Annotated in this window: 43 protein-coding genes and 1 pseudogene (1 of these 44 running past the window's edge); 14 read left to right on the plus strand and 30 right to left on the minus strand. The window is 66.9% G+C overall.

Annotated features, from left to right (window positions below):
- Positions 1–60: 60 nt before the first annotated feature.
- Complete coding sequence (locus LQV16_RS01170; protein WP_229992202.1) at positions 61–525, plus strand: hotdog fold thioesterase; 465 nt, start codon at positions 61–63, stop codon at positions 523–525.
- Positions 526–555: 30 nt separating this feature from the next.
- Here LQV16_RS01170 and LQV16_RS01175 read toward each other — a convergent pair whose 3' ends face one another.
- The 5 genes from LQV16_RS01175 to LQV16_RS01195 form a co-directional block, all read right to left on the minus strand.
- Positions 556–1,104, minus strand: a complete 549-nt coding sequence (locus tag LQV16_RS01175; protein WP_229992114.1) for a dihydrofolate reductase family protein — start codon at positions 1,102–1,104, stop codon at positions 556–558.
- A 94-nt stretch (positions 1,105–1,198) separates the two neighbouring features.
- A complete protein-coding gene (locus LQV16_RS01180; RefSeq protein ID WP_229992115.1) occupies positions 1,199–1,420 on the minus strand; it encodes a hypothetical protein in 222 nt (73 codons plus the stop codon).
- Positions 1,417–2,643, minus strand: coding sequence for an inorganic phosphate transporter (locus LQV16_RS01185; RefSeq protein WP_290369305.1), 1,227 nt, complete (start codon positions 2,641–2,643; stop codon positions 1,417–1,419). Before LQV16_RS01185 ends, LQV16_RS01180 begins: the two co-directional genes overlap by 4 nt.
- Before the next feature lie 271 nt (positions 2,644–2,914).
- Positions 2,915–3,601, minus strand: a complete 687-nt coding sequence (locus LQV16_RS01190; protein WP_229992116.1) for a hypothetical protein — start codon at positions 3,599–3,601, stop codon at positions 2,915–2,917.
- Positions 3,602–3,706: 105 nt separating this feature from the next.
- Positions 3,707–4,576, minus strand: a complete 870-nt coding sequence (locus LQV16_RS01195; protein WP_229992117.1) for a universal stress protein — start codon at positions 4,574–4,576, stop codon at positions 3,707–3,709.
- Positions 4,577–4,755: 179 nt separating this feature from the next.
- On the opposite strand from LQV16_RS01195, the gene LQV16_RS01200 reads away from it, so the two are divergent.
- Positions 4,756–5,556, plus strand: coding sequence for a hypothetical protein (locus LQV16_RS01200; protein ID WP_229992118.1), 801 nt, complete (start codon positions 4,756–4,758; stop codon positions 5,554–5,556).
- Here the strand turns inward: LQV16_RS01200 and LQV16_RS01205 are convergent.
- The gene (locus LQV16_RS01205) at positions 5,553–6,869 is read right to left on the minus strand and encodes an erythromycin esterase family protein (RefSeq protein ID WP_229992119.1); all 1,317 of its coding nucleotides are present in this window, start codon (positions 6,867–6,869) and stop codon (positions 5,553–5,555) included. The genes LQV16_RS01200 and LQV16_RS01205 overlap by 4 nt on opposite strands.
- A complete protein-coding gene (locus LQV16_RS01210; RefSeq protein ID WP_229992120.1) occupies positions 6,866–8,248 on the minus strand; it encodes an MBL fold metallo-hydrolase in 1,383 nt (460 codons plus the stop codon). The genes LQV16_RS01205 and LQV16_RS01210 overlap by 4 nt, the downstream gene beginning before the upstream one ends.
- A gap of 269 nt (positions 8,249–8,517) precedes the next feature.
- On the opposite strand from LQV16_RS01210, the gene LQV16_RS01215 reads away from it, so the two are divergent.
- Positions 8,518–10,257: a long-chain-fatty-acid--CoA ligase gene (locus LQV16_RS01215; protein ID WP_229992121.1), complete on the plus strand. Its 1,740-nt coding sequence runs from the start codon at positions 8,518–8,520 to the stop codon at positions 10,255–10,257.
- 33 nt (positions 10,258–10,290) lie between these two features.
- Here LQV16_RS01215 and LQV16_RS01220 read toward each other — a convergent pair whose 3' ends face one another.
- The 3 genes from LQV16_RS01220 to LQV16_RS01230 all read right to left on the minus strand — a co-directional run bounded on the left by LQV16_RS01220 (position 10,291) and on the right by LQV16_RS01230 (position 18,514).
- Positions 10,291–11,190, minus strand: a complete 900-nt coding sequence (locus tag LQV16_RS01220; protein WP_229992122.1) for a hypothetical protein — start codon at positions 11,188–11,190, stop codon at positions 10,291–10,293.
- A gap of 1 nt (position 11,191) precedes the next feature.
- Positions 11,192–12,892 (minus strand): multicopper oxidase domain-containing protein, encoded by a 1,701-nt coding sequence (locus LQV16_RS01225; RefSeq protein ID WP_229992123.1) that lies wholly within the window; start codon positions 12,890–12,892, stop codon positions 11,192–11,194.
- A 135-nt stretch (positions 12,893–13,027) separates the two neighbouring features.
- Positions 13,028–18,514 carry a peroxidase family protein gene (locus LQV16_RS01230; protein WP_229992124.1) on the minus strand — a complete coding sequence of 1,829 codons (5,487 nt, stop codon included), beginning with the start codon at positions 18,512–18,514 and terminating at the stop codon, positions 13,028–13,030.
- Between the two features lie 582 nt (positions 18,515–19,096).
- Between LQV16_RS01230 and LQV16_RS01235 the strand changes: the two genes are divergently transcribed.
- Complete coding sequence (locus LQV16_RS01235) at positions 19,097–21,445, plus strand: FdhF/YdeP family oxidoreductase (protein ID WP_229992125.1); 2,349 nt, start codon at positions 19,097–19,099, stop codon at positions 21,443–21,445.
- A gap of 215 nt (positions 21,446–21,660) precedes the next feature.
- Here the strand turns inward: LQV16_RS01235 and LQV16_RS01240 are convergent, their stop codons facing one another.
- On the minus strand, positions 21,661–21,978 hold the full coding sequence (locus LQV16_RS01240) for a DUF6457 domain-containing protein (RefSeq protein WP_229992126.1): 318 nt from the start codon (positions 21,976–21,978) through the stop codon (positions 21,661–21,663).
- A gap of 94 nt (positions 21,979–22,072) precedes the next feature.
- Positions 22,073–23,062: a LysR family transcriptional regulator gene (locus LQV16_RS01245; protein ID WP_229992204.1), complete on the minus strand. Its 990-nt coding sequence runs from the start codon at positions 23,060–23,062 to the stop codon at positions 22,073–22,075.
- A gap of 131 nt (positions 23,063–23,193) precedes the next feature.
- Here LQV16_RS01245 and LQV16_RS01250 point away from each other — a divergent pair, with 131 nt between their 5' ends.
- The 10 genes from LQV16_RS01250 (at position 23,194) to LQV16_RS01295 (ending at position 36,196) form a co-directional block, all read left to right on the plus strand.
- Positions 23,194–24,072: a xanthine dehydrogenase family protein subunit M gene (locus tag LQV16_RS01250; protein WP_229992127.1), complete on the plus strand. Its 879-nt coding sequence runs from the start codon at positions 23,194–23,196 to the stop codon at positions 24,070–24,072.
- Positions 24,073–24,077: 5 nt separating this feature from the next.
- Positions 24,078–24,650, plus strand: a complete 573-nt coding sequence (locus tag LQV16_RS01255; RefSeq protein ID WP_229992128.1) for a (2Fe-2S)-binding protein — start codon at positions 24,078–24,080, stop codon at positions 24,648–24,650.
- Positions 24,647–27,040 (plus strand): aerobic carbon-monoxide dehydrogenase large subunit, encoded by a 2,394-nt coding sequence (locus LQV16_RS01260; protein ID WP_229992129.1) that lies wholly within the window; start codon positions 24,647–24,649, stop codon positions 27,038–27,040. The genes LQV16_RS01255 and LQV16_RS01260 overlap by 4 nt, the downstream gene beginning before the upstream one ends.
- On the plus strand, positions 27,040–27,993 hold the full coding sequence (locus tag LQV16_RS01265; protein ID WP_229992130.1) for an XdhC family protein: 954 nt from the start codon (positions 27,040–27,042) through the stop codon (positions 27,991–27,993). Before LQV16_RS01260 ends, LQV16_RS01265 begins: the two co-directional genes overlap by 1 nt.
- The gene (locus LQV16_RS01270) at positions 27,977–28,708 is read left to right on the plus strand and encodes a nucleotidyltransferase family protein (RefSeq protein WP_229992131.1); all 732 of its coding nucleotides are present in this window, start codon (positions 27,977–27,979) and stop codon (positions 28,706–28,708) included. Before LQV16_RS01265 ends, LQV16_RS01270 begins: the two co-directional genes overlap by 17 nt.
- Positions 28,705–29,628, plus strand: a complete 924-nt coding sequence (locus LQV16_RS01275) for a MoxR family ATPase (RefSeq protein WP_229992132.1) — start codon at positions 28,705–28,707, stop codon at positions 29,626–29,628. The genes LQV16_RS01270 and LQV16_RS01275 overlap by 4 nt, the downstream gene beginning before the upstream one ends.
- Positions 29,621–30,907 carry a VWA domain-containing protein gene (locus tag LQV16_RS01280; protein ID WP_229992133.1) on the plus strand — a complete coding sequence of 429 codons (1,287 nt, stop codon included), beginning with the start codon at positions 29,621–29,623 and terminating at the stop codon, positions 30,905–30,907. Before LQV16_RS01275 ends, LQV16_RS01280 begins: the two co-directional genes overlap by 8 nt.
- The gene (locus LQV16_RS01285; protein ID WP_229992134.1) at positions 30,897–31,610 is read left to right on the plus strand and encodes an SRPBCC family protein; all 714 of its coding nucleotides are present in this window, start codon (positions 30,897–30,899) and stop codon (positions 31,608–31,610) included. Before LQV16_RS01280 ends, LQV16_RS01285 begins: the two co-directional genes overlap by 11 nt.
- A 9-nt stretch (positions 31,611–31,619) precedes the next feature.
- Positions 31,620–32,747: an XdhC/CoxI family protein gene (locus tag LQV16_RS01290; protein ID WP_229992135.1), complete on the plus strand. Its 1,128-nt coding sequence runs from the start codon at positions 31,620–31,622 to the stop codon at positions 32,745–32,747.
- Between the two features lie 389 nt (positions 32,748–33,136).
- Positions 33,137–36,196: a BTAD domain-containing putative transcriptional regulator gene (locus LQV16_RS01295; RefSeq protein WP_229992136.1), complete on the plus strand. Its 3,060-nt coding sequence runs from the start codon at positions 33,137–33,139 to the stop codon at positions 36,194–36,196.
- On the opposite strand, the gene LQV16_RS01300 is transcribed toward LQV16_RS01295, so the two are convergent.
- The 18 genes and pseudogenes from LQV16_RS01300 to LQV16_RS01380 all read right to left on the minus strand — a co-directional run.
- Positions 36,120–36,635 carry a hypothetical protein gene (locus LQV16_RS01300; RefSeq protein WP_229992137.1) on the minus strand — a complete coding sequence of 172 codons (516 nt, stop codon included), beginning with the start codon at positions 36,633–36,635 and terminating at the stop codon, positions 36,120–36,122. The two genes, LQV16_RS01295 and LQV16_RS01300, sit on opposite strands and share 77 nt — an antisense overlap.
- A 150-nt stretch (positions 36,636–36,785) precedes the next feature.
- Positions 36,786–37,190: pseudogene (locus tag LQV16_RS23625) on the minus strand (hypothetical protein); the annotation flags it as partial.
- 127 nt (positions 37,191–37,317) lie between these two features.
- A complete protein-coding gene (locus LQV16_RS01305; protein WP_229992138.1) occupies positions 37,318–37,887 on the minus strand; it encodes a phage tail protein I in 570 nt (189 codons plus the stop codon).
- 1 nt (position 37,888) lies between these two features.
- Positions 37,889–39,838: a putative baseplate assembly protein gene (locus LQV16_RS01310; RefSeq protein ID WP_229992139.1), complete on the minus strand. Its 1,950-nt coding sequence runs from the start codon at positions 39,836–39,838 to the stop codon at positions 37,889–37,891.
- A complete protein-coding gene (locus tag LQV16_RS01315; RefSeq protein ID WP_229992140.1) occupies positions 39,838–40,251 on the minus strand; it encodes a GPW/gp25 family protein in 414 nt (137 codons plus the stop codon). The genes LQV16_RS01310 and LQV16_RS01315 overlap by 1 nt, the downstream gene beginning before the upstream one ends.
- A 47-nt stretch (positions 40,252–40,298) precedes the next feature.
- On the minus strand, positions 40,299–42,119 hold the full coding sequence (locus tag LQV16_RS01320) for a VgrG-related protein (RefSeq protein WP_229992141.1): 1,821 nt from the start codon (positions 42,117–42,119) through the stop codon (positions 40,299–40,301).
- The gene (locus LQV16_RS01325) at positions 42,106–42,951 is read right to left on the minus strand and encodes a peptidase M23 (protein WP_229992142.1); all 846 of its coding nucleotides are present in this window, start codon (positions 42,949–42,951) and stop codon (positions 42,106–42,108) included. The genes LQV16_RS01320 and LQV16_RS01325 overlap by 14 nt, the downstream gene beginning before the upstream one ends.
- A gap of 15 nt (positions 42,952–42,966) precedes the next feature.
- Positions 42,967–43,401 carry a phage tail protein gene (locus LQV16_RS01330; RefSeq protein ID WP_223986869.1) on the minus strand — a complete coding sequence of 145 codons (435 nt, stop codon included), beginning with the start codon at positions 43,399–43,401 and terminating at the stop codon, positions 42,967–42,969.
- An 8-nt stretch (positions 43,402–43,409) separates the two neighbouring features.
- Complete coding sequence (locus LQV16_RS01335; protein WP_229992143.1) at positions 43,410–43,565, minus strand: hypothetical protein; 156 nt, start codon at positions 43,563–43,565, stop codon at positions 43,410–43,412.
- A 2,778-nt stretch (positions 43,566–46,343) separates the two neighbouring features.
- Positions 46,344–46,502: a DUF6760 family protein gene (locus LQV16_RS01340; protein ID WP_229992144.1), complete on the minus strand. Its 159-nt coding sequence runs from the start codon at positions 46,500–46,502 to the stop codon at positions 46,344–46,346.
- Positions 46,499–46,963: a hypothetical protein gene (locus LQV16_RS01345; RefSeq protein ID WP_229992145.1), complete on the minus strand. Its 465-nt coding sequence runs from the start codon at positions 46,961–46,963 to the stop codon at positions 46,499–46,501. The genes LQV16_RS01340 and LQV16_RS01345 overlap by 4 nt, the downstream gene beginning before the upstream one ends.
- Entirely contained in the window at positions 46,963–47,406 is a 444-nt protein-coding gene (locus LQV16_RS01350) for a phage tail protein (protein WP_223986860.1), read from the minus strand. The genes LQV16_RS01345 and LQV16_RS01350 overlap by 1 nt, the downstream gene beginning before the upstream one ends.
- Before the next feature lie 24 nt (positions 47,407–47,430).
- Entirely contained in the window at positions 47,431–48,852 is a 1,422-nt protein-coding gene (locus LQV16_RS01355) for a phage tail sheath subtilisin-like domain-containing protein (RefSeq protein WP_229992146.1), read from the minus strand.
- A 578-nt stretch (positions 48,853–49,430) separates the two neighbouring features.
- Complete coding sequence (locus tag LQV16_RS01360; protein WP_229992147.1) at positions 49,431–53,693, minus strand: hypothetical protein; 4,263 nt, start codon at positions 53,691–53,693, stop codon at positions 49,431–49,433.
- 18 nt (positions 53,694–53,711) lie between these two features.
- The gene (locus LQV16_RS01365) at positions 53,712–54,509 is read right to left on the minus strand and encodes a DUF4157 domain-containing protein (RefSeq protein ID WP_229992148.1); all 798 of its coding nucleotides are present in this window, start codon (positions 54,507–54,509) and stop codon (positions 53,712–53,714) included.
- A 117-nt stretch (positions 54,510–54,626) separates the two neighbouring features.
- The gene (locus LQV16_RS01370) at positions 54,627–56,714 is read right to left on the minus strand and encodes an ATP-binding protein (protein ID WP_229992149.1); all 2,088 of its coding nucleotides are present in this window, start codon (positions 56,712–56,714) and stop codon (positions 54,627–54,629) included.
- Positions 56,715–56,733: 19 nt separating this feature from the next.
- On the minus strand, positions 56,734–57,387 hold the full coding sequence (locus LQV16_RS01375; protein ID WP_229992150.1) for a DUF4255 domain-containing protein: 654 nt from the start codon (positions 57,385–57,387) through the stop codon (positions 56,734–56,736).
- Between the two features lie 178 nt (positions 57,388–57,565).
- Positions 57,566–57,671, minus strand: the 3' portion of a protein-coding gene (locus tag LQV16_RS01380; RefSeq protein ID WP_229992151.1) for a response regulator transcription factor. 518 nt of this gene lie beyond the right edge of the window; only the last 106 of its 624 coding nucleotides appear in the window; its start codon lies beyond the right edge, outside the window; the stop codon is at positions 57,566–57,568.

Here is a 57,671-nt window from a genome sequence, read left to right on the forward strand (position 1 = left end):
GCCGAATGGGGGGCAAGGGCCGGTTTGGTAGTTTCGCTCACAGGTGCCAGCCTAGTTCCCATGATGGACAATTTCACGCCCGGCCCCTACGCGGCCGAGCTCGCGGCGGCCGGGGTTCCCGAAGAGATGCACGATTGGCTGGGCCAGTACGGCGTCGGAGCCCTCGTGGTGAAGATGGGGATCCGCTTCCTTGAAATGAGTCCGGAGCGCACCGTGGCCACCATGCCGGTGGAGGGAAACACGCAGGTGGCCGGCATCCTGCACGGTGGGGCCCACGTGGTCCTGGCCGAAACCCTCGGTTCGTTCGCCGCGGGCATGCACGCCGGTCCCAACCGGCAGGCGCTGGGAATCGAGGTCGGGGCGACGCACCACCGGGCGATCGCCGAGGGCACCGTCACCGGCACCTGCACGGCCATCCACCTCGGAAGGACCCTCGCCACCCACGAGATCGTGATGACCGACGAGCACGGCCGGCGGCTCTCCACCGCCCGGATCACAAACCTTATCCGCGATATCGCGCGCTAGGAGACCGCACCGCTCGGGTGCCGGATCCGGCTACGCCCGGGCCTGGAAGCGGTACCGCAGCTCCACGATGCCCCGGCCCAAGGTGCGGGAAGATGTCAACTCCAGCGGCGGCGTCGGACCTGCCATGGGCAGCAACGGCTTGCCGCTGCCCAGAACCACGGGAATGACCGAGAGAATCAGTTCGTCCAGCAGCCCGGCGTCCGCGAACTGCGCTGCCAGGACGCCTCCGCCCACAACCCAGATGTTCCGGCCGCCGGCCTCGTCCTTCAGGTCGTCCACGAACTCGCCAACGGCCCCGCGCACGAACGTCACATTGGCGCCCTTCGGGGCGGTGTGTTCGTGGTGCGTGAAGACCCAGCAGGGCGTGCCCGGATAGGGCCAGGTGTCCGGTTCGTGTTCCCGAAGCCAGGCGTAGGTCTCGCCGCCCATGACGATGCAGCCGACGTCGGCCATGAACGCGTCATAGCTGTCCTGTCCGCCTTCAAATCCGTCGAACTGAAGCAGCCAGGCCAGATTGTCCTTGTCAGTGGCGATATACCCGTCGAGTGAGGAGGCCACGAAGTACTGGAAGCTCACCATGGCCCCAGCCTAGCCAATGCGGTGCCCGGTTCCCATCCCCTGACGCACGTCCAACCGACCTGCACGCGGCAGCCGAACCGCGTGCGGCAGCGGCTTACTTGTGGAAGTAAGGAACGATCAGGTACAGCCCGAAGAGGACGGCAGCGCCGCACACGGCGAAGCAGGCGTACGCGAGCGGTCGGGTCCACGACGCCGGCGAGTTCCGGATGTCGCCCGCGATGGCCGTGAGCCGGACACCCAGGGCGTAGAGGACGACGACTGTCATGGCAGCTATAAGCGTGGCACCGGCCACGCTGAGCAGTTCCAACCATTTCATCGCTTGGCGCCCCCGTTCTTGATCGCGGCGGCGGAGTCCTTGATCGCCCTGGCGGCGGACTTCTTCTTACGGAATTGCACGGCCTGGCCGACTTCCTCGATCTGGACTGCATTGTGGTGCCCAACATGGGATTTCCGCGAATGCACGAACATATAAGCCACGGCGGCGGTGCCGGCGACTGCCGCCATGATCACTCCAATGACCCCGGTCTGCACCAGCATGGCAGTCAGTGCGCCCACGATTCCGGCTGCGGGGAGCGTAAATAGCCAGCCGATCGCAATCCGGCCTGCAGTTCCCCACCGCACGGTGGTGCCACGGCGTCCCATCCCGGAGCCGATGACTGAGCCGGAGGCCACCTGCGTGGTGGACAGGGCGAAGCCCAAGTGCGACGAGGCCAGGATGGCACTGGCCGTGCTGGACTCCGCGGCGAAGCCCTGGGCAGGCTTCACCTCGGTGAGGCCGGAACCCATGGTGCGGATGATCCGCCAGCCGCCGGAGTAGGTGCCGATCGCGATGGCGAAGGCACAGCAGGCGATGACCCAGAGCTGTGGCCCGGAGCCGGCGGGCTGGGTCCCGGCCGAGATCAGGACCAGCGTGATGATGCCCATCGTCTTCTGGGCATCGTTGGTACCGTGGGCCAGCGCCACGAGGCTGGACGTGAAGATTTGACCGGTCCGGAATCCGCCGCGCTTCTGCGTCAGTTTGTCCCCGGTTTCCGGGTCATGCCGGGAGGTGAGCGCGTAGGCCAGCCGCGTGCACAGGTACGCCACAGCGCCTGCGATGATAGGCGCAAAAATCGCGGGAAGAATAACCTTCTGCAGAAGCGACTCGAAGTTGATCGAATGGATGCCGATGCCCGCGATCGCAGCCCCGATCAGGCCACCGAAGAGCGCGTGCGAGGAACTGGACGGCAGGCCTTTGAGCCAGGTGATCATGTTCCAGAGGATGGCGCCCATCAGCCCGGCGAAGATAATGTCCGGGGTGATCTGGACACCGTCCGCGCCTTCCTTGATGATGCCGCCCGAGACTGTCTTGGCGACTTCCGTGGAGAGGAACGCTCCCACAAGGTTCAGCACCGCCGCGAGGGCGACTGCTGTTTTCGGTTTGATGGCACCGGTCGCGATGGGGGTAGCCATGGCGTTCGCGGTGTCATGAAATCCGTTGGTGAAGTCGAAGAACAGCGCCAGCGATATCACTAGCGCCACCATTACGGTGATTTCCACCTGTTGCCCAATCTGCAGTGTCCATGGTCAGCAGTTCCACATCCCCGGTGCCGCGTGCCCACCACTCACATACGGTGTCTATCCCGATGGACTCGCAGTGGTCACTTAAGCAGCTTGAAACCTTATCGATGGTACGTGGGAAATACGGCCGGGCAAAACGTGCCAGAAGACCCTAAATTCCGGCCGCCGGTCCGATGGGCGGCATTCATGGTGGCGGTGCGATGCGCCTCACAGCGGGCTTGGCGGAATACGCCCGGCCCGCGGCGGCCCGCTAGACGGTCCGGCGGACGTCCGGCGCCGGGCCGGCGTCGAGCATCGAAGCTATCCTGTCCTCAAGCGCGGCGAGCGTGGCCTCCGGCAGCACGATGAGCCCGTCGAGTTCGTGGCGGGCGCGCCTGTACGCCGTCTGGCGCTCGGCGGGAGTCGCGGCCGCGTCTGAGGCGATCCGCAGGAGCTTCCGGGCAGTCTCCAGCCGCTGGCGTTCCGGCCCGGTGAACTTGCTGTCCCTGATCCGCTTGGCTTCCCGTTCGGCCACGTCGAATGCGAGCTCAAAACTGGTCACGGCCGCCCGGTACTCCGCAAGCCGTGCGGCGGTTCTGACGTCGCCGGGGGCGGCGGGCCGCAGCCCGTCGGCCTCACGCTTGGCCCGCAGGAACGCCACGGTGAGGGGCTCGCGGACATCCGTCATGACCGGAAAATCGATCAGCTTCCCCACGTCGAGTTCGTAGTCCAGCCAGCGCCTGTTGACGGCGTCGTGCGCCTTCATGAGGCCCAGCACATCGGCCTGGCTGGCCTGCTCTGCCTGCGCCGCCTGGTTCTTGAGCGTGTAGAGCTCCACCCGGCGGCGGTGCCGGCGTTCAGCGGCTTTAGACCAGGACCGCGCCCACCCGCCGGCCAGCCCGCTCAGGGGAAAGACGAGCCACCAAAAGTGGGTGACAAAATTGAAGAAGGGGTCCACTGGATCATCCTCCCATCCGTTGGCGGCGGCGAAAAGCCCCCTCCTCGGACCCGGGCTTCCTGCCAGTCCCGGGCCGGTCCTGAACAGCGGATGCCCTGCGGGGCGTCACTCCCCGTGCTTGACCCGGTGCACCCGCGTGACGATGGTGGGGCACGGCAACTGCAGCAGGACGGCATGCGCCGTGGAGCCGAGCACCGTCCGGGAGAACCCGCCGCGTCCGCGGCTGCCGATCACCAGCAGCCTGGCTGCGGCGGCGATATCCACAAGGGCCTTTGCCGGTTCGGTGTTCGTTTCCAGGCGCTGCCGAACCGTCATGTCCGGATACTTGTCGCCGAGGCCCGCGACCGATTCGGCGAGCACTATCCGGTCCTCTTCGACCATGCTCTCGGCGAGGCCGCTGGAGGGCAGCTGTTTCTCGACCCACCGGGCCGGCTTCTTGAAGGCGAGGACCACGGTGAGCTCGTCTCCGCCCAGGTCCGCTTCCTTGGCCGCGAAGGCGACGGCCTGCAGCGACTCCTCCGAACCGTCCACGCCGACTACCACGCCCTTGGCCCCGGCTGCCGCTTTGGCGGGTATGACCGCTACCGGGCATTCCGAGGCGGAGACAACCTGCAGGGCACGGTCAGTTATGGGACCGCCGTCCAGCCAACGCTTGTCGTGTCCTCCGACCACCACGATGGCTGCCTCCTTGGACACCTCCCGCAGCACCGAGCCTCCGCTGCCATGACGAAGCTGGATGTCCACCTCGACGTCCGGGGCCTGCACGCTGGCGCTTGCCCGGGCTTGTTGAAGCAGGTCCATCCCCGCATCCCGGATGATCTCGTGGTATTGGAAATCCGGCGACATCCAGCGGTCGTCCACCGCGTGGACGACGATGACCGGCAGCTTGTTCCGGGCGGCCCGTTCAAGAGCCCAGGTCAGTGCGGCTTCGCTGCCCGCAGAGCCGTTGAAGCCGACGACGATTGCATTGCTCATCCTGAATCCTGCTCTTCTGAAGTGAAGTGATGGTTAGGCACCGCATAAGCCGACAAGTCCCCTGACACTTCAGTGTGCTCCGCCTGCCAAAAGCCGACTTAGGGCCTTAAGCCCCTCACTTGCCATCCTTGGGCGCGCGTAGCGTCGCACCGGAGCCCCGAACATCCTGAGGAACCGCCATGGACAGCCTGTCACAGCCCGGGAATACGGCCGCCGACGCCGGAGGGCTCCGGCTGGCAGGGGCTCTCAGCGGCCTTCTGTCCGCCGCCCTGGGCGTGGCCGGAGGGATGCTCGAAGGCGCGCTTTCGGGCCCATGGCCGGGTGCCGCGGACCCGGGCTACCCTGATTTCCTCCTTGAGAACCGGACCCTGATCCTCGCGCAAAGCATGCTTTTCGTCTTCAGTTCAGCCGTGCTGCTCTGGTTTCTGGCGTATGTCCGGGCGCATCTGTTGCGCACCGAGAAGGCGCCGGGCACGCTGTCCGGGCTCGCCTTCGCCGCCGGAGTCCTGGCCGCGGGAATGAACATCCTCGGACAGGCCGCCCAGCTGACTCTGACGCTGCCCTCGCAGTCCCGGATTCCTCCCGAAGTGGCCGCGGCGGTGGCCGACCTCTGCCTCGTCACCCTGAACCTCGCTAACCTGCCGGCGGGTGTCATGTTCCTGGCGATCGCAGTGTTGTCCCTGCGGCTGCAGGCCTTCCCGCGCTGGCTTGGCTGGATAGCGGCCGTGGCGGCCCTGTCATCGTTCGTCTCGACGCTGTCCCTGATCCCGGTGGAGGGGCCGTTGTCCCCGCTGGGGCCCGCGACGACGGCGCTGCGCCTCGTGCCGCTGCTCTGGTACATCCCCGCCGCCGTCGTGATGATCCGGTACGAGACGGGCCGGCGCCGTCACCGCATGCCGCCTGAAAGGGACAGCCTGGGCAGCGTCCGTCCCGACGCTATTGGGCCCGACGGACTGCCGCCGGAATCCACACCTGCCTAGAATCCGGTGGGCTCGGTCTCGAACTCCGGTTCCCGGGGCGGTCCCTCATGGTGCACCGGACGCAGTGCGGCGGTGTGTTCAAGCCAGATGAGGGCATCGTAGCGCTCCCCCATCCTGGTCGGGACATAGTTTCCGGCTTCCCTTTCCGGGTGGTAGACGACGCCGATAGCCCGGTGCCCGAGCCGTGTCGAAAGCCACGGCCCGCTCCGGTCGTCGCCGAACTCCAGCACTGACGGCACCCCGAGGGCCTGATGCAGGAAGTCTTCGTGGCTGCCCGGACGGGCTTCCGGCACTGTAAGGATGCGCTCGGGGCGGCCCCACCCGTCGGAGGCGATCACGGAGCCGCGGTGGGCTGCGAAGCCGACCAGCAGCACCCCTTCGCCCGCGTGGCGTTCGCGCAGCAGCTGCCCGACGTTGACCAGGCCGTCCTGCGCCATGTCGGTGGCGCGGGCATCCCCGATGTGTGTGTTGTGTTCCCAGATCAGGCCCTTCGACGCCGGCCCGAGGTGCCTGCTGACCCGGTCGATGGTGTCCGCCATGTGGTGGTCGCGGACGTTCCAGGACTGCCGGTCGCCGCGGACCATGATGCGGTAGTAGTGCTCCGCGTTTGCCGCGACTTCGGCGTTCTGGACGGCGTCGAAGGCGTCCTCCTCATGGGGGCCAGGGCTGAAGACCCGGTTCCTGACCTCGGTCAGGAGGGCCACGACGTCGGGCTCGCAGGACTGCGGCACCAGCCGCGTGCTCCAGGCGTACTGGTGCGGGTCCTCGTGGTGGGGCAGGAAGCACTGCCAGGCGCGCTCGGCCGCGGGCACGGCGTCGGGAACGTTCTCCTGCAGCCAGCCGATGATTTCGCGCAGCGAATCCCAGAGCGAGTAGACATCCAGGCCGTAGAAGCCGACCCGCTTATCCAGGGGCCGGCCTGCGTTCCAGCCGCGCAGCCAGTCCAGGAACGCCGCGACTTCCTCGTTGGCCCACATCCAGGTCGGCCAGCGTTCGAAGCCGGCCAGCAGTGCGTGGACGCCCTGGTCCTTCCCCTCCTGGCCGCGGACCCAGCGGTTGATGCGCCAGCAGTCGGGCCAGTCTCCTTCCACCCCTATCCAGTTGTAGCCTTCCTCCGTGATGAGCCGCCTGCTGAGGGTGTCGCGCCAGGTATAGAACTCGTGCGTGCCGTGCGACGCTTCGCCGATGGCCACGAAGCGGCAGCCGGCTGCGCGCCGTACGAGGCCGTTGAGATCGCGATCGGTTTTCAGCGGCCGGGCGAGATCGTGGATCTCCTTCAGCACGGTGGTCCGGGTGACACCGTTGGAGTTCATCGCGGTTCCTCGATGTCGATCGTCTCCAAGTGCTCGGGCACCCGGGCCCGCCAGCCGAGTTCGCGTTTGATCCGGCTGCGCAGGGCATCGGACGCGTCAGGGTCACCGTGCGTGATGTAGGTCATGCGGGGCTCCTTTGCTGCCGCTTTCATCCACGCGATGATGCCGTCGGCGTCGGCATGCGCGGACAGGCTTTCCATCTGGATGACTTCCGCCCGCACCTTGATGTCTTCCCCGTAGATGCGCAGCTCGCGTTCGCCGGCGGCCAAGGTGGCCCCCCGGGTCCCGCCGGCCTGGTAGCCGCTGAGGATGATGGCGTTTTTCGGATCGGGGCCGTAGGCCGCGACGTGGTGCAGGATCCGTCCGCCGGTCAGCATGCCGCTGGCCGAAATGATGATCATGGGTCCCCCGCGCAGGTTCAGCAGCTTGGACTCGTCCACCGTGCGGGTGAGCTTGGCCAGCTTGTACATTTGCCTGTATTCCTCCGGCTTGAGCCGGTGTTCCTCGGGATGACGCTGGTACATTTCCGAGGCATCGATCGCCATGGGGCTGTTCAGGTATACCGGGATGGGGGGAATCGCGTCATTTCGGAGGAGCCGGGACAGGTACAGCATGAGCGTTTCCGCCCGGCCGACGGCGAACGCGGCGAACATGATGACCCCGCCGCGTTTCGCGACACGGTTGATGATCTCCCCCAGTTGCTTCTCCGGATCCTCGGTGGAGTGTTTCCGGTTGCCGTACGTGGACTCGGTCACCAGGACGCCCGTTTCGCCGAGCGGCCGGGGCGGGTACATGAACGGGTCATCGGCGCGGCCCAGGTCCCCGGTGAAGTGCGCGGAATGCGAGCCGAGCCGGACGTGGACCTGGGCCGCCCCGAGGATATGCCCGGCGGGTACGAGCGTCACTTCCACGCCCCCGCCGAGGTCAAGGGGATCGTCAAACCCGCACACCTTGAAACTGTTGAGGGACCTGACGGCGTCGGCGGCCGTGTAGAGCGGCAGCGCAGGTTCATGCGCGGACGATCCCCGCTGTGAGGCATAGCGGGCTTCCTCCTCCTGCAGGTGGCCGCTGTCGGGCAGGAGGAGTTTGCAGAGATCTGTGGTGCCGTCGGTGGCGTAGACGGGGCCGCCGAACCCGTCCCTGACCAGGGCCGGGACGTAGCCCGTGTGGTCCAGGTGCGCATGTGTCAGCACCACTGCATCAATGGACCGGGGCGGCACCGGGAACGGCGCCCGGTTGCGCTCGCGGCTGCGCTTGTAGCCCTGGAAGAGCCCGCAGTCCACCAGCACGCGCCTGCCGCCGGCGTCGATCAGGTAGCGGGAACCGGTGACTGTGTCGGTGGCACCCAGGAACTTCAGGCTCGGCTGCTGGTGTTTCATGGCGCTCCCGTGGACCTCTACCCCGTAGATCTTTGCATTGCCCGGCCCAGTGAAATGCGCGGACCTGCGGCTCGCGGTGTACGCCCCAGCCTCCGCCCGGGCCTGCCGGGTGCCAAGGGCCAAAAGTCACCTCCGGGCACGCACCGCCTACCGCCACTGCGGTGCTCCCGTGAGGCGGATCCGTGCGGGCCGCCCCGGTAGGATTTCTTGACGGGCCCTGCCGGGCCTGGAGCCGGCAACCCGGCGCAGCCCAGTGGCAAGGACAAACCATGAGCACCAGATCCGCGGGGCCCCTGCGTCCCGAACGCCCGTGGACCCGCCACTACAGCCCCGGAGTTCCCGCCGATCTCAAGCTCCCCGAAGGGTCCCTTGTCGACCTCATGGACTCGTCCGTCCGGCGCTACGGCAACAAGACCGCGCTGGAATTCTTCGGCGCGCGCACCAGTTACCGCGAACTTGGCGCTTCCATCAGCAGGGCGGCCGCGGGCCTGAAGGCGCTAGGCGTCCGGGCCGGTGACCGGGTGGCGCTCGTCCTGCCGAACTGCCCGCAGCACATCATCGCGTTCCACGCGGCGCTGCGCCTGGGCGCCGTCGTCGTCGAACACAATCCCTTATATACAGACCGCGAGCTTCGCCATCAGTTCGAGGACCACGGCGCCACCGTCGCCATCGTCTGGGACAAGGCCGTTGACAAGGTCCGTCAGCTGCCGGCCGACGTCGGGCTGCAAAGCATCGTCTCCGTTGAACTGATTCCGGCGATGCCGTTGCTGCAGCGGATGGCGCTGCGGCTCCCCGTGCCGGCAGCCCGCGCTGCCCGGGCCGCCTTGGCAGCCGGCAAGCACCCGCCCCGGCCAAAGGCGCAGCCGGCACCGCGGACCGTGCTGGCGTGGAAAGAGCTCCTTGCCGCCGGCGGGCTGAAGAAGAGGCATCCGCGCCCGGCCGCCGGTGACCTGGCTGTCATCCAATACACCAGCGGCACTACGGGCCGGCCCAAAGGCGCCATGCTGACCCATGCCAATCTGCAGGCCAATGCCGCGCAGGGCCGCGCCTGGGTGCCCGGGCTCAAGGACGGCCGGGAAACCGTGTACGCGGTGCTGCCCATGTTCCACGCCTACGGGCTGACGCTGTGCATGACGTTTGCCCTGAGCATCGGTGCGAGGCTGGTGCTGTTCCCCAAGTTCGACGTCGACCTTGTGCTGAAGGCGCACAAGAAATCGCCCGCCACGTTCCTGCCCGCGGTGCCGCCGATCTACGACCGGATCGCCGCAGCAGCCGCCGAGCGCGGTATCGCGCTGGACAGCATCCGGTTTTCAATCTCGGGGGCGATGAACCTGCCGACGGCGACCGTGGAGACGTGGGAAAAGGCGACCGGGGGCTACCTGATCGAGGGCTACGGGCTGACGGAAACCTCGCCAATCGCCCTGGGCAACCCGTTCGGGCCCAGCCGGAAACCGGGAACAGTGGGGGTGCCGTTTCCGCTGACCGACATTCGCGTAGTGGACCCGCGGAACGTTCTCCTGGACCGTCCCCCAGGCGCGGAGGGCGAGCTCTTGATCCGGGGTCCGCAGGTTTTTGCCGGCTACTGGAACCGGCCAAAGGAGACAGAGGAAGCACTGCTGGAAGGCGGCTGGTTCCGCACGGGTGACATTGTCTCGGTGGACAAGGATGATTTCGTGACCGTTCGGGACCGGATCAAGGAACTCATCATCACGGGCGGCTTCAACGTCTCCCCCACGGAGGTCGAAGACGTCCTGTCCGAATACCCTGGCGTCAGGGACGTGTGCGTGGTGGGACTTCCCCGCCCGGGCGGCGGCGAAGACGTGGTGGCCGCCGTCGTGGCATCCGCGGGGGCCGGCATCGACCCGGAGGCGCTGCTGGCGTTCGCGCGGGAGACCCTTGCCGCGTACAAGGTCCCGCGCCGCGTTGCAGTGGTGGACGAGTTGCCGCGTTCGCTGATCGGTAAGGTCCTGCGCCGCGAGATCCGGGACACACTTGTGGCCGGCCGGTAGCGTTCCCCTTGCTCCGGCCGGCCACTGGTGCGGTCAGTGCCCGGTCTCCTCAGTGCCCGGCGTCGTTGTTGTTGTGTCGTGGCTGCCGGCGTCCTCGTGGGCGGCGTCGTGGCTGCCCGCGTCCTCGTCGGCGGCGTCGTGCGAGTGCGTCCCCGGAGACGGCTCAGGCTCGGGTGCCGGTTCCGGCTCGAGGGACATGTCCACTCCCTCGCCCGTGGCCGAACGGGGAGCCAGCGCCACGTCCGCGGGCTCGACGCCGGCGCCGCGGGCCATGCCGATCCGCACGGATTCCACCAGCAAGTCGCTGAGCAGAGGTCCCGTATAGGTGACCTTCAGGGCTCCGCTGTCCAAGGTGGTGCCGTAGTTCCCGAGCGCGTCCGTGAGAATGCCTTCCTCGGCGATGGAAGCCGCCAGGGCTGCCGGATCGGTGGCAGCGACGCTGAACTGGAGGTCGTGGACCAGGACTGAGGTGACGTGGACATGCTCCACTCCCGGGTAAGTGCCCTCCGGGCCGAAGGCGAGTTCGGCCAGCTTCTCCGCGTCCTCGCCCGTGCTTCCGGCCGGAAGCACCAGGATCAGTTCCGGCGCGAGGTGCTCCAGGATCGCTGGTTCGAGCACGTTCGGGGGGATGTCGGATAGGACGATGCCGCTCGCAGCCGCTGTCTGCTCGAGCCGTACGCGTGGCGGGCCCGGCTCGGCGCCTGCGGCGGGGTGGACGGCAATGACGGCGCGCCGCCGCACCATCAGCCCGTCGTGGCTCACGGCCGGGCGGCCGTTGCCTACGTCTGTCCCGGTCTCCAGCGAGACAGGCGCGGCGCTCTGCACGGCCAAGGCGGTCGGAGAGGAAGGTGCCGGTGACGGCGTTCCGCCGGTACAGGCGCTCAGCGCCAGCACGAGCAGGGTCGCGGCCCCCAGTTGGCCCAGGCGCCGCACGTCAGGTCCCCGCCGGGAATCCGGGCCGGTACACCGGCTGGAACGCGTCCAGAGGAGTAGTGTCCAGGACTGGCGGATCCGTGGTGACGGGGTCGTTGGTCCTCAGATCGCCCACGGAGAACTGCACCATCATGTCGTGGTCCTCGTGGACCAGGTTGTGGCAGTGGATCATGTAACGGCCACCTCCGTTCGCGCCTGGGTCGAATTGCATGAGCGCTGTGATGGACTCGTTCTCGCCGGCGTAGAAGACGTCCTTGGGGCCCTTTTCCCAGGCGAACGGCTGGCCGCCGTTGGTGTTCCTCCCGATGATTTTGGCGTCAATGAGGTGGATGTGCACCGGATGGAACCAGCCGCCGGACGCATTGATGATGGTCCATTGCTCGACGTCGAACGGCTGGGGATTGCCGAACAGCTTGGTGAACCCGGACTTCTCCACGTCGGCCCAGGTGACGCCGTTGACGGTCCATTGTCCGTGATCCCGGAAAAATTTCAGCTCGCGTTTGGCTTTGACCATCGCCGGCGTCAGGCTCATGGTGGGAATGGCGCCCAGAGACGCGTTGACGGCCCCGCCGTCGTCCAGGGTGGCCGGGATGCTGGAAATGGAGCCGGCCCCCGACCCGGAGTCCGCCACCACCTGGAATCGCATGATTTTGTTCGTGTTGGCGAAGTCGATGTTGTTTTTGTTGCTGAGGTTGCGCAGTTCGATCAGCTGCCCGGTCCGGTATTTACGGAAGTCGATCAGCACCTCGTAGCGTTCCGCCGTGCCCTGCCGCCAGGATTTGACGGCCTGCACTTTCGGCGTCATGCCGCCGTCGGTGCCAACCACGTAGACGGGGTCACCGGTGGAGAGCGTGGGCCGGTAGGAGCGCGAGATGGACGCATCGAGCACCCGGAAGCGGTAGATCCGCGGCTTGACCTTCATGGTGGGCCAGGGCACGCCGTTGACCAGGATGATGTCCCCCCACAGGCCCTTCTGGTCGTTGTCGTTGTAGGCGAGGGAACCGTCGGCATTGAACATGGCGTCCGAGATCATCAGGGGCACGTCGAACTCGCCCTGCGGCAGCTGGGCACGCTCGAACTTGTCAGAGAGCGGATAGAAGCCGGCGAGTCCTGAGTACACGTTCTGGGCCGTGATGTGGTGCTTGTGGTCGTGGTACCAGAGCGTCCGGGACGGCTGAAAGTTGGGGTAACGGTAGTTCTTCACGTTCCCGGGGATGGTGATGTCGTTGGCGTACCCGTCATATTGGGGCAGCGACGCCGAGCCGTGCAGGTGGGTGACTGTATCAAAGCGGGCGGGCTGCACGAGCCCGGCGGCCGGCAGGGCGTTGCGGATCCGCACCTCGATCCGGGTGCCCTGGATGGCCCGGATGGTGGGGCCTGGAAAGATGCCGTTGTAGCCGGCCACGGTGGTGTTCAGCCCGGGCACGAGCTGGGCCTGGCCGAGCTTCTGGGTGAGGGCGTACCGGGCGAACGGCCGGGCCGGGTCGCCGCCGTCGAAGCCCGTCGCGAAGGGGACGAGCTCGGGCGGGCGGCGAAAGACGCCCGCGTAGGGAACAGGCTTGTTCTGAGGCGCAAGTTGGCTGGCGGTGAGGAGCGGTGTGCTCGGACCAGTAGTGGGAATGTCGTCGTCGCCGCCTTTGAACCCGGCAAGGCCGAGGGCGCCGACAGCGCCCAGTTTGAAGATCTCTCGTCGTGTAGTCATGGCCCCTCCAAGTGGGCAATAGAGCTGAATACAGTGTCGAAAAGTGAATTTCGAAGAATTGAGGAAGCCGGCTGGCGGGCCGCTGTGGGTCCGCCAGCCGGCGATCTCGTCGTGCTGTTGCAGTGCTGCTTGCTGTTACAGCCCTGCGCCCGTGGTGAACGTCCAGATACGGGTTGTCATCGGGTTACCGGCCAGGTCGCGGACGCCAGTGGTGCCACCGGTGACGGTGACCCGGTACTGGGTGTTCGCGAGGAGGCTGGTTCCGGGGTTGATCGTCAGCACCCTGGTGGTGCTGTTGAACGTGATCGCCGAAGCGACCGCCGCCCCGGTGGAGACCCGTTCAATCCGGACCTTGCCGGCAACTGCGAAGCCGGTAATGACCTCACTGAACGTGGCGGTCACGTTGCTGTTGCGCAGCACCCCTGTGGCTCCCGCGACGGGAGTCGTGGCGGTGATGGTCGGGTTGGGGCCCGTGGTGAACGACCACGTGCTGGTCGCCATCGTGTTGCCCGCGAGGTCACGGATCCCCACGAGGTTCACCGTGTACACGCGGTCCGCCAACAGCGTGCCGACCGGGTTCAGAGTCGCAACCCGGGTGAGCGTGTTGTAAGACACGACGGTGGGGATCACCGTGGTGCCGAGCCGCAGCTGGAACGTGGTTCCGCTGACTCCCGTCACCGCCTCGCTGAACGTTGCCGTCAGGTTCGCCGTCTGGCTGACGGAGAGTGCACCGGATGCCGGTGTCCGCGCTGTCACGGTGGGAGCCACGAATTCCGTCCGTGGTGTCACCGCTGCCGTGCGGGCCGAGAATCCGCCCGTACCGGCCACGTTGACGGCGGCGACGTCGAACGTGTACGCCGTCCCATTGGTGAGGCCGGTGACGACGACGTTTCCGACGTTTCCGGTGACCGTCGTACTTATCAAGGCAGTTCCGGCGAAGGCCCTCACTCTGTAACCCGTGATGGGGGATCCGCCGGTGGACCCCGGGGTCCAGGTCACGGACGCCGAAGCGTTCCCGGCCGTGGCCGTCCCGATGGTCGGCGCTCCCGGTGCGGTGGTAGCCGTCGGGCTCACCGTGTTGGACAGCGCCGAGAACGGGCTGTCACCGAGGGCGCTGTTGGCCAGAACCTGGAACCTGTACTGCGATCCGTTGGTCAGGCCGGTCACCACCAGGCTGGTGGCGCCTGCCGGGGCGGTGCGCAGGGCACCGACCTGGACGCCGGCCGGATTCGTCGTCACGTCGAGCACCTTCACGGAGAAGGCGCTGGCCGTTCCGACGGTCGGAGCCGTCCAGTTAACCGTGGCCTGGCCGGCGGCGGCGGTTGCCGTGCCGATGACCGGAGCGTTGGGCGCAACGGTGTCAGAGAACTGCAGGAGCTCGATGTTGCGGACAGTGTCCGTGCCATCGGCGCCGACGTTGTCAACCACCGTAGTGGTCGAGCCTGCCGAGCCCAGGGTGGCGCCGGCAGGGGTGGTCGTGACGGTGTAGTCGGCCTGCGGGCCGGTGAAGACGGCCCTGTCGGATCCGCCGGAGCCGGTCAGGATCTCACGGACGGCCACGATGTTTCCGGGGTCGACGGTGCCGGCAAAGACGGCTTCCTGAAGTGTCGGTCCGGTAAGCGCACCGGCGCCGTCACGAAGATACCGGCTGGCCATGGCGCTTTGGCCGGATCCGGTCACCGCTGCACTGCCGATTTCCGTCGACGGGTCAGCTGCGTTCGTCCTGACGCTCAGGCGGACGTTGAAGTAGGCGTCACCGTCGATGATGTCGTCTCCGCCACGTCCCTCGATCAGGTCGCTGCCGCCGCCGCCAAGGAGGATGTTGCCATCGCCCCAGACGTTCGCGCCGCTCAGAAGCGGGCAGTCGCCCGATGCCGACTGGGCCACGACGGTAGCCAACGGGGTGTTCAACGCCGGCACCAGCGCATCAAGACCGGCAATACGGTCAAGGCCCGCCTGGTCCAGCACGTCGCACCCGATGAACCCGGCGCCACCCACGGCACTGGGAACCACGCTGTCACCACGGATGGTGTCGTTGAGTTCCGCGCCGGACAACGCCTCGACCTCGTTGAACTTGTCCCTGACGCCGACCTGGAGGATATCCAGCGGCGGGATCGGGAGAGCCAAGTCAAGGTCCTGCGGCTGTGGATCACCGACGCCGATTTCCCAGTCATAACCTGAAGCGCCAGCGACCTTCTCGATGCCCGGACCTGCGACACCGACGTCATCGCCGCCTTCCATGTCGTAGTCGTCGTCACCGCCCTGTCCGATCAGGATGTCGTGTCCGGGCTTTTGGGAGTCGTCCAGGAAGAACAGGTTGCCGCTGTCCCCTTGCATGAGGTCCGGCTGATCACCACCCTCTTCCCAGTCATTGCCGCTGTCGCCGAAGGCGGCGTCAAGGCTTTGACCGAGCATGATGAAGTCGTCACCCTCACCACCGAAGGTCTCGTTGGCGTTGGCACCACCGTTCGTGAAGTCCTTGCCATCACCGCCCATGATGATGTCCAGGCCCGGTCCGGTGTCGATTGCGTCGTTACCGGGACCGCCCTTCAAGACATCGTCGCCGGCAAGGTCGGTGATGATGTCGTTGCCTTCACCACCGAGCGCGACGTCGGCTCCGTCACCACCTTCGATGATGTCGTTGCCGAGTCCACCCCAGAAGGTGTCGCTGTCGTTACCACCGAAGATGCGGTCCACGCCGGCAGTGCCGTTGTAGACGCTCTGGCCGTTGATCCCGGAGGGATCGACGGTGTTCCGCGCACGGTACTTGATGGTGCCGTCGGACATGCGGATCAGCAAAGCCGGCTCGCTGCACTCCGACTGCAGGTCGTCCGCTACGGTGTTTCCGAAGGACGCAAAGCCGGCAGCGGTGCCGGCAAGGTTCTTCAGCTCGAACTTGCAGTCCGCCGTGGCGAATGCATCGGCCTTCAAACTGCGAACGTTCGTGTTGCGCATCATCAGTTCGGAGAACGAGTTGCCTTCGAGCTGCGTCCTCAGGTTCATGCCCGGGGTGCGGGCCAGGTAGTAGAGGCGGTCGCCGTTCTGCAGCTCGGTCAGCTGGTTCTCGAACACGTAGTTGAAGGTGCTGCCCAGCAGGCCACCGAACACAACCGTTTGCTCCGCGAGTCCGCCGACCCAGAGGTCGACGTTGTCGAGGCCGGTGATCGACTGGGTGCCGTTGTTGGCCCAGGCGTCCGTGCTGTTCATGAACGCCGCGGCGTCAGCAGGGGCGACATCACCAGCAATGGGGTTGGGGTTGACGATCAACCGTGCAGCCTCGCGCTTGCCCGCCAGCGTCGTCGCGCCGGTGATGGACGGGTGCTGACCGTAGGCAGCCACGAAGTTAGTCAGCGACTCAGGGTGCTTGAGGCCCTCCCCGAAGTCGATCCAGTTGGTGTAGGGCTTCAACTGGGCGTCGTTCGTCGAGTTGAAGATCTCCCGGCGAAGCTGGTTCAGCCGCGGGATACCCTCGGACCGGGCCCGCGTCATGTTGATCGTCGGCAGGTCCAGTGGCAGGCCCAGCAGGTTGTTGCGAAGCGTGTCGGTCACGAACTCATCGAGCTCGTTGCCGACCTGATCCGACATACCCATGATGACGCTGCCCGCAGCCTCCTCGGAGGTGAGCGAACCGGCAGGGCCGCCATTGGTGTACTCCGGAGGGTTGAGGAACCCGTTGAGCAAGGAGATGTCGTTCTGACTCCCCAAGATGTCATCGGAGGTGCCGAACTGGTTGTCCGGACCGGGGCGGTCCTCGTTCCTGCGCGAGATCGTCTCGGTGAGCATAGAGTGACCGAAGCGGTACACGGCGTGGGCAAACTCGGCCTTGATGGCCGGGTTGAGCTCCGTCTGAGTGAACGCAAACGGCTCGAAGGGGTTGATCGCAGGCTGGATCTTGCGGGCGAATTCCTCGAAGACCAGGTGCTGGTATTCCATTTCGGTGATGAACCGTGCCGCCTGGAAGAGGCGCTCACCGTTCCAGCCGTCTGCACCGGCCGCCAACTGCCATTGGGCCAGAGCCGCCGTGCCGCTGGCGGAAGTATCGTTCGTCAGCACGGTCTTGATATTGCCGACGAGACGGTCGTGCTCAGAGTGGAAGATCTGGTGGATGGTGGTGAGACCGATGTTCTCGTTGACCCGCCCGTCACCGGCGATGAAGTGCGCATTGAGCATCTCGTCGTCGTAGGTCCCGGCCGGCTGGTTGGCAAAATCTGCCGAGGCCGTGTTGTCAGCGTCCGGGGTGGGCGCTACGGGAGGCGTGGCCGGGTTGTTGTCAGCGTCCCGCGGTGACGGGTCGGCGTTGTGCGCGATGTCCGTCAGGAACGGCGTGTCGAAGTACCGCACGTTTGCCGGCACCGGCACGGGCGTGACCGTGTTTCCCTCTACGAGGCCGGTCTGGGTGACGTACTGCGGCAGCCCGCGCAGGGGTCCGGGGATGAACTTGCCATACGCGTCCGCTGCGATCATCGGGATGTTGGTGACGTCCTTGTCCTCGAGCTTGAGACCGAGGAAGATCGCCGCCTGGGACTTGGTCGTGGCCCACGTGGCCATGCCGTTCGCCGTCGGGCCGGCTGCGCCACCGAGCAGCTTGCCAGTGGAGACCGGCCTGCCGGCGGCGTTGTTGATGTACTCCCGCAGGAACACTTGGTGGGATGAGTGGGACGTGTAGGTCTGGGACTGGTCAACCCAGGGCGAGTCCGTGTTGGTCGCATTCTGGATATCGTCAGCACTCTCGTCGGCAGCGGTGGCGGGGTTGTCGCCTGTGACACCGTCCGGACCGGGCTGGTTCTGGCCCCGGGTCAGCACCATGAACCGCAGCTGCGGGGCCAGGTCGTCGGCGTTGCCGAGGATGTGGTCCGGGCCGGCGATGAGCGGATCATCGGCCTTCAGCGGAACGAAGACAGTGCCGCCGGACTTGACCGTCTGGTCTACGCCGTGGTCGAAAAACTGCCCGAACAGCGTGAAAAGCGAGTTGTAGGGCGGGGAAAGCCCGACGTCCGTGGTGACGTTCGGGATGAACAGGGTCTGATGCGACGGCACGCAGCCCGCAGGAACTTCAATGACCGGAGGTGTGGCGTTAGGCTGGGGATCCGTCGTGCACGGCACGACGCCCGTATTCCCCTGCGTCCTGACCGGGTTGCCGGCCGCTGCGACGGCGGCGGGGTTGGTGGAGGTCTGGTCCACAATCAGATTGCTGATGGTGCGGGGCTCGGAGTCGAAAACGTTGCCCTTCTTCTGCGCGTAGCTCGTCGAGCCTGCCGGGCCGAAGCCAGGGGGTACAGCCTCGGCGGCCTTGAACACGGGCGTGGCCAGGCGCGGGAACGTCTGGTCAGCAGCGCCGAACGTTTCCTGGCCTGGCTGGAGGTTGTTGCACGAGCCGTCCACTGTCCGCAGGCCCTGGGAGACGAGAGGGCTGGGGATTTGGTTGGGGCCGGTGCCAATCAGGGCACCGCACGGGCCGGTTGCCGACGTCGTGTTGGCGACGTGGGCCTCGGCGATCTTGATTTGCTTGAGAATAAAGGCCAGATCGGACGGGGTGATGGTGAAGCCTGCGCCGACCGGCGCCTGCACGGCGCTGGCGCCAGGCGCCGTTGCGGTGAGTCCGACAAAACTGAGCAGGGTCATCGCTGTCCCTGCCGCTACTGCCCGGGTTGACCGGCTAAAGACACGTCTTTGGCCGCCAACCTTCCTGCATGCGAACAAATTCATTGCACACCTGCCTCTTAGAGTGAGTGATGGTGCAACAGTGCTTGGTGATTCCTTGGGGAAAACTGGGACGGGTGGGTAACTTAGGATCCGGACCACGGTCCGGCGTTTTTCGGGGCCTCCGGCCACCGGGATCGCGGGTTTGAAATACGCGCACCGACGCTTTGGGCTACTCGCCCCGAGGTCGACGGCGGCAACGTAGCCTACGCGGGAACTACGGCGCGGGCGTGCTGTCGGCGAATAACAGCCGGGTAACGGCTACCCCTGCAGGACCCGAATATTTGGCCTCTGCTACCTGAGGCCGGCGCACAGCAGGTCCCCAGCACGCGCCAAGACGGCGGTGGTATAAGGGGTGCGCACGGTGCCGGGCGGCACTCGGGACAGGGCCCCGGCCAATTGCTTGCGGCGCTCCGATCAAGCTGATAGGCCTGAAGGTATGGTGCATAGTGGCAGATCAGCACGCCGCCCCCTCCGGACGGTGGTTGAGGAAGGGAAGTTCACGTGACTCGCAAGACTCCTCACATCGAGGAACCGTCGGAGCAGGATCTCGTAGTCGGGGACGGGCCGAAGAGCTGGGCCGCCGGTGTCCCGGGCGTGTACCACTCCATGAAGCCGGCCATCGAGCAGATGGGGCTGAACCGGACCCGTAAGACCGTCATGGCCATGAACCAGAAGGAAGGCTTCGACTGCCCGAGCTGCGCGTGGCCGGACCCGCACCACCGCAAGGCGTTCGAGTTCTGCGAGAACGGGGCCAAGGCGGTGACTTGGGAGGCGACCCCGGTGGTGGTTCCCGAAACTTTCTGGGCCCAGAATTCCGTCAGCGAACTGCGCGGCCGGTCCGAGTACTGGCTTGGCATGCAGGGCCGGCTCACGGAACCGGTATACAAACCCGCCGGCGAGGACCACTACAAGGCGGTCAGCTGGGATGAGGCGCTCCGGCTTGTGACCGACAAGCTCAAGGGGCTGGACTCCCCCGACCAGGCGGCGTTCTACACGAGCGGCAGGACGTCGAACGAGGCCGCCTTCCTCTACCAGCTGATGGTCCGCGGCTATGGCACCAACAACCTGCCGGACTGCTCCAATATGTGCCATGAATCTTCGGGCTGGGCAATGGGCCAGACCATCGGCATCGGCAAGGCGACCGTCAGCTTCGACGACTACGCCCAAGCCGACCTGATCATTGTCATGGGCCAGAACCCGGGCACTAACCACCCCCGGATGATGACCGAACTCGAGGCGTGCAAGAACCGCGGCGGTGAGATCGTGGCCGTCAATCCCCTTCCCGAGGCCGGCCTGCGCCGCTATAAGAACCCGCAGGAGGTCAAGGGCGTGATCGGCCACGGCACGCAGATCGCGGACCAGTTCCTCCAGATCCGGATCGGCGGCGACATGGCACTGCTGCAGGCCGTGTCCAAGCGCGTGCTCGAGGCCGAGGCCAAGAACCCCGGCACGGTTCTGGACCACGCCTTCCTGGCCGAACACTGCGAGGGACTCGAGGAGCTTAAGGAGCACTTGGCCCGGCTGGATGAGCGCACGGTGCTCGAAGCCACGGGCCTGCGCAGCGAGGACATCGATGAGCTCGCCGCCCGCTACCTCAAGGCCGACAAAGTCATCATCACCTGGGCCATGGGCATCACGCAGCAGAAGAAGGCTGTCGCCACCATCAAGGAGATCATCAACCTCCTGCTGCTGCGCGGCAACATCGGTAAGCCGGGCGCCGGCGCCTCTCCCATCCGCGGGCACAGCAATGTGCAGGGCGACCGCACGATGGGCATCTGGGAGCAGATGCCGCAGTCCTTTATGGAAGCCCTCGGCAAGGAGTTCGACTTCGAACCGCCCCGCGAACACGGCACGGACTCCGTCGAGACCATCAACAAGATGCGCGCGGGCGAGATCAAGGTTTTCGTCGCCCTGGGCGGCAACCTTGTGGGTGCCATCTCGGACACGAATGCCGCCGTGGCTGCCATGGGAAACACGGAGATGACAGTCCAGATCTCGACCAAGCTGAACCGCTCGCACACTGTGACGGGCCGCGAGGCGCTGATCCTCCCCACGATGGGCAGGACCGAGATCGACATCCAGGAATCCGGACCCCAGTTCGTTTCCGTGGAGGACACTGTCTGCGCCGTGCACCCGTCATGGGGCAGCGTCGAGCCGGTGTCCCATCATCTGCTCTCGGAGCCGGCCATCGTGAGCCGGCTGGGCAAACTCCTGGTGGGCGAGAAGATCAAGGCCGACTGGGACGGGTTTGAGAAGAACTACGACCTCATCCGCGATCACATTTCGCGGGTGGTGGGCGGCTGCAAGGACTACAACGAACGGATCCGGCAGGAAGGCGGATTTGTCCTCGCCCACGGTCCCCGCGACTCCCGCACCTTCCCCACGCCCACCGGCAAGGCCGTGCTGACTGCCAATGATCTCGAACTGGTCCAGCGGCCGGAGGGAACCCTGATCCTGCAGAGCATGCGCTCCCACGACCAGTTCAACACCACCATCTACTCGCACAACGACCGCTACCGGGGCATCAAGAAGGGCCGCCATGTGGTGTTCGTGAACCCTGACGACATCGCCGAACTCGGCCTTGCGGACGGGCAGTACGTGGACATCCGCGGCGTGCACGACGACGGCGAGGAACGCATAGTGCGCAAGTTCCGCGTGGTGTCGTATCCCACGGCACGCGGCTGCGCGGCCGCCTACTACCCCGAGGCCAACGTGCTGGTGCCGCTGAACCACACGGCCGAGGGCAGCAACACTCCGGTTTCGAAGGCGGTCATTATCCGGCTCGAGCCGAGCCTGGACCAGACGCCCGACGGCGCGGCAACACTCCCTGCCGGGGTGGCCTCACCCTAGGCACACGCCGCTAGGCACACGCCAGTCGCCGGGGCCGGGGCCACGGGACCTGCCCCACCCCGGCCCCGGCGACTGGACATGACACCAGCATGCCCATCCCTGAGCCCCACCGTGGAGCATGTCCCGTGCTGCCGGCGCGGGCGCTACTCCGTTACTCAGTTACTGCGCGACTCAGCTACTGCGCTACTGCGCTACTGCGCTACTGCGCTACTGCCTTACTGGGCCCTCTTGGCCCAGCCTTCCTCGTCCGGGCCGCCGGACTCGCCGTGCTCGCAGAGCTCAATGACTTTGTTCGACGCGGCGTGCACGGCCTCCTGCGTGCCCTTGCGGCCGTTGGTGGACGCGGTACCGGCCGCGTAGCCCACAATGAACGCGCTGATGGCGTCCGCATGCGGCCCGACGGCTTTAACGGATTCGTCCGCGACCTGGACGATCTTTTCGTGGTCGACTTCCAGGTCAAGGATCTGCAGCGCCTGAATCAGCCGGCTGCTCCAATGCCGCAGCGAGCTGTCTTCGTCTCGGGACAACGTCATTGCTCCTCCTTCTCGCAGGGTGAATGGATCGTCTAACCCCTCAAGGGGTAGCACCCGCCCGGGCGTTGTGCAACGCGACACAGCGGCAGGCGCCTCAGCTCCAGAGCGCCACGTGGAACTTGGACCCCCGCCTCTCCAGCCCCCGCGAACCGCCGGGAGCGACCATGGCCGCGGTGGCGTCGGCGGTGCCGGCAAACCTTTGCAGGGTCCGCGCCATGGTGGTGGCCCGGCGGCGGTCCAGGGTACTGGCCCACCAAAGTCCGGAGACCGGCGTTCCGGCCACCGGCACGCGGACCAGGGCGCCGCTGCGAATTTCAGCCCGCACAATATGGCCCAGCGCCAGCATGGTTCCCTCGCCCGCCCTGACGGCGGCGAGCGCCTCTGTCTCGCTGCTCAACCGGACGATCTCCGGCGCCACTGCCTGGGACGCCAGCCAGCGGCCCTCCTCGCTGGCCGCCTGGACGCCGGCGGGACCGGCAAACCAGGGCCTGCGCAGCAGTTCAGCCAGCGCTACCGGTCCGTGGAGGGCGGCGAGCGGATGCCCGGCGGCCGCCACAACAATCCGCTGGTACCGCAGGAACGGGGCGGAGTCGATGCCGAGGTCGCCAGTACTGTTGGGAAGGCCGCCGTTGCGGACGGCGGGCCGGGCTCCCAAGGCGATGTCATAGACGCGTTCGCGCATCAGCGAGGCAATGTCCTCGGCCTCCTCCACCACCACGTCGACGGAGGCGCCGGGAACCCGGCGGGTGAAAAGGTCCAGCAGGCGCCCGGCCGCGTGTTCGGCAAAGGGCGCCGTCGCCACGATATTCAGGCGTCCGGTCTCGGTCTGGGCATGCGCCACCTCCCACCGGGCCTGATCCGCCAGTCCCACGATGTCCTGGGCGTGTTCGGCGAGGGCCCGGCCGCCGGGAGTCAGCGCAATCCCGCCGTGGGCGCGCACGAAGAGCGGGTCGCCCAGATCCTGCCTGAGTGCGGCAAGCGCCGTCGAAACGGCCGGTTCGCTGACTCCGAGGTGGACTGCTGCGGCGTGAAGAGAGCCCAGCTTGGCCACCAGGGCGAACGTCCGCAACTGTCCCAATGTCATCGCCACGGCTTCATAACCTTTCGCTTATGACGATATTGACAGCCCACTCAGGCCGGGGCAAGACTGACCTCAATCCGGCGCTAAGCAGCCGCTGCACCATGCCGCCGGCCATTCGGAGTGAGGTAGGGACTATGCAGATTCCGGCTCCATTTGACTACGTGCGCGCCACCACCGTGGACAACGCCCTGGAACTTCTCGCCCGGTACGGCCCCGAATCCCGGGTGGTGGCCGGCGGCCACAGCCTCCTGCCGATGATGAAGCTTCGCCTTTCCCGGCCCGAATGGCTGATCGACATCAATGACCTCTACGAGCTGGATTTCATCCTCCGTGACGGCAACAAGCTAAGGGTGGGCGCCATGACGCGCCACACCACCTTGCTGGAGTCGGACGAGGTCGCCGCGCTGTTCCCCATTGTGCGGGACGCCGAATTGGTGATCGCCGACCCCGTGGTGCGCAACCGCGGCACGATCGGCGGCTCCCTCTGCCAGGCCGATCCCGCCGAGGACCTCTCCACCGTTTGTGATGTCCTGGCCGCCGAGGCAGTCATCCGCGGGCCACGCGGCGAGCGCATCCTGTCCATGTCCGAGTTCCACCGCGGACCTTATGAAACCGCGGTCGGACAGGATGAGCTGCTCTGCGAACTCAGGTTCGGCATCCGCCCCCGCTCGGGCAGCGCCTATGAAAAGGTCGAACGCCGGGTCGGCGACTGGGCAGTCGGTGCCGCCGGCGCCGCAGTCACCCTCGCCGCGGACGGGACCGTCGACGACGCCGCCGTCGGACTCACTGCGCTGGGCCTTGACCACCCGCTGGCCGAGGCCGCCGCGGCGCTCCGCGGCAGGCATCCGGACGAGGAGCTGTTCGCCGAGGCCGGCAGGCTGGCAGCGGCGGCCTGCGATCCGGTAGCGGACCAGCGCGGCCCGGTCGACTACAAACGGCATCTCGCCGATGAGCTCACCCGGCGGGTACTGCGGCGGGCCTGTGCCCGCGCCGCCCAGATGCAGGAAGGCTGAAACCGATGCAGATCAGCATGACCGTTAACGGCACCGACGTCACGAGCGAGATTGAACCCCGGGTGCTCCTGGTCCACTACATCCGCGAGGTCCTGGGCCTCACCGGTACGCACTGGGGATGCGACACGAGCAACTGCGGGACGTGTGTGGTCCTGATGGACGGTCAGCCCGTGAAGTCCTGCACCGTCCTGGCCGCCATGGCCGCGGGGCACGACATCCGCACCGTGGAGGGACTGGCCACCGGCGGCACCCTCGACCCCGTCCAGCAGGGCTTCATGGAGGAGCACGGGCTGCAGTGCGGCTTCTGCACCCCGGGGATGATGCTCACGGCCCGCGCGCTCCTTGATAAGAATCCGCACCCGGACGACGCCGAGATCCGGCGGGCCATTTCCGGGCAGATCTGCCGGTGCACGGGCTACGCAACGATCGTCCGCTCGGTGCAGTGGGCCGCCGCCCATCCTGCCGGCACTGGAGTGGAGGACGCAGCGGCCGCTGACGAAGTCCTGGACGGCACGGACACTGCCGTCCCGGATGTCGCCGCAGAGACAGCGAACACAGCCACGGAGGTGAAGGCATGACCGTCATCCATGACCGGCCGTCGAACCCGGCCGCCGGCGACGAGGACCGCCCGATCGGCTACGGCCGGATCCAGCGGAAGGAAGACCCGCGCTTCGTGCGCGGCAAGGGCCACTACCTGGATGACATCGTGCTGCCGGGTATGCTGCACGGGGCCATCCTGCGGGCTCCGGTGGCGCACGCCCGGCTCGTGTCCATCGACACCACCAATGCCCTGGCACACCCGAAAGTCGTTGCAGTCATCACCGGCAAGGACCTCCTGGGCCTGAATCTCGCATGGGCACCGACGCTCTCCGCGGATGTCCAGGCCGTGCTGGTGACCGACAAAGTCCGGTTCCAGGGCCAGGAAGTCGCGTTCGTCGTGGCAGAGGACCGCTACGCCGCCCGGGACGCCCTGGAGCTGATCGACGTCGAATACGATGTGCTGCCGCCGCTGGTGGACGCCCGCAAGGCGCTCGACCCGGACGCGCCGGTGATCCGCGACGAGATCGAGGGCCGGACAGACAATCGGATCTTCGACTGGGAGATGGGCGACAAAGCCGAAACCGATGCGGTGTTCGCCTCCGCCGATGTGGTGGTCAGCCAGGAGGTGGTGTACCCGCGCGTCCACCCCGCGCCGATGGAGACGTGCGGTGCCGTCGCCGACTTCGACGCCGTCAACGGCAAGCTGACGCTCTACGAGACCACGCAGGCCCCGCACGCGCACCGGACCTTGTTCGCGATCGTCGCCGGCATCCCCGAACACAAGATCAGGATTGTCTCCCCCGATATCGGCGGCGGCTTCGGCAACAAGGTCGGGATCTACCCCGGCTATATCCTCGCCGTCGTCGGCTCGATCGTCTCCGGCCGCCCGGTCAAATGGGTGGAGGACCGTTCGGAGAACCTGATGTCGACCTCGTTCGCCCGGGACTACATCATGCAGGGCGAAATCGCGGCGACCAAGGACGGCAAGATCCTGGCCCTGCGCACCCACGTGCTGGCCGACCACGGCGCGTTCAACGCCACCGCCCAGCCCACCAAGAACCCGGCCGGATTCTTCTCCATCTTCACCGGCAGCTACGACCTGATGGCTGCCCACTGCTCCGTCACTGGCGTCTACACCAACAAGGCGCCCGGCGGCGTCGCCTACGCTTGCTCGTTCCGCGTCACCGAGGCCGTCTATCTGGTGGAGCGGATGGTGGACATCCTGGCCCGCAAGCTGAACATGGACCCCGCCGAGCTGCGGCTCAAGAACTTCATCAAGCCGGAGCAGTTCCCCTATGCTAACAAGACCGGCTGGGTCTACGACTCGGGCAACTACGAGGCTGCCATGCGGCTCTCGATGCAGCTCGCCGGGTACGAGGACCTCCGCCGCGAACAGGCCGAAAAACGCGAGCGCGGCGAACTCATGGGCATCGGGGTGTCCTTCTTTACGGAAGTCGTGGGAGCCGGCCCCCGGAAGCACTTCGACATCGTGGGCCTCGGCATGGCCGACGGCGCCGAGCTGCGCGTGCACCCCACCGGCAAGGCCGTGGTGCGCATCTCGGTGCAGAGCCAGGGCCAGGGCCACGAGACCACGTTCGCCCAGATCGTGGCCGAGGAACTCGGCATCCCGCCGGAGGACATCGAGGTGGTGCACGGGGACACGGACCAGACCCCGTTCGGATTGGGCACGTACGGCAGCCGTTCGACGCCGGTCAGCGGCGGCGCCGTGGCCCTCGTCGCCCGGAAGGTGCGCGAGAAGGCGAAACTGATCGCCGGGGCCATGCTCGAGACCCGCCCCGAGGACCTCGAGTGGGAAAAGGGACGCTGGTTCGTCAAGGGCGACCCGAGCGTCGGCAAGACCATCGCCGAGATCGCCATGGGCGCCCACGGCACCGTTGCCTTGCCCGAGGGAGTGGACGGGAACCTCGACGCCGAGGTCACCTACGACCCGCCGAACCTCACCTTTCCGTTCGGCGCCTACATCTGCGTCGTGGACATCGACCCCGGCACGGGGCAGGTCAAGGTGCGGCGGTTCATCGCGGTGGATGACTGCGGCACCAGGATCAACCCGATGATCATCGAAGGCCAGGTGCACGGCGGACTGACGGACGGTGTCGGCATGGCCCTGATGGAGATCATCGAGTTCGACGAGGCCGGCAACTGCCTCGCCGGGTCCTTCATGGACTACCTGATCCCCACGGCCATGGAGGTGCCGGACTGGGAAACCGGGTTCACCGTCACCCCGTCCCCGCACCACCCGATCGGGGCGAAGGGCATCGGCGAGTCCGCCACAGTCGGCTCCCCGCCGGCGATCGTCAACGCCGTCGTCGACGCCTTGGCGCCGTTCGGCGTCACCCATGTGGACATGCCCTGCACCCCGGCCCGCGTCTGGGCCGCCATGCAGGGCCGGGCCAGGCCGCCGATCTGATGGCCGGCTCCGCAGGATCCCTGGCTGCCAGGGCCGATGAACTCGCCAGCCGCCGCGAGCCGTTCGTCCACGCCACGGTGGTCCGCGCCCAGCGTCCCACGAGCGCCCACGCCGGGGACACGGCCCTGGTGCTGCCTACCGGAGAGATCCAGGGCTTTGTGGGCGGGAACTGTGTGGAGGCATCGGTGCGCGAGTACAGCCTGCAGGTTCTGGCCTCCCAGGAACCGCTCCTGTTGCGGGTGCTGCCCGGGGAACCGTCCCGCACCGCGGAGGAAGGCGCCGTCGAGGTCTCCAACCCCTGCCTCAGCGGCGGGGCGATCGAGATCTTCCTCCAGCCGCGGATTCCGGCGCCCCGGGTCCTGGTGGTGGGCACGACGCCGGTGGCGCAGGCCCTGGCGACGCTCGGCTCCGGCGTCGGCCTCGAAGTCGAACTCACGGATGGCGAATCCGCCGATCCCCGCCGCGATGATGCGGCATTGATCGTCGCCTCCCACGGAAGAGCCGAGGAGGGTGCGCTGGAGGCGGCCCTGCGCGCGGATGTCCCTTACGTGGCCCTCGTGGCCAGCGAAACCCGCGGCGCCGCCGTCCTGGAATCCCTCGACGTCGACGACGCCCTGCGGCGGCGGGTTTTCACGCCGGCCGGGCTGCAGCTCGGCGCCCGGACCCCCGGGGAGATCGCGCTTTCAATCCTGGCCCAGCTGGTCGGGGAACGGTCCAAGGCGCGGCGCGCTGCCCCGCCCCTCGCGGCGGCCGCTGCGGCCGCGCCCACAGGCATGGAGGCGCCCACGGAGTCAGGGCCGGCGAGCGCGGTCGACCCGGTGTGCGGCATGTCCGTCCCAGCCCTCGAGTCGTCGCTGCACCTGGTACACAACGGGATGACCGTCTACTTCTGCTCGCCCGGCTGCCGGGCCGCCTTCCGCAAAGATCCGGAGCGCTATGCCCTCACGACCTGAACCGCCGCTGACAGCCGGGTGCCCCGGACGCCGGTCCGCGGGAATCATCCTGGCCGCGGGTGCCTCCCGGCGCCTGGGCCGGCCCAAACAGCTGCTGCCCTACGGCAGCGGAGTCCTGCTCGATGCCGTCCTGGAAACTGCCCGGGACTGTTCCTTCAGCCAGACGGTGCTGGCCCTGGGCGGCGCGGCGGCCGAGATAGAGCGAACCGTCGACACCAGCGGCTGCGATGTGGTGCTCAACCCGGACTTCGGCGAAGGGTGCGCGTCCTCCATCGCCTCCGCGCTCGCGGCCCTGCATCCGGACACTGACGCCGTGGTCCTGCTGCTCGGTGATCAGCCCGGTGTCCGGGCCGCGAGCGTCCGGGCCGTGCTCGGCGCCCTCGAGCAGACGGGTTCCGCCGCCCCTTCCGCCGCCGCCGCCAGTCCTGGCTCTGCCGGTGCTGGCCGTGCCGGTGCTGGCCGTGCCGGTGCCGGTGCCGGTTCGCCCGGCATCGCGGTGTGCCGCTACGACGACGGCGTGGGCCACCCGCTGGCGTTTGCCCGGCGCCTGCTGCCGGACCTGGCTGCCCTGCACGGGGACAAGGCAGTCTGGAAGCTCCTCGAACAGCGCACGGACGACGTCATCGAGGTCCGCACGCCCGGTCCCGTCCCGCTGGACGTGGACACCGAGGAAGACTACAGGCGCGTCCTTGACAGCCTGCAGGGGGCCGTATGACGACGGCGGCGCGGGCCGGCGCGGAGGAGGACGTGCGGCGCCGGGTCCCGGATGTGGCGTCGCTGATGGCCGCGCTGGACCGCACCAACTACCTGGCCGACGTCGGACTCGCAACGGCCCTGTTCCTGGCCGTCCGCCTGCCGCAGCCCATCCTGCTCGAAGGCGAGGCGGGAGTCGGGAAAACGGAGGCCGCGAAGGCGTTGGCCGAACTCCTCGACACGCCGCTGTACCGGCTGCAATGCTACGAGGGGATCGACGCCGGCGAGGCCCTGTACGAATGGAACCATCAACGCCAGCTCCTCGGCATCCGGCTGGCCGAAGTCCGCGACACCGAGGTCACGGAAACGGACCTCTTCGCCCCCCAGTACCTTTTGCGGCGGCCGCTGCTGCAGGCGCTGGAACATCCCGGCCCGCGGCCCGCCGTGCTGCTTCTGGACGAGATCGACCGCGCCGACGCCGAATTCGAGGCCTTCACGTTTGAACTGCTGGCGGAATCCGCCGTCACCATCCCGGAGCTCGGCACAATCCGCGCCACCCATCCCCCCATCGTGATCCTCACTTCCAACCGGACGCGGGACCTTCATGACGCCTTGACCCGCCGCTGCCTGTACCACTGGATCGACTACCCCGGACCGGCCCGGATCGCCGAGATCGTGCGCCGCCGGGTTCCCGCCAGCAGCGGCCCGTTGGCGCTCCAGGCAGCGGCCGTCATAACCCGGCTGCGGATGCTGGACCTCGCCAAACCCCCGGGGATATCCGAGGCAATCGACTGGGTCTCGGCCCTGGCCGTGCTCGGCGTGGAACGGATCGACCCCGGAATCACCGAGCAAACGTGGGGCTCAATCGTCAAGAACCGCGATGACCTTGAACTCGTCGGCTCCCGCGGCGCGGCCTGGCTTGTGGACGGCACCGATGGCTGAGGACAACAACCCCACCCCCGCACCGCCGCCACGGGTCGAGGCAGCAGCCTTGTCCGCCGCGTTCGTTACGGCAATCCGGAGGGCCGGTCTTGCCACGTCGCCGGACCGGGCGGCACGGCTGGCCGAGGCGCTCCACCTGATCCCACCGACCCAGCTTGAGCAGCTCTACTGGACCTGCCGCGTGGTGCTCGTATCCGCGCGCGAACAGGTGCCCCTGTTTGATGCCGTCTTCGCAGCCGTGTTCCGCCCGAATGCCGGCACCGCACAACCGGGCCGGGCGGCCCGCCCGGCAGTGCCGGCACCGCCCGCAGCGGAGCCGCGGACCAGGCCCGCGACAGCAGGCACCCGGGAGGCGGGCACGGCCGCCGGCAAGGACCAGGATCCGCGCGTGGCCTCCCCCGGCCGGGACAGCTCCGCGGAGGACCGCCGCGCCGACAGGGAGGCCGTCCTTGCCATGGTTTCCGCGGACGAACACCTCCATGAGACCTCCTTTGCCGAGCTTTCTGCCGATGAAGTACACGAGGTGCGGCGGCTGGCCGCGGCGCTGCAGCTGGCGACACCGCCGCGCCTGAGCCGCCGCACGCGCACGTCGGCACACAGCACAGCGAGCCTGGACGTCCGGGCGACAGTGCGTGCTGCCCGTCGCTCCGGTACAGACGCTCCACTGTTGCTCTATGCCCGCCGCCGTGAGCAGCGCCGCAAACTGGTGCTGCTGTGCGATGTTTCCGGATCGATGGAACCGTACGCCCGCGTCTTTGTATCCCTGCTGCAGGGTGCTGTGACCGGGGCCGGGGCCGAAGCTTTTGTCTTCTCCACGAGGCTGACCAGGCTTACGCGGCAACTGGCCCTGCGCGATCCGGACCAGGCCCTGGCCCGCGCCGCCGTCTCCGCGCCCGACTGGGCCAGCGGAACCCGGATCGCCGAGTGCCTCCGGCGTTTCGTCGACGAGCACGGCCGCCGCGGACTGGCGCGCGGCGCCGTGGTGGTGGTGTTTTCGGACGGCTGGGCCTACGAGGATCCGGAACAGGTCGCGGCGCAGATGGCCCGCCTGCGCCGGCTTGCCCACAGGATCATCTGGGTAAATCCGCGCAAGGCGGCGCCCCAGTACCAGCCCCTCGTCGGCGGGATGGCAGCAGCTCTGCCCTACTGCGACGCATTCGTCAGCGGCCACAGCTACCGGGCTTTGGCAGAGCTGGCGGCCGCAATTCGGGGTAACGGCCCGCAACCAGGCCACCGGCACGGACAAGCGAAAGGCAAGGAACCAGCTCATGCAAATTAACAGCACGTTCTCGGTGGTCGCACCGATAAGCCAGGTGTGGGACACACTGATGGACTTTGAAAGGGTGGCCGGTTGCCTTCCCGGGGCCAAGATCCTGAACAAGCTCTCGGATGAGGCGTATCAGGTGGGCATGACGGTAAAGCTCGGCCCGGTGACGATGCAATACAAGGGCCTGCTGAACGTCATTGAAAGAAACGCCTCGGAACGCCGCGCCGTCCTTGGCGGCAAAGCCCAGGAGACCCGCGGACAGGGCACCGCCGAGGCCACCGTCACCCTCACGCTGGCCGAAGACGGCTCGGCCACACGGGGGTCCGTCAGCGCAGATCTCGCGCTGTCCGGCAAGGCCGCGGCCATGGGCAAAGGCGTAATCGGGAGCGTCACGGAGCAGATGATGACCCTCTTCGCGAACAACCTGCAGGCCATGCTCGCAGAGGGCCTACCGCCGGTCCCCGAAGCACCCGCGGAGCCGGTCCCGGCGTCGGCCGCACCCGAGCCTGCCCCGGCCGCTGTCCCGGTACCAGTCCCGGCGTCGGCCGCGCCGGGCGGCAGCCTGGATGCGCTGAGCCTGGCCAGGGGAATGGCGGCGGAGCAGCTGTCCAGCCCGGTGAAAGTCCTCGGCGTTGTCGCGGTCGTGGCGTGCGTCGCCTACTGGGCCGGCCGGCGTTCAGCGTTCCGGCTGCTCCGGCTCTGCGGCAGGCTCTGAGGAGCGGCGATGCGCGATGTCCTGGCGGCCATGTTGCCCGACTGGCGAAGGGGTGCCACAGCAGGCTTGGCCACCGTCGTGAGCACTTTCAAATCGGCGCCACGGCTCCCCGGGGCCGCCATGCTGGTGACGGCCGACGGCCAGGCCGTGGGCTCCGTCTCCGGCGGCTGCGTGGAGGGTGCCGTGTACGAACTGGCCACCCAGGTCAAGGACGACGGCGAGCCGGCCCTGGTGCGCTACGGGATCAGCGACGACGACGCCTACGCCGTGGGCCTGACCTGCGGTGGCATCATCGACATTTTTGTTGAACCTGTCTCCCAGCGCCGCTTTGCCGAGCTCGACGCCGTCGCGCAGGACATTACCGCCGGGCGCCGCGTGGGGGTCGCCACGGTCATCGAACACCCGGATGCCGACCGCGTGGGGCGGCACCTCATCGTCAGGCCGGGGGGATGGGAAGGCGACTTGGGCTCTGACCGGACCAACCGCGCCGTCGGCGACGACACCCAGGGCCTTCTCGCCGCCGGCCGGACGGGTATCTTGAACTACGGCGTTGACGGCGAGCGGCTCGACACCGGCATGCGCGTCTTCTTCGCCAGCTACGCGCCGCCGCCACGCATGGTCGTCTTCGGCGCCATTGACTTCGCCGCGGCGCTGGCCCGGCTGGGCGCTTTCCTGGGGTACCGGGTAACCGTCTGTGATGCGCGGTCCGTTTTCGCCACGCCAGCGAGGTTCCCCGACGCCGCCGAGGTGGTCAACGCGTGGCCACACCGGTATTTGAGCGACCAGTTCGCCCAAGGACTGCTGGATTCCCGGGCCGTGCTGTGCGTCCTGACCCACGATCCGAAGTTCGATATCCCTGTCCTGGTGGTGGCCCTGCGCGGCAGCCCCGTCGCGTTTATCGGCGCTATGGGATCCAGGCGCACGCACGAGGACAGGATGGCACGGCTGCGCGAGACAGGACTGAGCGAGGCAGAATTGTCCAGGCTCCACAGTCCCGTGGGCCTTGATCTCGGCGCCCGCACGCCGGAGGAAACGGCCGTGTCCATCGCTGCAGAGTTCATCGCCCGGCAGTGGAGCGGCAGCGGGGAGCCTTTGCGGGAACTCGGCGAACGGATCCATCACGACGAGCAGTTGTGAGCGTGCCGCCATGAACAGCCGGCCATGATTGCGGACGACGCCCTGCGCTGAACGATGGCTGCGCTGCTGCTGGCGGCAACGCTGTACACGGCGTTCCGTGCCATTCGACAGTCGCCACCGGCCACCCGGGTGGGTTTGGCCTCCACGTCGCGATGATGACGGCTATGACGCTATGCTCGCCCCCCGGATTCCAGTGGCCGCGGCCCTCGCTGCGTAATTAGAAGAACCCGCAGATTCACTCATGCACGTCGACCCCCGGGACTCGTCAGCAGCCCGGATGGACTGTCGATTTGTCGGGGAAAGCCGCCGGATGCTCGATTCGATGGACGCATGAGCCCTAGACTATAAGACACGCTGGGACGCAATCCTTCCGGGGGAAGCAGGACGGTATGGCAGCCACACAGCATGGATATTGCCTGAAGGGCCCGGACGTCAAAGGCCTTCTGCGCCCCCGCCTGATCCCGTGCATTGAGGGCGCCACAAGCGCACGGCTTGGACTCGTGATCGCTCCTCCCGGAACGGGCAAAACGACTCTCCTGGCGCAATGGGCGGCGCATCGCTCCTCCACGGTGGCATGGTTCCGGCCGAGTCCGCGTGACGCGAAGCCGGGCCGGATGCTCACCCGATTCGCCGCCGCGCTCGCCATGGCTGCAGACGAGGAATCCCCCCGGTCCTTCGCCGAGTTGGAGCTCTTGGCCGGCCGGCTTGAAAAGCCGCTCGTCTTCGTCGTCGATGACCTGCATGCGCTGGCGCATACTTCCGCGGAGTCGGAACTTGAGCGGCTACTCGCACTGAACTCACCACAGGTTCATTTCCTCGTGGGCAGCCGCCGCCCGCCACCGTTCAATCTGGCCAGGTCCGAGCTCCCCGCTGCCGTGACGGTTTCCGGTGATGACTTGCGCTTTCGCGCCAATGAAGTGGACCAACTTTTCCGGAATATGTACAAACAGCCCCTGAGTTCGGCGGGGACGCTGAACCTGGTGCAGAGGACCGATGGCTGGGCCGCTGCGTTGCACCTCTTTCACCTGGCAACCAAGAACCGTTCCGAAGTCGAACGAAGGCGAGCGGCCGAGTCCCTCGGCCCGGCGCCGCAGTACGTCACGAGCTACCTGACACACCATTTCCTTGCCGGGGTGTCGGAGGACATGGAACTGCTGCTTCGCCAGACTTGCCTGTTCGACGTACTCACTCCGTCCCGCTGCGACGCGCTCCTTGAACGCCGTGACAGCCGGCAACTGCTGCGGCGCCTGGAGCAGCTCGGTGTCATCTCGAGCGAGGACGGCGGTGCAAAGGTGCGGGCCCCCGAGGTGCTTCGTCAATACTTCGTTGCAGCGTTGATCGAGTCAGAGCACAGCTTGCCGCAAAGTACGCGTGAGCGCACAGCGAAAATCCTGGAACAGGAGGGCGACGTCGGCGCGGCACTGCGGGTGCTGGCAGAAGGCCAGGACTGGGCCAAGGTGGGGAGCCTTCTGCACAGGGCGCGAAGCACCGCTGTACAGCCTGGCACTTGCGAATGGGCAGCCCTGGTTCCACGGCCTGCCGTGCGAGATGATGCCGCGTTTGCGGTGGCCACGTCACGGCGGCTCGTCGACGACGGCTGCATGGCGGCCGCCTACAGAACCGCCGCGCAGGTCCCTGCGTTGACCAGCGTTCCCGAGTGGCTTGCGCTGGCCCGGAAGCTTCAGCTGATGGCCGCATCGTGGGCCGGAGGCGCGCCCACCACGGGCCCCGGCCCGGCGCGCGGCTTGCGGGACGCGACTCGAGGGAATCCTGGCGGCGTGGCCCGATCGATGGGCGACGCCCGCCGGCCCCAGGAATTTCTTGCCAAGGGGCTGGCCTGCCTTCTGGCCGGTGATCAATGCTCTGCCCTTCCACCGCTGCGGCGGTGTGCCGGACTGCTCGACGACGAACCGGTGGCCGCACTTGCTGCCCAGCTTGCGCTGGCAGTTTTTGGGCCGGAATCCACTGATGCGGACCTTAGCGGCCCTGCCGCCGAGCTGGACGCCGTCCAGCGGCAGGCCCAACGCCGCGGTTTCACCTGGCTTGCCCGCGTCGCGCAGGGTGTCCAAGCCGGTCTGCCGGGATCCTCAAGTTCTCAGGACGCCGTCCGGTCGATCATTGACAGCTGTGAGCAGAGGGGTGACGAGTGGGGTGCGGCATTGGTGGCCGCTTCTGCAGCCCTGATGCAGTGGCGGGCGGGACGCCCGGATACCCGGGCGTTCGACGCGCTGGCCGGGCGTTTCCGAGGTCTCGATGCTGGGGCCCTGGAAGCCTGGGCGCAGTCGGCGCAGGCCCTCGTTAGTGCCACGATGGATCTGCCGGGAGCCGCCGAGGAGTCGCGTTCCGCGGAGGCATTTGCCCGGGCGGCGGGTGTTCCCGGCGCGCTGGCGGTCGCTTACGCGGCCGTGGCGGCGCAGTGGCCGGAGCACTACGACGAACTGATGAATGTGGCACGCGAGACCGGCAGGTCGGCCGGATTGGTGTGCCGCCCGTGGACGTGGATGTTGCCTGCGCCGCCGGCGCTCGCGGCGCGGTTCGCCCTGCCCAATCCGGGGCCGGCGGCCGGCCGTGCGGAACTCGCGGACCGGGACGTCGGCGTTCCTGCAGTTGAGGTAGCGGACTGCTCAGCCCTGCCGGCCCTGCAGATAGGTTGTTTCGGCGGATTTGCGCTCCTCAGTGACGGAGTTGGCGTGAACTTGTCCAGGGTGCGGCCCCAGGCACGGACGGTGCTCCGGATTCTTTCTCTGAACGCCGGCCGCCCGGTTCACCGCGAACGGCTTGCGGGCATCCTGTGGGCAGACTTGGACACTGCCGCGGCACAGCATGCGTTACAGGTGAGTGTGTCCAGTTTGCGGGGTGCACTCCAGCCTGAGGGACAAGCCGAGGCCCAGCACCTCCTCATTCGGCAGGGCGAGGCCTACGCCTTGGTGCTCGGTAAAGGATCGGTGTTCGACCTCGCGGACTTCGACCGGACAATCCATGATGCATCGCTGGCACGGTCAGCGGGAGACAACGCTGCCGCCGCTGAAGGGCTCCGCCGTGCCGTCCAGCTGTACACCGGTGAGGTGCTCCCGGAAGATGGCCCCGCGGAGTGGGTGAGCGCCACCCGCGAACGGTACCGCCTGCGGGCCGCCGAGGCTGCGGCGTCGCTGGCGGGCTTGGAGCTCCATCTGGGCAACCCGGCCGATGCCGCCGCGGCCGCCACCCGGAGTGTTGAAATCGATCCGTGGCGGGACGAATCATGGCGGACCCTGGTCGAGACCTTCCGGCGCCTCGGGGATCCGGCTGCGGCGGAACGCGCGCAACGGCGATACGACCTCATTTTGAATTCTCTGGGCGTGCCGGCGGAATCTGCACGTACCAGCACAGAAGTCACCGCCGGCCGAAGAACTGGACTTCCTCGACGGACACGGGTCCGTCCGTCGGACCTGCCGAATCCAGGATCCTAAGCATCACGGTCGAGGTCTGGTCCGCCCCAAAGTAAAAGTTCTTGGGACCTGACTCGCAGCCGCTGAGGTCAACAGTGAGGGACGCTCGAGCTCCATCGCCGCGAACGGCGACGATCTCGGCCTTGACCGGCTTCTGTTCCTTGCCGGGGTCCTGATCCACACCGGACGCAGCACAGAAAATGACTACGTACGTCAAGCGAAACGGGGGGCCGAAACCGGCCTTGAGGTAGTCGACGCCGGCCTGCGCGGGGCCCCTCGACGCCCACGAGCGTTCAGAGCCGTCGAAGGCCAGGTCCGCACCGCGTCCCGGTTTGGAGCTCGACGCATCTTTATCCTGGACAGTAATTTTTTCCTCCGAGATTTCGTCCACCACGCGCGTCATGGCTGCGGCAATCACGCCCCGGCCAAGGTAGGCGACGCCGCAAAATAGTCCCAACACCGTGAGGAGGGACACGGCACCCACGGGGAAGCGGCGCTGTATCCGCCATCTGGGCCGGGTTCCTGCTGGCAGCGCGGGAGGCTTCGTGCGGCCCAGGATCTGCTGCCACCACGGCGGAAGGGGCGGTGCAGGCGCTGTTTCCTCGAGACCGGCCCCGCATTGTCGGCAGAAGTGCACGTCCGGCTTGTTGCCCGCCCCGCACCGGCGGCAGATGAGGCCGCCCGGAAACTGCGGAGGTTCGTCGTGCGGTGCCTGTGGTGTGGCCTTGTATGGAGCGTGGTCTCCCTCCTTTCCGGGTTGGCGCTCTTGCAGTCCGGCGCCATGTGTCGCGGCATCCCCTGTCGCCGTGCCGCCGATGCTCTCGGGAGCACCCACACGGGCGTTGCCCGCCACGTGCGCCCCCGACTTCGCTCCGCCGGACGGGACGGAGTTCCGCAGGTCCCTGGACGCAGTAACCGGTGATGCAGCGTGCCGGGTGTCCGACGGTCCGGGAACTATCGGAAGCTGTGCCGTCGTCACGTCTGGATCCAGGTTTGTGCTCGAGCCTGTCGGCATCGGGCGTGGTTCCTCCGCCTCGGCGGGCGTCCGCTGCCAGACAAGGTAGGCTCCGCAATTGCTGCAGAATCGCTCGCCGTCATTGTTGCGGGCGCTGCAGTCTCCACAGATCAGCACCGCGGGCTCCTCAGGAATCGTCAGCGTAGGGGGCAACTGCGGGCACTATCTCCAGGGTATGGGGAACATGCGCCGGTTTCACGGCATTGACAATGCCCTCCAGTCGCCGGATATTCACGTCCTCCCGGGCAGCAGCGTAGACCCGTATGTGCAGCATCGCGGCGGGCCTGCCCGGCAATTCCGTGCCCGGCGTCGAGGACCAGGTGGTGCCACCGCTGTCTTCAACTTCGACGTCCACCACACCTCCGACGGCGAGCCTGACAGCGTCGGCGACCCCCGGGACGGTGCCTCGGCGGCGGTGGATCGCTGCGGCGTGCGCCACAACGTCGCGGCGCCGTGCCGTGGACCATGACTCGTCCAGGCGTACGCCCACCCAGTCGGCCAGCCAATTCAGGAAGTCTTCAGGGGCCAAGCTGGGATTGAGGTAGGAGTCGAGGCCGTCCAGCGTCGTGAATACCGGGGCCAGGGCGTCGTCGAAGGCGAGCAGGAACCGTTGGAGGAAGGCGTCTTCCTGCAGCACGGCCGGCAGCCCGGCGGCCAGCGGCACCGCGCTGGGCAGACCCTCTACCATGCCCCGCATCTCAGACCCCTTCCGTCACCCGAACACGATGGTCAAAGGAGAACACCAACGCATTCCGTTCCAGTTCAACGCGTTGCTGTGGCTCACCACGCTGGCCCGTGATGGGGTCGGCCGCGAACACCAGCACTTCGTCGACGATTTCGGTTCCGGCCAGCCGTTGAAGCACCGCATGGACTTCGCCTGCCTGCACGGGACGGCCGAACGGCCATCCTTCTCCGTCCGGACCGCCCCGGATTGGATCAAAATACTCGTAGAGCGCCCGGAGCGCGTTGCGCTTCAGCGCCTCGCGCGACACTCTGGGCCGCGTTGTGAGTTGGGCGACGACGGTCACCCCACGGTAGTAGGGCGGTTCTACCACGACCCTTGTGCCCACCGGACGGCGTGCGTCCAGATACGATGCGACCACAGAGAGCGTCTCTTCGTCCGGCACCAAATCCTCGAATGTCAGCCTCTGATCTTTGTCCGGGACAGCCGCCGGAACCACCAGCACCCTGACTCCGCCAGCCTCGTCAGGACCGTTGGCCGGGATGCACCGGACCCTGGCAATGTCCGGGGCGGCGCGCTTCGCCAGTTGCTCGTAGTCTTCGGCTGTGATGGCCCGGTCGCGGGTCCGCAATGCAAGGGCCCCACGGAGCTTGGCCTGTTCGATGGTTTCCGGAGCCACTCCGCCGTGGGCGGCACGGCGGTTCTCGACGCTGTTGACAAAGGGAATGCTGGACCGAAGCACTGACAGTGCCCGGGCAGCAACGTTACCCGTGGGTCCCCCGCCCGTGCGGTACAGCGGAACCCTTACGGGGCTACCGGCAGGCGGGACGGCACCGTAATGGCGCAGCGAGCCGTCGGGCTCGCGCACAGCAGGGGGGAAATGGACGAGGCCGGCCGTGCGGTCGAAGGCAACGACCCGGTCCTCAGGACCGCATCCTGCGAACGAGTCCACCTCGGTCCAGGTATCCCAGCCGGAACCGGAGGCGATCTCCACCACGAACGGCTCGCCGCCGGGAACTACGGGGTGACGCCCCAATTCAAACGACTGTCCCGGAACACCTTCGGACATCCCGATAACCTCACCGGCAATCGTCTCTGCATGGACGCCCGGAACAGACCCGCCGATAGTGAAAGCGTTCACGAAACGCACAGTGGGGGAAGCGCTGTAGGGCGGGTAGCCGTCCTTCGGGTCCACCACGCGGCATCGCAGCCAGCCCGCTCGGACTCCCCCCATCAGTGAGGCCGTGTGCGTGTGTGGCACATGGATGATCACGTCGCCGGGCCGGTTGAGCCCGCCGGTCCCGTCGCTGTCCAGCTCGCATGATGCCCAGTCGGCGCCATCCCAGGCCTCCCAGACAAGCGGCGGGTTGCGGGGGTTTACGCCCACACCCCGGACCTCGCACGCGAACCGCAGGGCCACCGCACAGGAAGGCGCCTGATCGTTCAAGCCGAGTAGCAGCACGTCCCCCGGCAGCGGTGGCGTACCGAAGCAGGCGAAGTCCCCGTCCCCGTGCAAAGCCTCGGAATGGGGCACAGGAACTCCCCCGCGGCCCTGCGTCATGACGTGGCCCAGCCGTCTGGGCGGCACGGTCAGGTCCCTTGTCGTCGTGAAGACCACCGCCTCGTCCTCTTCGGTGCGCCGGGTCGACACCTCTGTTCCCTGCGGAATGACGACAGTGTCCGGCTGCGGTGCTGACAACCACATCAGGAGCTCAACGGAGGCGGCGGTCGGCGGATGCAGCGTGACACCGAGCAGTTCCAGAAATGCGATGTAGAGGCGGTCAGGTACGCGGTTGAGCCGGTAGAAGAGTTGATCCACCATAAACGCGAATGTTTCGATCAGGGTGACGCCGGGATCGGAGACATTGTGGTCGGTCCACTCCGGACAATACTGCGCGACCATGCGTTTGGCGTCATCCACAAGGTCCTGGAACCGGCGGTCATCAAGGTTGGGTGACGGGAGCATTAGGAAGCAGCCTCCTGACCGGTGCGCGGAATGACGTAGAAGGGAAAGACAAGGTTCCGGGGGTCGTTGGTTCCCCGGACGGTGTACTGCACATCGATCAGCAGCACTCCGTCGTCGGCCCCGTCAAAATGGACCAGCACCTTCTCGACGTCGATCCTGGGTTCCCAGCGGTCCAGCGCCACCCGGATCGCGTAGGCGATGTCGCCGGCTGTTGCCGCGTCTGCCGGTGCAAAAACATAATCATGGATCGCGCAGCCGAATTCCGGGCGCATCGGCCGCTCGCCCGGAGAGGTCGCCAGGATGAGGTGGATGCTCTCCTCGATCTCGCGCTGGTCATGAACGAGCGCGATGCTGCCGGTCCGGTCGGTGCGCAGCGGGAAGGCCCAGCCGGCACCAATGAATTCCTGTCCCACCTTGCTGCCTCCTATTCCCCCAGCGGACTTGTCTGTTGCGTTGGGGTTCAGTTGATGCGGACCAGGCCGCCCTTGACCGTGGTCGTGGCACCGCCGGACAGCTCGGCCGTCGCGTCGCCAGCCACCTTGACGCTCGGGGCCTTCACTTCGGCCGACCCGCTGCCCGTGATCTTCACCGACGCTCCCTTCAGGTCCAGGCCCGAAGTCGCTTCCACGGTCACGTTCTTGCCCTTGATGACCACATCTCCCGTGGACGTAGTGACCGAGACATCCTTCCTGGCCGTGATGGTCACGGGGCCCTCGGACAGGATTTGGATCCCAGCGTCAGGTTTCTGCACGAGCGAGACCTTTTGCTTGCCGCCGTTGGTGCTCACGGTGAGCTGTTCGCCGTCGGGCGATTCCAGGAACTCCACCAGCATCCCCGTGCGGGAGACAAATGCGCGCCGTTGGACGGCGCCGTCAGTGGAACCCACATGGTCCGCCCAAGGTTTGTCCGGCTTGTCCTTGCCATTGAACAGGCCACCCAGGACAAACGGCTGCTGGAAGCTCCCGTGGCCGAAGGCAACAAGGACCTCGTCGCCGACCTCAGGGAGGACGACGGCGCCGCGCGAGGCGCCGGCCCCCGCCTGGACGGTGCGCGCCCACCAACTCTCGTAGGTGTCGGAGAGGACCGGAAACTTCACCTTGACCCGGCCTTGGTTCTCCGGGTCCTTCGCGGCGGTCACCACGGCGTTGACGACGCCGGGAACTGCAGCCCTGCCGTTCCCACCGGCCGCGACTCCGTAGAGGGAACGCTCGGACTCATGGCTCACGGCGAACGTCGTGAGGTATCCGGTGTCGGGGCTGAAATCGTGCCGGGAGGAGCTCAGCGTGTAGCTCCCGTCGAAGGGCTTCCCGGCCCCATTCAGGGTGACTGCAGCACCGGCCCGCAGCTGGGGGTTTCCGCGGGCCACACCTTCCAGTTCAGCGAACGCGCCGCTCAGTCGGGAGGCGAGGGCCGCTGCGGTGGCGTCGCACTGTGCCGCCTGCTCGAACGCTGTAGCCGGAGCCACGTACCGCGGGCTATCGAACTTCTTGGCGAGGGCAACCGGGGTCACCTCGGGGAGCTTGGCGCTGCGGGTCGTTGCCGGGGCGACGGAAACGATGGCCCGTTTCGCAGCAACGTCCCAGCCCCTGACCTCCACATCGGGGACCTGGTCGGCGGAGGTGACCGTGCCCCGCAGGGACACAAGGTTCACTCCCCGTTGGAGCACCAGGGGCTCGTTCCTCGCCCCGCCGGCATCCGGCGGGGCTGTTGCCGCATCCGTCGACGCGGTGAAGTGCATCGCGCCGCCGGACACGGAAAGGACCACACCAGACTCGACGGCCAGCCTGTGCAGGAAGTCCCAGTCGCTGATGCCGTCCTGTGCCACATGCTGCAGCACGGGGCCTTTGGCGTCGATCGTGCCCGCCTTGATTCCGGCGCGCTGGGCCACCTTGCGGACGATGTCCGCGGCGGTGCTCTGCAGGTAGGCCTCAACGCGGCGTCCCCGGAACAGCCGGTGGGAATGGTCCAGGCCTCGGACGATTGTGTACAGGCCGTCGTGGTCCATTTCCGTTTCGAGGGCAGTGACCTCACCGGAGAGCAGGGGCACCGGGCCTCCGGGGCCGCTTTGTTGGACGAGCAGCTTGACGGGCGCCCCGATGCTGATCCCTGCCTTGTCCAGCACTGTGGAGTACTCATCACTGAAGCGGAGCAGGAACAGGTCCGGAACGTTACTGCTGTCGTCGACGTAGCCCGAAACCAGACGTGCGGCAATATCCGGGGGAAGCGGCTGCCCGGCGACTTCCACCAGCAGCATGTTGCTGAATTCTTCACCGTGCGCCACGGATCACCTCCCGTCCCTCGGCCGGGCCATCCCGCAGTGCCACGGACGGCAGCTCATTCACGGCGGGCAGCAGCACAGAGGTGCCGGACCGCAGCCGCATCGGATCATCAATGCGGTTGGCTGCCGCAACCGCCCGCCATAGAGATGCGTTTCCGTATTCGTTGTAGGCGATGCCGGCGAGAGTCTCACCCTCAATCAGGACATGCACTCGTCGCGGCACCAGGCCGCCGGACGTCGGGTTCTGCTTTGGCGGATCACCCGCTATCTCTTCAAGCGCCACGGTGCAAGTGGCGCGCACGGGAACCCCTGCAGCCGTGAAGAGGGTGTATTTGACTTGCACGCTGGCGATATAGGACAGCGACCCCGTCAGCTGCCCCCAGCGGAACAGCACCCACGGCGGTGACCCCTTGTTCTGCTTCAGGGACGCCGGGGTGGGAGTGCAGCAGGAAAACAACTTTTCCACCCGCTTGACCACGGCGTCGTCCTGCTTCGCGGACGCGTCAAAAAACATCTCCAAGGAGAGCTTGGAGGGCATCGGCCCGTTGTACTGCGGCGGCCCCGCTTTCTTGTTGCCCTTGGCGGTCTGCCGGGTCCAGGAGGCCGCCTTGCCCAGCGTCAGCTCCTTCGGGTTGAACTGAAATTCAATCCTCCCCAGCTGGGGTCCGGCCTTGTCCAGCGAGCCGTCCTTTGACGGTTCGAACAGTTCCAGGTACGCGTGGGAGAGCTTTAGTGCCGCCTCTCCGCCGGCGCCTGCAGGGCCGCCTGCGCTGGCAACGGCTGCAGGAGCGGCAGCGGTACTTGGCGCCCTGCCCGCTACCGCACTCGTGGTCATGTCTGGCTCCTTCGGCTAGCGCGTCTTTGAAACAAAGCCATGGTGGGCGATCTCCAGCGTCTCCATGACGACCTTCGGCTGGTCCGGGTTCAGCGACGGGCCCTTCCACCGCACGGGGACGACGTCGTAAAGCTCCCAGCCGGCGATCTTCCGGCCATTGCCGGTCATCGCCTCGATGATTCCCGTGCACCGGGTGTAGCCGGAGGCCATGTCCGCGAACCATTTGGCAATCTTTTCGGTGTCCCGTCCGAGCGGCCGGCTCAATGTGATGTTGGGATATTTGAGCCGCGTGGGCAATTGCCAGATGAAGGAGTTGTTTCCGCCTTCCTCCCGGGACTCGATCACTACCTCACAGCCCAGTCCTTCGCACGTGGTGAACGTTCCGAGATCCAGATTGTCCAGTGCCACGGTGTAGCGGACGCTGACCGCCGTATCCACATCCTCCAACATGATCTTCCTCAGTTCGTGTCTGTCCGCAGACCGCGGCGCTCGCGGTCCAGCAGCATTTCGGCCTTGATGCGCCGGATCAGCGGTCCGGCAAGCCGCTTGGCGAGATCCTCAAGCTGTTCAGGCGTCGCCCCGGCCGGGATGCCCGACGCCGTTGCTCCCCTCACTGCCGGTCCTTGCTCCGCCGATCCGGCCGGACCGGCGTCCGTGCCGCCCTGGACCGCTACGCCGCCATCGGCCTCCCCCGGCCCGCTGGCGGCCCGTGCCGGAACGACCGGCGCAGCCGCCGCAGAATCACTCCCCGGGAGCCCGGTCTCCCGCTGAACGGCTTCACCGCCCTCGTCCCGCTGCGGCGACGGAGAGGCGAGACTCAGGATTGCATCTTGTGGCCTGTCCGATCCGGATTCGAAGGCCGCGTGGGCTCCCGGGCCCGTCGGGATCGCCGTGAACGATGTGTTCGAAAAATATCCCAATGTCGCCGTACGTTCCGGCGTCGAACCGACGGTTCCGGGAACCGGGCCCGCGGAGGCGCTCAAGCGTTGCAGGCGGGCCGGCTGTTCTCCGCCATGTGGTGGCGTAGGCGGGACGGTGAGCACTTGCGTCGGAGGCGCCGACCCGGCCGGGAAGCCGGTTGCTGCCGCGTCCAATGGGCGCGTTCCCTCTGCTGAATATCGCTCCACTGAAATCGTCCGCTGAATGACTCTTCCGACGGCGGCGCTCAGTCCGGGTGGGGCGTCCGGTTCTGCGCCGGGGGCAGCATCGGCCAGAAAGCCAGATTCCGTCCGGGGGCCGGAGTCCCCCTCGATGCCGAGGCCATTGTCGGATTCAGATGGCATGTCGGCCGTTGGAGCGAATGCCGTTGCCGCGGCGGCGACACCCTGTTGGCCCTCATCGGGCCAGGCAGTGTTCGCCGGTGAGTGTGCTGGCCTAGTTGCCGCTGGCAGCGTCAAGGCCCGAGCCTGGGCGCGCGGCGCGGGCGCCGCTACGGGCAGGGCAGTCAGCCGTTGCCAGGTATCCGTGGCCGGTCCCGGGCCGGCAGCGGGGACAATCCGTAGGACAACCGGTCCGACTGAGGTGGGGATTGCCCGGGTCTGCAGCTCGGCTGCCGGCTTGGCGGTGCGCTGGATCCCGAGGGAGCCATGCGGAGAGGATGACGGGTCAGTTGTCGGTTTCACGGCTCCGGTTTGGCCGCTGGCTCGTGGCTCGTCGGAGGACCATTCCGCGCTCTGACCCTGGACCGGAGCAAGGGCGGCGGCGGGGGCGGCCAGTTCCTCCGCGGTCAGTTCCTCCGCGTGCGGGGCCGTTTCGGCTGGGGAATCGTCCGAGAGACTGCGTTGAACTGAGGGGCTGCCGGCTGGCATGGCCTGTTGGCCCGTGGCAGGACCAAGTACAAGTGGAAGCGGGGCGGCTGCGGGCCGCTCATCGACCCGCGGTATGTCGGGATGAATTGTCAGGGCGGGCTCGGGAGGCCCGTTCACAGGCCGGGCTGCTTCACGCACCGCGGAGGAGGACACCGCTGGGGAAGACAGAGCCGGGAAAGACACCGCGCCGAAAGTCTCCAGGGAATCCGAACCGTGACCGGCGTCAGTGACATTGGACAGGAGGTCGACGGCGTGCCCGGAACGGGAGACGACCGGCATGCTTGCCGGGTTTCCTTCAGTGGTGCGGGGTGCCGGATCATTCGCACCGGGATGACTGTCCCCTGCCCGGTCAATTGCTCCGGCAGACCCAGTGGCCGAGAGCGGCGGCGCGGACCCGTCGTCCGGAGCCGGGGCATCGTCCGCCGGCGGGGAGACAGTCGCTGTTGTTGTCCCGGCGTCAGCCCACGGGGCTGGCTCGCCAATCCCGGGGTCCGGCGCCCCGGTGGAATCGAGGCTCGGCGGATCTGAAGGTACTGCGGACGTGGTCGCGGGTCCGGGGGCCGTTCCTCCTCCATTACCCGGAAGGGTCGCGTCAACGGCGTCAGGAGCACTGGCGCCCCGAATGCTGGCGTCAGCCGCCGGTGGAACCACGGGCGCACCAGCGGTTTCGGGGGTTGACGTCCGCTGGACCGGCAAGGGGAAGGAACCGGGACGAGAATCGGGGAAGACATCGGGAGCGGTCCCGGGGCAAAACTCCGGTGTCGCGGCCAGCTCCGAAAACGACAGTGGCATGCCGAGCCCCAGCCTTGGCGGGTGAGGCGCTTGCCGGAATGACGGCGAAGAGTCCGCCGGGGTCGAAGCCCGCTGCACAGCCGGTGCCGACGGCAGTGGAACGTACGTCGCACTTCCGTCAGAGGTGCTGCCGTCGGTGGACCTGGTGCGGGACGGGCCGGAGGGCTCCCCGCGCGAAACCGGTGCGGACACCGATGGGCCCGGGGATGAACCCGGAGACTGCAGTGGCGCCGCATCGACATGCAGCACAGGAAAGGCGTCCGGTGCCGCCGCGGTAAGGGAAAGGCCATCCAGGGTTCCACTGGCCTGGGGGTCGCCGTCCGGCCAACCGCCATCCTGCCAATCGCCGCCCAGCTGGTTGCCGCCCTGTGTGCCGCCGTCGGTCCCGGCGCGCTGGATCGTCGGCATGCCGCCAAGCCTGCCCGGCACCGGCCGGACGTGTGGCGCCGGAGGCGGCAACAGTGTCATCTCCACTGAGGGCGCAGTGTAGCCGCCGGAGCCCGGATCGGGACCGCCGCCGTCGACGTCGATAACGCCTGCCGGCGCCTGTGTGCTGACCAGGTGGGTCATGGGTCCGGTGAAGGACGGATCGCCCCATGAGGCGAGGGAGCCGGTGAAATGGTCCGGGTCCGACGTCAGCTGAATGCTGCCGGCACTGCGCTGCAGCGGCGGCAGGAAAGCCCAGCCGGCGGGCGCAATCCGGGGCTCAGCAGCCGCGGGTGCTGCCGCTTCGCGCGGTTCCTGGCCGGGCGGGGGCTCGGGCCGCTCCCGTTGCCAAGGCCACCGCATGGTTCACCGTTCCTGGGTCAGGCGCGTGTTGATTGCCGCTATCTCCCGGACATAGCGAAGCCGTTGGCCGTGTTCCAGATCCAGAATGTCATCCAGGGGCCAGTGGAAGTGATAGGCCACGTACGACACCTCCTCGTAGATCCGGTCCGGCGTGTACGTCATGATTCCCCCAGGCGGCCACCGGCGAGGTCGGCGGTAAAACGGTGGGAGCATTCCGGGCACGTAACAGCGATCCGGGTATGGCCCTCGGCATTGATCCGCCGATAGAAGTCCTGAAGGAATGCGACGTCGGAGGCGAACATGTTTTCCACGACGGCAGAGGTCACAGCCCCCAGCGTGCCCAGGGAGGTGATCACCCTGCCCAGAAGGACCACGGTCGTATACGCCGCATTCTCCTGGACGCGGGCGTCATAGAGCGGCAGCAGTTCGTCCCGTGCGGTCGCCAGCCGCATGACGCCGGATTTGTGGACGGTCCCGTCCTGGTCCACGTAGCCGCGGGGAAGCTCGAAGCTGAACTCGGTACGGAGCGGCTGACGTCCCTTGTCCGGCCTCCTGTCAGCCGGGACGCCGGGGGCATCGGCCTCCGGGTCCGGCATCACCACCGCACCATGTGTCCGCTGCATCACGAGATAGTGGATTCGTCGTAGCAGATGACGAACTTCTCTGTGGCCTGCTCCGTGGCGCCAGCCTTCAGGGAATTCAGTTCGACGCTCTTCACCCAGCAGTTGACGAAGTTATAGGTTTTCAGCGTCTCCCCTTTGTAGTCCAGGAGTGAGACGGCGGCAGTCTTGCGGGCCCCGGCGACGTCGCCCTCCATGACTTTCTTGAGCCAGTCGGTCACGGTTTTGCTTTCGGTCAGTCCCCTGGTGACCGTCAGCTCGCCCGCTTTCGGCCGGCCGATGAGCTGGCGGACGACGTATTTGCCGTCCTTCGTCTGCTGCTTCAGTTCGATCTTGTCGACCTCGGTCTTGAGGCCGCTCACCTCGATCACCCTCGGCACTTCGATGCCGTCAATCGTGACGGTGAATCCGTTCGCTGATGAGTTGTCAAAATCGCCGAGGGCCATGGTCTTGCTCCTTTTGAACTGGGATTACTCGCTCACGAGGCTGGTGCCGCCGGAGAACTGGGACAGCTGGAAAATGACGAACTCGGCCGGCTTGACCGGGGCCACGCCTATCTGGCAGACCACCTGTCCAGCGTCGATGCCCTCGGCCGGGTTGGTCTCTTCGTCGCACTTGACGAAGAACGCCTGTTCGGGTGTGAGCCCGAAGAGGGCGCCCTTGCGCCATTCGTTGGTCAGGAAGGCGCTGATGGTGCGGCGGATGCGCGCCCACAGGGCAGGGTCGTTCGGCTCGAAGACTGCCCATTGGGTGCCCTGCAGGATGGACTCCTCCAGGTAGTTGAAGAGGCGGCGGACGTTCAGGTACCGCCATTCGGCGTCGCTGGACATGGTGCGTGCTCCCCAGACGCGGATGCCGCGGCCAGGAAAAGTGCGGATGCAGTTGACGCCGATGGGGTTCAGCAGTTCCTGTTCCGTCTTGGTGATCTGGGTCTGCAGGCTGGTGACGCCGCGGATCACCTCGTTCGCGGGCGCCTTGTGGACGCCGCGGGTGTCATCGTTGCGGGCCCAGACGCCGGCCATGTGGCCCGACGGCGGAATGAACCGGTTCGTTCCGGTGCTGGGGTCGAACGCCTTCACCCACGGCCAGTAGAGTGCCGCGAACTTGGAGTCATAGCCGCCGCCGTCCATGCGCCAGTTCTTGATCTGCTGGGCGTTGAGGTTGGGCGGCGGGTCGATGATGGCGATGCGGTCCCCCATCAGCTCGCAGTGGGCAATGGCGGCGAGCTGCACGGCTTTGACGGTTTCCAGATCGATGGCGCCTTGCTCGTAGGCGGCCAGGAGGTCCGGCACGGCCACCATGGTCACTTCGTCGACGGCCTCGAGGCCGCTGAATCCGGTGCGGTCGGCGGCATCGCCGACGTAGTCGTCCACGTTCAGCTTGTCAGTTGTTGGCGGTTCAGGCTCAGGCTCCGGTGCGACCAGCTGGATGGTCCCCTTGTCCGGTTTGACGAGGGCACCGCCTGTGGCAATCTCCTCAATGGTGACGATCTTCGATTCGGCGCTGATCTTGGTGGCGACGTTATTGTTGCCACGTTTGGTGGTGACGTTGTCCCAGACCTCGGGCGGCTTGCCCTCCACCGTTATGACGATCTTGAACTGGTCCTCGGACGGATTTTCACCCCCTGGGTCGGCAATTTCGACCGTTACAGGCTTGGGGTTGGCTGCCGTGGACTTGGCGGTCACGCGGTATCCGGCGAATTCGGCCGTCGGGGACGCCGTCACTGCCTTTGGCTGTTGCTTCGGTTTGTCCTCCCGCGCTCCGTCGGCGCCGATGCGCACCACGTAGCAATTCCCTCCGCCGTTGAGGAAGTAGCCGTAGACGGCATGGGCAAGGTACGAGCCTGGGACGAAGTCCCCAAAGGTGTCGGAGAACTGGGTCCAGTTGGACACTAGGGTTGGTTCATTGTCCGGACCCTTGGCGGCAAGCCCGACGAATGCAGCGACTGCCGTGCCTACTCCCTCGATTGGACGAGTGCCCGCTCCGACCTCGTTTACATACACACCTGGCGAAAGATAGTTCGGCATTTTGTCTCCTCAGTGAACCCAAAACGTGGTTCAAGGGTCCCGCGGAGGCGTGTGCGGCGGTACGGCTATCTGGATGCGCTCATGGGAAGGGTGGAGTGCACGAAGGGGCAGAATCGGGGCCGCTCGGTTGGTAGCAAGGACGATGGCTTGCCGTGCTCTGATTTCATCTCTTGCCCTCGGCCCCGATCCGGACGACGAAGCACTCGGCATGTTGCATTCTCGAAGACCCCGACGTTGGGTCCCAGCCTGATCCGGAGTTGAGGGAGCCGATACGTCCGGCTGTATGCCTAGTGCGGAAGCTATTCGTGCCGATCAGACACTGACGGTTGTGCCGTCCTCGTGTTTACTGATCGCAGGGTGGCGCCCGCCTTCTACGCAACTGACAGCGGGATCGAGGGCCGCGCACTGGAATGATTCCACTACTAGGACGGTCGAGGCGGACTCTAAGGGCCTCTGCGTGCCTGGCCGTAGAAGTGGCGCAACAACTTGAGCATCGATTCCTTGGTGGGAACAAGATGTGCATTCACGATGCCCTTCGCCCGCAACTCGCCTACGATGTGTGTCTGAGTCTGGAGGACCCAGGCGGACCAACGTTGCCTCACCTGTTCGACGAGCATTGTGACTCTCACTTGGCTGCGTGCGATCGACTCTGACTTCAGCCGTCCCGACTCTCCGAGCGGAAGATGGGTTGCCGGCCCCAGCGCCGATCCACTCGCCATCACCTCCCCTAGATTCGCGGCGCCGGATTGAACCAAGGTATGTGACATTGCCGTTGTGGTTGCGACAGGTTGCTGCACCAGTCCAAACCCTCGGTCCAAGAATCGAAGGGGCTCGATCACGTGCGTTAGTTGAGTCACTGCCCGAAGAGCTGCGGCGGGTGGCAGAGAAGCCCGACCTGTTCGCACCGGTTCGTTCGGATCGCCGCGGAACCCATGTGCTGCCAACATCGCTGCTGTTGGCGTGCGACCTTCTCGGGAAATCAACTGCATAACACGGCTGATCTGAGCGTCGGACATCCCGTTCTCCCGGAGGGTCCTGACCACTCCCATGACATCGCCCGTGGCAGCCGTCGCCGACGGCGTTCCGTACGCGCCAACTTCGTTGAGCTTTACGTTGTGCGGTTGGCTTCGATTCGGATTCAGCATCTCCGTCAACTGCCCGCCCTCCGAGGAGGACGTCGCAATGGCGAATCGAGGGACATTGCTCGAGCCGGACTGGCGGTGGGCCTCCAAGGCACCTCGTCTCGCCGCGATCTGTTCCGCACTTGAAACGCCTTCGACTGGCGCTGGGGCGTGAGTTGTCGCTCCCATGGCAGGGGCCCCGCGCCTCGCAACTGAACCCGCATACGCCTGTTCGTGCGGCCCCCGCACTGCCAACGCCGATGATCCCTCCAAGCCCGTCGCGAAGAACTGACGTTCCACCTCGGCCGCCGTTCGGGCAAATTCTGCGGCCGCAACCGACTCGTCCATGTAGGCAATTACGTCTGTGAGTCGGACCGAAGTTGGGTTAATCGCACCCGATATGGCCCACCGCGTTCCCTGTTTGATCGGCTTGAGCTCAGTCAGGCCATACCTGAGCTTGATTGCGGACAAGAGAGGCATCAAGAGGCGTTCGGCGACCTTCCGGCCAGCGAATCGACGGAGCGCGGATTCCCCGGCGGCCATGGCTTTGGCCAGCCGTTTCTGCTTACCCTCCGGCGTATCGTCACCTCCGCGGACCTTCGCGAGCGCCTTCTGGCCGAGCTTCTTCGCCCCAGCCTTCACCTTCCCGGCGAAGCCCTTGATCCCGCGGATGATCGGTCCAGCGAGCTTGAGGCCGGCCTTGATCACGAAGTCGAGGGCCTTGTTCACCGGCTTCTGCAGCGTCTCGATGATCTGGCGGATCTTCTGGCCGATGCCGCCGAGGCCGATCACACTGGCGAGGAAGCCGATGAGGATCGGGACCATCTGGCCCAGGACATCTTCGATCTTGTTCACCACGCTGCTAACGTTGCCGCGCACGATGTCGGCGACCGAGTCGATGATGGTGTTGACGAACTTCATGATCCGTTCGGCGTTGCTCACGAAGAACATCACGACGTCGTAGATCAGTTTGCAGGCCTTGATGAAGGCCGCGGCAGGGTTCAGCAGACCGATCAGCCACGTGATGCCGGCGGTGATGATCTTCGTGATCACGAAGTCCTTCACCTGATCCAGGATCATGTCCTTGATGTTGCCGAGTTTCTCCAGGAGCATCTGCCACAGGCCCGCGACGCCCTGGCTGGCGATGACCTGGAAGATCTCCACGCCCTTCTCCACGGCGGCCATCGCCGGCTCGCCGATCTGCTTGACGATTCGGTTGCGGATGTTGGTCCACGTCAGCCCAAAGATCGAGGCGAGCAGCTTGATGATGCCTTTGATGTCGAAGGTGTCCGGAAGCTCGACGCCCCCCTCGGCAAGTGCGCCGAACAGCCAGCCCATCAGGCCCTTCTTGAGGTGGCCAAGGATGTTGTCCTTGAACTTGAGGATGCCGCCCTTCACGCCCTCGATCAGGTTGCCCAGGAAGGCCACCGGATTCTTGATGATGTCCCCGACGACGCCGGCCGCGCGTGAGAGCACGTTCTTGAGCATCCCGGCGAGCTCACGGATGGTGTTGATGATCGCCTTGATCGCGCCGATCGCCTTGTCTACCAAGCCCTTGTTCTCTGCTTGCAGGGTCTCGATCCGCTCGTCAAGCCCCTTTCGCGCCTCGACGTACTTGGTCGCCAATGCATCAACCACCGACTCCTGCTTGGCATTAACGTCGCTCTCAAGCGCCTCGAACTTGTCGCCGATTTCCTTCGTCGCCTCGGACCCGAGCTTCTGCAGGTTGGCAGGGAGGCTCTTGACGTAGGCAGCGATCTCAGACTTGCCCCTGGCGATCCGCTGCTTGGCCGCAGTCAGGTCGTTGCCGACGATGTCCGCCACGTTGGAGATCACTGCGTTCATCTTCGTGAGGTACAACTCCCGGCCGGCCTCGTAAAACTCGTTGACCTTCGGCGGCATGCCGGCGATCTTGTCCCGGAGCCAGCGGTACCCGCCGAGCCAGCCGCCGTACCGGTCCTTCTTGTACGCAGACATCTTCGCCTCGACGTAGGCCTCGAACGCCGAACGGGCCCCGGCCTCACCCTTCTCGAAGGCAGCGTCCACCTTGGGATCGATCCCGTCGAGGGTCTTCTTCACGTCGGCTTCGGTGGCCGCGAAGATGCCCTGGATCTTGGCCGTGATCTCTGCGCGCTTCGACTCGTCCTTCGACTTAGTCTTGCCTTTATCGGCCATCAGGTTCGCCAGGGCCGTCGCCTTGGCAGTTTGCATTCCAGTAACGCCCGCCGCGGTCTGCGCACCGGCCTCCGCCTTGCCCTGTTGGAGGACCTGCTGTTCCTGCTGGCGGAACTCTGCTGGCGCGGCCTGGGCATGCTCGGCTGCGGCCTTCTTGTCGGCGAGGCCTTGCTGGAATTCAGGCTCGTTCGACTGCGCCAGTTGCTGCTCGCTGACCTCGGCGTCGGCCATCTCCTGGTTTGCCTGGTGCGGGCCGGCGGCGAGGTTGAGCTGCTCTGCCGGTGCCGGCTTGGGCACCGCCCCCGCGGCCGGGATGGGCACGGCCTGGCCCGGCTGCTCCTGGGCCATCGGGGTGACAGGCTTCGGAACAGCCTTGGACTGATCCGGAGGGGCCGCAGTGGCCGCCTCGATGTCCTTGGACTGCCCGGCTTTGCCCTGGCCGACCAGGCCCTTGACTTGCCCCTTCGCCTCACCGGCTTTGCCGGACTTCTTGTATTCGTCAGCTTCCTCAAGGGTCTTGGGCGACTTCGCCTCAATCGCCGCCTTGACCGCTGCGATGAATGCCTGTTTGTCGAAGGTACCGGGCTGCTGGGCGTCCATGGCATCGACTTTGGCCGCCTTGGCCTGCCCTGCGACGTCGTCGGTCGGCGGCAGCGCGGCCCCTTGGGCCTCCTTGGCCTTGGACGCGGCCGGAGGGTGGGCCTTCTTAGCCCCCGCGAAGCCCTTGATGCTGCCCGTGACCTGAGTGAAGGCCGGATCTTCCTCAGGGCGGACAGGGACCGGTGCCACGGGAGGCTGGAAAAGCTTGTCGGCAGGCAGTGCAACGGGCGCCAAGATGGCCGGTGCGGCCCCTCCCCCTGAAGGGGGCGCCTTTCCTCCGGCCGAGCCCTTCCCCGGTCCGCCCACCTTAGCGGCTGCAGCTTTCCCGAGCGGGCTGACCGCAGGGATCGGCTTGGGTGGCGGCACCGGTTTCTTGGCGGGAACAGACCCGGGGCCGAAGCCCGTCTTCGTTACCGCGAGCGCTGAAGCCGAAGGCTTGGGGCCCTCAAGTTCAACAGGTACGCCTGCCGCTTTTGCGGCCTTAAGCCCCTTCTCTACTGTGGCGATCGCGGGCTCGTCCCTTCGGATCTCCTTCAGGGCTGCGTCGATCTCTGTGGCTGCCTGCTCCCCGGGGGATTTCAGCTTTGCCGCCATGAGCGCACCGACAGCGGCGTTGCCGGCCAGTCGCTGGAGCGCCAGCACGGCGTATGGCCCGACGGCGGCGCTTGCTGGCCTGCCGACCCTTTCGCGGCCGTCGGCGAGCGCCTGAGTAGCCTCGGTTCTCGCCGTACCGGTGGCCTGGCGCGCGACTGTGGGCCCAACGCGTTGCGCCGGAACCTTGCCGGGTCCGCCGTGAAAGGTCGTCGTCATGGACCGCTCCCGCCGGGATCAGCCCGGCTCTTCCTCTTCCGCCTCGTCGCGCTGCACGGCCCGCCCGTCAACGAAGGACCCTTGGGCGGTCTCCTCCTCTTCCTCTTCTCGCTGCAATGATTCCTCTCGCTGTAGCGCGGCGCCTTCGGCAAAGCTCCCTTGGGCTGTGTCCTGGTCAGCATCGCGCTGGACGACGGCGGCGCCCGCCGCGAAGCGCTGTGCCGCCGGAGCGGCCGGGACGGGTGCGGACATAGCCCGCTCGGCGGTGGCGGTCGCCTCACGTTCAAACCTGTCGGACGGATCACTCACGCGCACCCCGGTTCCCGTGGCGGTCCCGTCCACCGGGCCGCTCCGCTGCTGGACCACATGTGTCAGTTCGTGGGCGATCATCGTACGGCCGGCGTCGGAGCCGGGATCGTAATTGTCCCGCTGGAACACGATATTGGAACCCACCGTGTAGGCGTGGGCGTTCACCGATGCCGCGGAATTGTGGGCGGCCTCCCCTGTATGGACGCGGACGTCGGAGAAGTTGTGGCCCAGGCGGCCCTCCATGTCAGCGCGCACGGGCTCCTCCAACGGCTGACCGGCTCCGGACGAGACGACGTCGAGCACAGGTGACCCTTCCTCCTCCGCGAGGCCGCGCACACCGCTGTTGCCGACGGCGCGCTGAAGCGCCAGTAAGCCGCGGGACCCGACGACGTCGGTCCGGGCGGCGGCCGCCGCCCGATACAGCACCGCAGGCTCCGCTGCTTCCGCCCGCGCCGGCTTGGCCCCCGGGACGTCGACGTCGGACTGGTCATGGTCGTGGCTGTGCATGGCGCACCCCTTTCATCAGACCTACACCGACGATGCGCCCGGCAAGGACGGCCCGCAAGCGCCGCCACGGCGCCGGAAAGGGCAGGCGCTCCTGCCCGAAAGGGCAGCGGTGCGACCTTAGGCGCCGGATCTCTTCGCAGTGGAAAGCAGCCCCCAATACGGGCCGAACTCGCTCTCCAGCGTTAGCCGCCCCAGCTTGCGGTATTCGCGTTGCACGGCGGTGACCAGATGCGCCATGGTCACCGTCCCGCCGTCGTCGGCTGCCAGGTACGCGCCGGTGACGGCCGCGGACCGGATCGCCCCGCCGGCCAGTTCGAAGGCCTGCCCCAGGAAGACGAGGTCAATGTCCGCTGCCCGGCCGATCGTCCGTCCGAGGCACCGGTCCCAGAGCACGCTGCGGTGCGCCGCATCAGGCAGCGGGAAGTCCACGACGACGTCGAGCCGGCGGGTGAACGCCTCGTCGATGTTCGCCCGCAGGTTCGTTGCCAGGATGGCCAGGCCGTCGAACGTCTCCATCCGCTGCAGCAGGTAGGCGCTTTCGATATTTGCGTAGCGGTCATGGGCGTCCTTGACCTCGGATCGACGCCCGAAGACGGCATCAGCCTCGTCGAAGAGCAGCACCCCATTGACGCCCGCCGCAGCCGTGAAGATCCGCTCGAGGTTCTTCTCCGTCTCCCCCACGTATTTGTCGACGACGGTGGCCAGGTCCACGACATACAAGTCCAGTCCCAGCGCCCGGGCGACCACTTCGGCGGACATCGTCTTCCCGGTCCCGGAATCTCCGGCAAACAGGGCAGCCACTCCGTGCCCGCGTCCGGCTCCCGGCCGCATGGCCCAGTCACCGAGGACCTTTTCCCGGTGCTTGGCCCGCAGCGCCACCTCCTTGAGGGCCAGCAGCACGGCATCGGGAAGGACCAGGTCATCCCAGCCCACCACCGGCTCCACCCGGCGGGCCAGCCGGTCAAGGGCCGATCCGTTTTCGGCGCGTGCCCCGGCACTGAGATGTGAAGCGGTGATGCGGCCGTTGGCGGTCAGGGTGGCCTGCACCTGAGCGGATCCGGCGGCCCGGGCAACCTGCTCCGGGCGCAAGCGGAACGCCGAGGTGGCTGCCGCCACGTCCACCCCATCGAGCGGGCCTAGCGCGGCCCGCCACAGATCCGATCTCTCGGCCGACGTGCTGACCGGGACCTCCACCAGCAGCGGCGGATGCCTGGTCCACGCCGGGTCCCACGCGCCGTCCCCGGTGAGCAGCACAGGCTGCGGTTCGGCATGCAGGGCCTCCAACACGGCGGGTCGGTCCGCCACGGCAGCAAGGGGCCCTGCCACCAGTCCGGTGCCCCGGAGCCTCGCTTCCCGTACGGCGAGTTCCACCAGCTGGAGCGGATCCCGTTCGGCAGCCAGCCGCACCAAGTCCACATACACGCCGTCGCATCCCCTGGACCGCAGCGCCTCGGCTGCCAGCACGCGGCCGGAACCAGTGGCAGGCTCCCGAAGATAGGCGAGGAGGACCCCGGCTCCCAGTGCCCGGGAAAGCGGCGAAGCATCACCCCAGCTCACGGCCGGACGTTCGGTCAGCACAGCCTCGAGAGCCGGTTCGGCGGTGTCATCACCCAGCAGATGCCCGACGACGCGGTCCGGCACCCGCAGTGCCCGTCCGGGCAGCGGGCGCTCGGCGTCCTCGACGACAAGCAGCCCGCCCCTAATGAGCGGGCCGGAAAGCAGCCGGGCCCTGCCGTCGGCTGCGGACAGGGGTGTGCCGCAGAGCGCCAGAGCGACGGCCACGGAGGGGCGGCGGCGGGTGACGTCGTCGTTCAGGTAGCCGAATAGCTGCTCGAAGCGCGGATCCAGATCGGCGGCGAGCGCGACAAGAAGCAAATCGATGTCCAGGGGCAAGAGGCCGAAGGTGGCGCCGAGCTCCCGGAGCCGCAGCCGGTGCCCTGCTTGCTGGGCCTCGTCCGCTAGTTGTTCGCAGTGCAGCTGCCGGGATGAGACACGGCCTGGTCCCTCTTCGGGTCCGTCCCCGTCCACGGACCGGGGAACTTCCCCGAGCAGGCGGTCCACGGCCTCATCGCTGAGATAGAGCCCGCGGAAAGGGTCATCCGGCTGCGGGTCTTCGGCGCGGCGGGCCGCCACGAGCAGGCGGATGCGTTCCTCCACCACTCCGACGCGGCCGAGCACGTGGGCGAGACTGGGATTCGCTGTCATCTTTGCCGTCACCGATCAATCACCCGGCCGTCCGGCGGGGGCCGCGGATCGCGGCAGGCGGAGGGGTGTGCTGGCGGCGGCCCACGTCGGCGGCGCCACCTGTCAGGTCGGCCATATCCAGCTGAGTCCCCTGGGATGCCGGCGGCCCTGCCTGGTAGACAATGCCGGTGTCCACCGGGGCGATGACCACGATGTCGAGGGACGGCTTGAGCTCTCCCCCCAGGGCGGACCACACATCGGCGAACGCACGGTCCTCGGGCGGGGGAAGCCCTACCGTTACGGGCACCACCAACCCGGTCTCCGCGAGCGGGCCGACCACGAGATCGTCGGGGAGCGCGTCGTACTTGAGGAAGCAGCGCAGCAACTGGTCAAGCAGGCGGTGCTCGTCTTCCGGGCGCTGTGTCCACGCCGTGACCAAGTAGGACAGCTTGAAATAGCGGGGAGCGGGCCGGCGCGTCCGGACGTATCCGTCATCTCCTCTCTGCTCGGACAGGCCGCGTTCCCTGCGCCGGACGTCCTCACGGATGTCATAGAGGTACAGGTTGACGGTGGGAGCGTTGCGCCGGGCGGCCCAGTCCTTGGTAGGCGCGTCGAACACCACGTCCACCTCAGAGCCGCCCAAGGCCTCGTTCCTTACCAACGTGCGCAAGGCATCGTCAATCTGCGCAATCACGGTGTATCCCTCCCAATGAGCTCCGGCCCAGCCCGTACGTTGCAGCGGTCTCCCTGCCTATGGAGCCCGTGGCAGGCATCACGGCACCGTACAGTCCACCGTGGCCGCCTACACCACCGTCCGGGACCCGGGTCCGGGCACACCTACGGGCAACAGATCCGGGTGCTAGGGGCAGGGCCTAAATCAAGCCCTCCCGCAGTGCATATGCGACGGCATGGGACCGGTTGCGAAGCTGGAGACGCGTCGTAACGTCATGAACGACGTTCTTCACCGTCCGCTCCGAG

The organism is Arthrobacter sp. Bi26 (assembly GCF_918697925.1).
Classification (GTDB): domain Bacteria; phylum Actinomycetota; class Actinomycetes; order Actinomycetales; family Micrococcaceae; genus Arthrobacter.

Excerpts from the sequence above, each read along its gene's own strand:
- LQV16_RS01170 (WP_229992202.1), top strand. The coding sequence starts at position 61 with ATGATGGACAATTTCACGCCCGGCCCCTACGCGGCCGAGCTCGCGGCG.
- LQV16_RS01175 (WP_229992114.1), bottom strand. The coding sequence starts at position 1,104 with ATGGTGAGCTTCCAGTACTTCGTGGCCTCCTCACTCGACGGGTATATC.
- LQV16_RS01180 (WP_229992115.1), bottom strand. The coding sequence starts at position 1,420 with ATGAAATGGTTGGAACTGCTCAGCGTGGCCGGTGCCACGCTTATAGCT.
- LQV16_RS01195 (WP_229992117.1), bottom strand. The coding sequence starts at position 4,576 with ATGAGCAATGCAATCGTCGTCGGCTTCAACGGCTCTGCGGGCAGCGAA.
- LQV16_RS01200 (WP_229992118.1), top strand. The coding sequence starts at position 4,756 with ATGGACAGCCTGTCACAGCCCGGGAATACGGCCGCCGACGCCGGAGGG.
- LQV16_RS01205 (WP_229992119.1), bottom strand. The coding sequence starts at position 6,869 with ATGAACTCCAACGGTGTCACCCGGACCACCGTGCTGAAGGAGATCCAC.
- LQV16_RS01210 (WP_229992120.1), bottom strand. The coding sequence starts at position 8,248 with ATGAAACACCAGCAGCCGAGCCTGAAGTTCCTGGGTGCCACCGACACA.
- LQV16_RS01215 (WP_229992121.1), top strand. The coding sequence starts at position 8,518 with ATGAGCACCAGATCCGCGGGGCCCCTGCGTCCCGAACGCCCGTGGACC.
- LQV16_RS01225 (WP_229992123.1), bottom strand. The coding sequence starts at position 12,892 with ATGACTACACGACGAGAGATCTTCAAACTGGGCGCTGTCGGCGCCCTC.
- LQV16_RS01230 (WP_229992124.1), bottom strand. The coding sequence starts at position 18,514 with ATGACCCTGCTCAGTTTTGTCGGACTCACCGCAACGGCGCCTGGCGCC.
- LQV16_RS01240 (WP_229992126.1), bottom strand. The coding sequence starts at position 21,978 with ATGACGTTGTCCCGAGACGAAGACAGCTCGCTGCGGCATTGGAGCAGC.
- LQV16_RS01245 (WP_229992204.1), bottom strand. The coding sequence starts at position 23,062 with ATGACATTGGGACAGTTGCGGACGTTCGCCCTGGTGGCCAAGCTGGGC.
- LQV16_RS01250 (WP_229992127.1), top strand. The coding sequence starts at position 23,194 with ATGCAGATTCCGGCTCCATTTGACTACGTGCGCGCCACCACCGTGGAC.
- LQV16_RS01255 (WP_229992128.1), top strand. The coding sequence starts at position 24,078 with ATGCAGATCAGCATGACCGTTAACGGCACCGACGTCACGAGCGAGATT.
- LQV16_RS01260 (WP_229992129.1), top strand. The coding sequence starts at position 24,647 with ATGACCGTCATCCATGACCGGCCGTCGAACCCGGCCGCCGGCGACGAG.
- LQV16_RS01265 (WP_229992130.1), top strand. The coding sequence starts at position 27,040 with ATGGCCGGCTCCGCAGGATCCCTGGCTGCCAGGGCCGATGAACTCGCC.
- LQV16_RS01270 (WP_229992131.1), top strand. The coding sequence starts at position 27,977 with ATGCCCTCACGACCTGAACCGCCGCTGACAGCCGGGTGCCCCGGACGC.
- LQV16_RS01275 (WP_229992132.1), top strand. The coding sequence starts at position 28,705 with ATGACGACGGCGGCGCGGGCCGGCGCGGAGGAGGACGTGCGGCGCCGG.
- LQV16_RS01280 (WP_229992133.1), top strand. The coding sequence starts at position 29,621 with ATGGCTGAGGACAACAACCCCACCCCCGCACCGCCGCCACGGGTCGAG.
- LQV16_RS01285 (WP_229992134.1), top strand. The coding sequence starts at position 30,897 with ATGCAAATTAACAGCACGTTCTCGGTGGTCGCACCGATAAGCCAGGTG.
- LQV16_RS01290 (WP_229992135.1), top strand. The coding sequence starts at position 31,620 with ATGCGCGATGTCCTGGCGGCCATGTTGCCCGACTGGCGAAGGGGTGCC.
- LQV16_RS01295 (WP_229992136.1), top strand. The coding sequence starts at position 33,137 with ATGGCAGCCACACAGCATGGATATTGCCTGAAGGGCCCGGACGTCAAA.
- LQV16_RS01305 (WP_229992138.1), bottom strand. The coding sequence starts at position 37,887 with ATGCGGGGCATGGTAGAGGGTCTGCCCAGCGCGGTGCCGCTGGCCGCC.
- LQV16_RS01310 (WP_229992139.1), bottom strand. The coding sequence starts at position 39,838 with ATGCTCCCGTCACCCAACCTTGATGACCGCCGGTTCCAGGACCTTGTG.
- LQV16_RS01325 (WP_229992142.1), bottom strand. The coding sequence starts at position 42,951 with ATGACCACGAGTGCGGTAGCGGGCAGGGCGCCAAGTACCGCTGCCGCT.
- LQV16_RS01330 (WP_223986869.1), bottom strand. The coding sequence starts at position 43,401 with ATGTTGGAGGATGTGGATACGGCGGTCAGCGTCCGCTACACCGTGGCA.
- LQV16_RS01340 (WP_229992144.1), bottom strand. The coding sequence starts at position 46,502 with ATGACGTACACGCCGGACCGGATCTACGAGGAGGTGTCGTACGTGGCC.
- LQV16_RS01345 (WP_229992145.1), bottom strand. The coding sequence starts at position 46,963 with ATGCAGCGGACACATGGTGCGGTGGTGATGCCGGACCCGGAGGCCGAT.
- LQV16_RS01350 (WP_223986860.1), bottom strand. The coding sequence starts at position 47,406 with ATGGCCCTCGGCGATTTTGACAACTCATCAGCGAACGGATTCACCGTC.
- LQV16_RS01360 (WP_229992147.1), bottom strand. The coding sequence starts at position 53,693 with ATGACGACGACCTTTCACGGCGGACCCGGCAAGGTTCCGGCGCAACGC.
- LQV16_RS01365 (WP_229992148.1), bottom strand. The coding sequence starts at position 54,509 with ATGCACAGCCACGACCATGACCAGTCCGACGTCGACGTCCCGGGGGCC.
- LQV16_RS01370 (WP_229992149.1), bottom strand. The coding sequence starts at position 56,714 with ATGACAGCGAATCCCAGTCTCGCCCACGTGCTCGGCCGCGTCGGAGTG.